This is a genomic window from Sandarakinorhabdus oryzae (assembly GCF_009733735.1).
In the GTDB taxonomy this organism is placed as follows: Bacteria; Pseudomonadota; Alphaproteobacteria; order Sphingomonadales; family Sphingomonadaceae; genus Sandarakinorhabdus; species Sandarakinorhabdus oryzae.
This window is the reverse complement of sequence record NZ_WNJP01000003.1, coordinates 1-53304: the sequence shown is the minus strand read 5'-3', so window position 1 is coordinate 53304 and position 53304 is coordinate 1. Positions and strand designations below refer to the sequence as shown.

The following is a 53304-nucleotide window of genomic DNA, read 5'->3' as shown; positions in this document are numbered from 1 at the left end:
TGGGCGAGCGTGGCGGCGGCGCGCGGATCGACGGTGGCGCGCGCCGGCGCGGCGGCGTTCAATTCCTTGGCCAGTTTGGAGGTGTCGAGCGGCTTCTTGGTCGCCTTGGGCAGCGACTTGTCGATGAGGCTGGCCAGTGACGAGGTGTCGAGCGGGGAGGGCGGCGCCTTGGTCGGCGTCGCGGCCTTGGGCTTTGGTGGCGTGGGCTTTGTGGGTTCGGGCGGCGGCACCGCGTCGGGCCGCACCGGCTCGGGTTCGGGTGCGGCCTCGGCTTCGGGCGCAGCCGCGGCAGCCTCCTGCGGTGCGGCTTCCATCGAGGGTTTGGGCGGCTCGGGCGTGCGCGGCGCGTCTGCGATGTCGACGATTTCCACCGGCACCGCGTCGGTGGGGGCGGCCAGCATCTTCTGGTTGTTCTGCCAGGCAAGGCTGAGCGCGGCCAGCAGCACGATATGCGCGGTGGCAGCGCCGGCAATGCTGAGGCGTTCGGCGCGGGTCATTGGGCCCTGGGCGTTGCCTGGCCATCGGTGACCAGCGCCACCTTCTTGAAGCCAGCGCCGTTCACCTCGCCAACCACCTGCATCACGCGGCCATAATCGAGGCCGCGATCGGCGCGCACATACACACGCGCTTCATCGCTGCGGGCTTCGCGCAGGGCGGCGAGCTTGGCGGGCAGGGCGGCCGGCGCAATGGCCATGCGGTCAACGAACAGCTCGCCGGCGGCGTTGAGGCTGATCTGGATCGGCGCCTGGTCCTGCGGCAGGCTTTTCGCCTTGGCGTCGGGCAGATCGACCGGCACGCCGGCGACGAGCAGCGGCGCGGTGACCATGAAGATGATCAGCAGCACCAGCATCACGTCTACGAGCGGCGTGACGTTGATCTCCGCCATGGGCTGGCGGCCCTTTCCTCTGCGTGGCGCGCCCATGCCCATTACTGGCTGTCCATGCCATCAAGTTGGCGGGAGAGCAGGTTGAGATATTCCTCCGAAAAGGCGTTGAGCCGCGCCTCGAGGCGGTTCACGCGGTGGAGGAGGCGGTTGTAGCCGATGACGGCGGGGATGGCGGCAAACAGCCCGATGGCGGTGGCGAACAGCGCTTCGGCGATGCCCGGCGCAACCACGGCCAGCGTGGTGTTCTGGCTGGCGGCGATGCCGGCAAAGCTGCGCATGATGCCCCACACCGTGCCGAACAGGCCGACGAACGGCGCCACTGAACCGATGGTGGCGAGCGCGTTCAGCCGGTCCGACAATTCATCGATGTCGCGGCCGATGGCGACATTGATGGCGCTGGCCAGGCGCCCACGCAGGCCCTCGCGGTCGATGCTGCGGCCCGGCTTGCCAGCCAGGCTGCGCCGCCATTCGTTCATGCCAGCCAGGAAGGCGCGGGCCGAGGGGTGATCGGCGCGCGACGCAGGTTCGTAAAGGCTGTCGAGGTCCTTGGCCTTCCAGAACCAGTCCTCGAACTTGGCGGCCTCGCCGTTGAGGCGGGAGAGGCGGCGCGAGCGTTCGAGGATGATTGCCCAGCTCCACACGCTGGCCAGCAGCAGGCCGGCCATCACCGCCTTCACGACGATATCGGCCTGCAGGAACAGGGCGAAGGGCGAGAGATCGGCAGCGGCCTTGAGCGCAATGTCGGTCTGCATCATGATTCCTGTGCAAGAAGTACGTGGAAGCGCGCCATCCAGTCGCGCGGTTGCCGGCGCGGGCGGCCGGCGGGATCAAGATAGGCGGCAATCAGCGTGGCCTGCGCCAACGGCTCACCAGCGCGGGTGATGCGCTGTTCGATCTGGCAGGCAGCCGCGCGCACGCTTATCAGCCGCGTCTCGATGGTCAGCACGTCATCCAGCCGGGCCGGGCGCAGCCACTTGATCTGCATTTCCGTCACGGCATAGGCGCCATCACCGGCCTTCACGGCGGCGCCGTGATCGATGCCGGCGACGCGCAGGAACTCGGTGCGGCCGCGTTCCAGGAAATGCAGATATTTGGCGTGATACATGATGCCCGCCGTGTCGGTGTCTTCAAAATAGACACGCGCGGGCAGGCGGTGGATGCCGCCGTCGATCACGCCAGAAGGGGGAAGGGGGGACATGAGGGCCAGATAGGAGGCCAAGGGCTGAACGCGCAATGAAAAAGGGCGCCAGCAGCAGTGCCACTGGCGCCCTTTCGCGAATGTCGATGGGGATTATTCCGTCGGACGCGCGTCGCGCTTTTCGACGATGCGGGCGCTCTTGCCGCTGCGGCCACGCAGATAATAGAGCTTGGCGCGGCGCACGACACCGCGGCGCACCACTTCGATGGCTTCGATCGACGGGCTGTACAGCGGGAACACGCGCTCCACGCCTTCGCCAAAGCTGATCTTGCGCACGGTGAACGACGAGTTGATGCCCCGGTTCGAACGCGCGATGCACACGCCTTCGTAGTTCTGCACGCGGGTGCGCTCGCCTTCAACAACGCGCACGCCAACGCGCAGCGTGTCGCCGGCGCGGAACTGCGGGATGCTGCGCTTTTCGGTGAGCTTGGCAATCTGCTCGGCTTCGATCTGCTGGATGAGATTCATCTCATTCCTCTTTCTTCTGTTGTCGCGCGCCAGAGGGCGGATGGACCCGATCATCCCCATGATGATCCCACAGATCCGGCCGCCGTGACCGTGTGTCCGTTTCGGACCGCGCGCGTCGCCAGGCGGCGATGCGTGCGTGATCCCCCGATCGCAACGCTTCGGGGATCGCCAGGCCTTCCCATTCGGGGGGCCTGGTGTAGTGCGGATGTTCAAGGAGGCCGCTTTCGTGGCTTTCCTCTACTCCGCTGGAAGCGGCGCCCATTACACCGGGCAGCAGCCGCACGCAAGCATCCATCACCACCAGCGCCGCGACCTCGCCGCCGGACAGGACATAATCGCCGATCGACACTTCCTCGATGGCGCGGCGCTGGAAGATGCGCTCGTCAAAGCCCTCGAAACGGCCGCACAGGATAATGGCGCCGGGGCCGGCCGCAAGTTCGCGCACCCGGGCCTGGGTGAGGGGTCGCCCACGCGGCGTCATCGCCAGCACCGGGCGGCCATCCGCCACCGCATCGATGGCGGCGCTCAGCACATCGGCCTTCAGCACCATGCCCGGCCCGCCACCGGCCGGCGTGTCATCAACGGTGCGATGCTTGTCGCTCGCAAAATCGCGGATGTTGACGGCGTTGCAGGCCCAGATGCCATCGGCAAGCGCGCGGCCGGCGATGCTCTGGCCCAAGTGGCCGGGGAACATCTCGGGGTAAAGGGTGAGGATCGTTGCCCGCCAGCTCATTGCAGCCAGGCCCGATCGACAATCAGGCGGTCTGGCTCCTCACGCACCACGTCGGCAATGAAGGGCACCATCACAGTGCCGCCCTTCGCCAGCGCGATATCGAGGATGTCTGACGCGCCGAAATTCTCGATTGCCCTGACTGTGCCAACAGCGACACCGGTCTCGTCCACCACCGTGCGGCCGAGATAATCGGCGACATAATATTCGCCATCGGCCAGCGGCGGCAGCGCGGTGCGGGGCACGGCGAGGGTGAGGCCGCGAAGGGTTTCGGCGACGTTGCGATCGGTCACGCCTTCGAAGCGGGCGATGGCCGTGCCGGGCTTGTCGGGGCGGACGGCCGCCAAGATCAAGGCCCGCCCGCCCGCATCGAAGCGGGCGTGACGGGCCAGGGATTGCGGGTCGTCGGTGAACAGCTTCAGCCGCACCTCGCCCTTGATGCCATGGGCGCCGGCAATCGCGGCCAGCACGATCATGTCGGCCGCCATTGCCCGAGCGCCTTATTCGGCAGTTTCGCCGTCAGCAGCGGCTTCGGCAGCAGGCGCTTCGTCAGCGGCAGCTTCAACGGGCGCTTCAGCAGCAGGGGCTTCCTCGGCCGGGGCTTCTGCAACCGGCGCAGCAGCGGCTTCGGCGGCGGCAGCGGCCGCTTCAGCAGCTTCAGCTTCAGCGGCAGCGGCCGCTTCAGCGGCTTCGGCAGCCTTCTGGGCGGCCATTTCCAGGCGTTCCTTGGCCTTGGCGCCCGGCTCACCCTTGTTCGGGTTGTTCTTGGCAGCGCGGGTGCGCAGGCCAGCGGCATCCAGGAAGCGGGCGACGCGGTCGGTCGGTTGCGCACCCACGCCCAGCCAATAGGCAGCGCGTGTCGTGTCCAGCTTCACGCGCTCGGCCGAATCCTTGGGCAGCAGCGGGTTGTAAGTGCCCAGCTTCTCCAGGAACTTGCCGTCGCGCGGGCTGCGGCTGTCGGAGACGACGATGCGGTAGAACGGACGCTTCTTCATGCCACCACGGGCGAGACGGATCGAAATAGCCATTTGAACTTTCCTTCAGTGATTTTCAGTGATTGTGGTTATTTTCTGCCAAACTTGTTGAAGCCGGGCGGCAGGCTGCCCATGCCGGGGCGACCGAACATGCGGCCCACTGCCCCCAAATCGATGGCGCCGCCGGGGCCTTCTCCGCCCGGTGCGCCGCCTTCCGGCCCGCCGGGCATTCCGCCCATGCCAGCCAGCATCTTCATCATGCCCTTCATGCCGCCCATCTTCTTCAGGCGCTTCATGGCATTGGCCATCTCCTGGTGCATCTTCAGCACCTTGTTGACATCCTGCACGGTGGTGCCGGAGCCGTTGGCAATGCGGATCTTGCGCTTGGCGGTGAGGATTTCCGGCTTGGCGCGCTCCTTCGGCGTCATCGACAGGATGATCGCTTCCATGCGGTCGAGCAGCTTGGGCGCAATTGCGCCGGAATCCATGGCCTTCTTGGCGGCGCCCATGCCCGGCATCATCGCCGCCAGGCCCGACAGCCCGCCCATCTTCTTCATCTGGCCGAGCTGCATGCGCAAATCGTCCATGTCGAACTGGCCCTTGGCCAGCTTCTCCGCCATCTTCTCGGCCTGTTCGGCTTCGAAATTGGCTGCGGCCTTTTCCACCAGGCCAACGATGTCGCCCATGCCGAGGATGCGGCCGGCGACGCGGCGGGCGTCGAACAGTTCAAGCGCATCCAGCTTTTCGCCGGTACCGGCAAAGCGGATCGGCGCGCCTGTGACGCTGCGCATGGAAAGCGCCGCACCGCCGCGGGCATCGCCATCCATCCGCGTCAGGATCACGCCGGTCAGCGCCACGCGTTCCTTGAAGGCGCTGGCAACATTCACCGCGTCCTGGCCGGTCAGGCTGTCCACCACCAGCAGGATTTCATCGGGATTGGTGGCGCTGGCGATGGCGGCCATCTCGGCCATCAGCGCTTCATCCACGCCCAGGCGGCCGGCGGTATCGAGCAGCACCACGTCAAAGCCCTGCAGGCGGGCGGCCTGGCGGGCGCGCTCGGCAATCTGCACCGGCGTCTGGCCGGCGATGATCGGCAGGGTGGCAATCTCGAGCTGCTCGCCCAGCACGCGCAGCTGTTCCTGGGCGGCCGGGCGGGCGACGTCCAGGCTGGCCATCAGCGTCTTCTTGCGCTCACGCGTGGCCAGCCAGCTCGCCAGCTTGGCGGTGCTGGTCGTTTTGCCCGAGCCTTGCAGACCCACCATCATGATGACGGCGGGCGGGGTGACGGCAATCTTCAGCGGCGCCGGCTCGTCATCGCCGCCCAGCAGCTCCACCAGGCAATCATTGACGATCTTGACGACCTGCTGGCCGGGCGTGACCGACTTGATGACCTCGGCACCGATGGCGCGCTGGGTGGCGTTCTCGATGAAATCCTTGACGACGGGCAGGGCGACATCGGCTTCCAGCAGCGCCACGCGCACTTCGCGCATGGCGGCGCGCACGTCGATTTCGGTCAGCGCGCCCCGGCCGCGCAACCGCTCGAATATGCCGCCAAGGCGTTCGGAGAGACTGTCAAACAATGCCCAAAGTGCCTTTTTTCACCTGCGTTTACGGATAAAAAACCCGTTTGCCTCCATATGGCAGCGCGCCGGCGGGCGAAAACTCGCTGGCCGGCGTGCATCCTCGGACGCAAAAGCCTCCTCCCGGAGGCCGGCGGCTTCCATAGGCGCATGCAGCAGGTGGGTCAAGCAGGTCAGAAATTGCCACGCCAGTGTGGCGCTATCCAGTCGAAAGGGGTCGTGATAAGACGACAAGGCAAATGATCGAAGCGCGAAGTCATCCTGCGTCCCCCCGGCGCGGCAACTGGGTCCAGCGGATGACCGTGTTGCTGATCGGCCCGGCCCTGCCGCCCAACCTGCAGGCGGAGCTGACACGCGACCTCGGCAATTATTTCCTCTCCTTCGCGCTCGCCGGCCCGGTCGCGGCGTTCACCTGCATTGCCATCGCCGTTGCCGCCAAGAGCCTGGCGGCCCTGTTCTTCGCCGGCCTGGCGCTGGCCGGCTTCCTGTTCGTCATCTTCGCCTGCCGGGCGGTGCGCGACGGCGCGGATGAGGAGCAGCTCGAGGAACTGGAAGCCCGCTATGTGCTGGGCACCATCATCATCTCGATCGGACTGGGCGGCATTGTCGCCTCCGTGCTGGCCCGCAACGAGCCGTTCCTGGCCGAAGCCGTGCTGGCCATGGTGGCGCTGGCCACGCTGGGTGCTGCCAATGGCACGGGGCCGGGGCGGCCGCTGCTGGCCGTGGTGCAGTTCATCACCATCAGCCTGCCGCTCGGCATCTCGCTGGCGCTGTTCTGGCCGCTGCCCTGGGGCGTTGCGGCGGGTTGCGGCGTGTTCGTTTATGGCACGCTTTGCGTGGCGATGGCGCACCGGGCCTATGCCGCGCGCACCGAATTGCTGGTGACCCGCGAAGCCCAGGGCGCCGAGCGCCGCCGCCTTGACGCCGCCCTGCAGCACCTGGGCCAGGCTGTCGCCATTCTCGACAATGATCTGCGGGTGCTGGTGATCAACGGCACGGCGCTGACGATGCTCGGCGTGGAGCCGATTGACCCGCGCAATCCGCCGGCGTTTTCCGAGTTGCTGGCCAAGGCGCCCAATCTGCAGAAGGCCGCCACCGATCGCGAGGAATTCCTGGGTCATGCCGCCATGCTGGTGGCGGCGCGGCAGCCGTTCAATGCGGTGATGCATCTGAACGACGATCGCATGATCGACATGGAATGCCACCCGATCCCGGGATCAGGCTGGGTCAGCGTCATGCGCGACAGCACCGGCGAGCGCCATGCCATTGCCGAGTTGAACCGCGAGATCCGCCGTTGCCCGATCACCGGCCTGCCCAATCGCCGCGCGTTCGTGGAAGCGCTCGACCAGCGCCTGGCCCGTGGCGATCGCTTCTCGCTGCTGCTGGTCGATCTGGATGGCTTCAAGCAGGTCAATGATCGTCACGGCCATGCCATCGGGGACCGGGTGATCACGCGCATCGGTTTCCGGCTACGCACTGCCGATCAGGGCCTGTTTGCCGCGCGTCTTGGCGGCGATGAATTTGCCGTGCTGGCCGATGGCGACGATGCCGCCGGCGCCCACCGCCTCGCCCGCCGCCTGATCGACACCATTGATCAGCCCGCGTTGTTCGGCGAAGCCGAGGTGCAGGTGGGCGCCGCCATCGGCATCGCGCTGGCACCCGAAGATGGCACCATCGGCGAGGAACTGCTGCGCTCAGCCGATCTGGCCCTGCTGGCAGCCAAGGCGCAGCCGGGCAGCCACATCTGCCTGTTCACCACGGAGTTGAAACAGAAATCGGCGCGCGTTGCGGGGGTTGAGTCGCGTGTGCGCTCGGCCTTGCGGGCCGGCGCCATCGATGTCGCCTATCAGCCGCTGATCGATCTCAACACCGGGCGTGCCATCGCCCTGGAGGCGCTGGCCCGCTGGCGGCCCGACAGCGGGGAAGCCATTTCGCCGGATGAGCTGGTCGCCGTTGCCGAAGCCCGCGGCCTGGTTGGCAAGCTGCGCCGACTCGTGCTGAGCCAGGCGGCGCCGGTGGTGGCGGGCCTCGGCCGGCCGATGAACCTGTGGCTCAATGCCTCCGTGCTCGATCTGCGCCAGCCAGGCCTGGTCGATGAGGTGATGACCGAATTGAACCGCGCCGGTCTGCCGCCGAGCCGCCTGGCGCTGGAAGTCACCGAAACCGCGCTGATGACTGACGAAAGCGCCTGCCTTGCCAATCTGGAGCAGCTGGTGTCGCTGGGCGTCGGCGTGGCCATGGATGATTTCGGTGCGGGCTTCTCCTCGCTGGAGCGGCTGCGGCGCCTGCCGATCAACGCGCTGAAGATCTCCGGTTCTCTGCTGGCCGGCGCGCCCGACCAGCCGGCGGCTGCCGACATCTTCCGCGTGGCAGCCAACCTGGGCCATTCGATGGGGCTGATGCTGGTGGCCGAAGGCGTTGAAAGCCAGGCCGAGCTCGATCTGGCGCGATCGGCCGGCATTCACCGTGTGCAGGGCTTTGCACTGTCTCCACCGGTGGCGGCCGAGCGCATCGCCGATGCCATTGCCTCGGCCGAGGCGGCAGCCCGGGCCGGGCTGCGCTTGCGGGCAGCAAGTTAGGCCGTCAGCCCTCCACGCCAGCCAGCGCACGGGCGAACTCACCCGCATCGAACGGCTGCAGATCGTCCATGCCCTCGCCAACGCCGATGGCGTGGATGGGCAGCCCGAATTTCTCGGCCGCCGCGACCAGCATGCCGCCGCGCGCCGAGCCATCAAGCTTGGTCATCACCAGCCCGGTGACACCGGCGACCTGGCCAAACACCTCGATCTGGCTGAGCGCGTTCTGGCCGGTGGTGGCATCCAGGACCAGCAGCACATCGTGCGGCGCCGACGGATCGAGCTTGCCGATCACCCGCTTCATCTTGGCCAGTTCGTCCATCAGGCCAGCCTTGTTCTGCAGGCGACCGGCGGTGTCGATGATCAACACGTCGATGCCCTCGTCCATGGCGCGCTTGACGGCGTCAAAGGCCAGGCTGGCGGCATCGCCGCCCTGGTCGCCGGCAACGATCGGCACGCCCACCCGCTCGGCCCAGATCTTCAGCTGGGCAATGGCGGCGGCCCGAAACGTGTCGCCAGCAGCCAGCATCACCGATTTGCCGCCGGCTTGCCATTGGCTGGCCAGTTTGGCGATCGTGGTTGTCTTGCCGCTGCCGTTGACACCCACAACCAACACCACATGGGGGCGATGGGTGAGCTCCAGCGGGAGTGCCACCGGCGTCAGCACTTTTTCCACTTCGTCGGCCACCACGGCGCGGATATCGCCATCGTCGGCGTAGCTGGTGAACTTCTGGGTGGCCAGCCGGGCACGAATTCGGCCTGCCACGGCCGGGCCGAGATCGGCCGCGATCAGCGCATCCTCGATCTCATCAAGCCGGGCTTCATCCAGCGGTTGGGTGCCTGTGGCGAGGCCCGTGATGTTATCCGCCAGGCGCTTGGTCGACTTCGCGAGCCCCTGCTTCAGTCGCGCCATCCAGCTCATGCGTAACGCTCCAGATCAACGTCGCCGGTAAAGGCGATGACGGCGGGGCCGGCCAGCAACAGATGACCATCAGTACGGCGGCTGATGACCAGATCACCACCGGGCAGGGACACGCCAACGACATCATCCACCAGCCCGCGCCGCTGCGCCGCCGCCACGGCTGCCACCGCGCCCGTTCCACAGGCCAGGGTCGCACCGGCACCGCGTTCCCACACGCGCAGGATCAGGTGATCGCGCGCTGTGACCTGGGCAATGCCGACATTCACCCGTTCCGGGAAAACCGGGTCGTTCTCGATGGTTGGGCCAATCTGCTCCAGCGCCACGGCAGCCGCATCGGGCACGAAGAACACCGCATGGGGATTGCCGACCGACAGTGCCACGGGATGCTCCAGATCACCCCAGGCCAGCGGGAGCGAGCGCGTGTCCATCGGATAGGCCAGCGGCACCGCATCCCAATCCCAGCGCGGCGCGCCCATGTCCACTTCGGCGCCGCCGGCCTTGGCGACGCTGTCGAGACGGCCGCCGGCGGTTTCGATGCGAAGTTGTCCGCCGAGCAGGGTGGCCGCCGCCCGGCTGCCATTGCCACAGGCGGCCACCTCGCCGCCGTCGCTGTTCCAGAAGCGCAGGCGCACGTCGGCGGAGATGCTCGGCTCAATCAGGATCAGCTGGTCGAACCCTATGCCGGTGTGGCGATTGGCCAGTGCCCGCACCTGGTTCGTCGTCAGCACAATCGGCTGTGTGCGCGCGTCCAGAACCAGGAAATCATTTCCCAGCCCGTGCATCTTGATGAACCGCGTCATGCCCCCGGCGTTAGCCGTTCAAGGCGGCATCCGGCAAGTCATACTCGCCGCGGATAACAGTGCGGGCCTTGCCGGTGAGGATGACGCTGTCGCCTTCGACCCGGCAATCGAGCCGCCCGCCGCGCGCGCTGGCCTGAACCGCTGTGAAATTCGGCCGGCCAAAGCGTGCCGCCCAGAAGGGCGCGATCACCGCATGGGCGCTGCCGGTGACCGGGTCTTCATTGACGCCGCAGGCCGGTACGAACACGCGGGACAGCACGTCAGTCGCCTCACCCGGCGCCGTGGCGATCAGCATCAGGTCGATGCCTGGGGCCAGTCCCAGGATGGCGGCATGATCCGGTTGCAGGCCGCGCACCTCGTCAGGGGAGTCGAACACCGCCACCAGATAATCACGGCTTCGGGCCCACACTTCCACCGGTCGTGCGCCCAGCGCGGCAGCCACCGCGTCTGCTTCCGCCTCCGTTACTGGCCGATCCGCCGGCCAGGCTGGCAACCGCATTGCCAGCCGGTCGCCATCGCGCGCCACGCTCAGCACGCCGGCTTGAGTGGTGAGAAAGCGCACATTGGCCAGATCGGGCAACGCATCCAGCACGACATGGCCGCTGGCCAGCGTGGCGTGACCGCACAGCGCCACTTCCAGCAAGGGCGTGAACCAGCGTAACTGGAAGTCGGCCTCTGGCCCGTCGTGCGGCACCAGGAAGGCGGTTTCGGACAGATTATTGTCCGCCGCGACGCCCTGCAGCACCCTGTCCGGCAACCAGCCGGGCAGGAACATCACCGCCGCTGGATTGCCGGTGAAGGCGCCGTCGGCAAAGGCATCGACCTGTTGGAACGAGAGGCGCATCAGGGCCAAATCCTCAAGGGTAGACCAGCCCGAAGCGCCAGCCATCTGCCTCGCGCCAATAAACCTCGCGTTCATGCCAGCGGCCATCGCGCGCCTGCCAAAACTCGATGCGCTCAGGCACCACTCGCCAGCCGCTCCAGCGCGGCGGGCGCGGCACGACATCCGGAAATTGCGCCGCAAACCCGGCGATGCGGGCGTCGAAGGTGGCGCGATCGGGCAGGGGTTGGCTTTGCAGGCTGGCCCAGGCGCCCAGCTGGCTCTCGCGCGGGCGGGTGGCGAAATAAGCGTCGGCCTCCGCATCACTCACCAGTTCGGCGTGGCCGCCAATGCGGACCTGGCGCTGCAGCGATTTCCAGTGGAAGTTCAGATGCACGCGGGCGTTGGCGGCGATCTCGCGGCCCTTCTGGCTGTCGAGATTGGTGTAGAACACAAAGCCGCGTTCATCCCACGCCTTCAACAACACGACGCGCAAGCTGGGCGCGGCCTCCGGCGTTGCGGTTGCCAGCGCCATCGCATTGGGGTCGTTGGGTTCTGCAGCTTGTGCCGCTGCAAACCAGTCGCCAAAGCGGGTGAATGGGGCAGGGTGGGGCAACAGGCTCATGCCGGGTGGTTAGCCGCCCGGCTGCGCCCTGTCACCCGCCATCATGCCGCGCACTTGATGCAACGGGTGGCGGTGGGCAGGGCGGCCAGACGGGCCGGGGCGATATCGCCGCCGCACACCTCGCACTCGCCATAGTCGCCGGCCTCGATGCGGGCCAGGGCGGCGATGATCTGCTCGGCCTCGTGGATATGCTGTACTTCCAGCCCTTCGTTGGTGGCCAGTTCCTCTAGGTCGCTGGCCTGGTCGGCGAACTTGGCCGACAGCGGCTGCGTGGTGGCCTGTTCCAGGCGCGCGATTTCGGCATGAACTTCGGCCAGACGGGCCTTCAGCATCTCGGCGATCTCGTTGACGTTCATGCCTTTTCCCCTTCCAACAGGGCTGCGATCTGGTCCAACAGGGCCAGCCGTTCCTTCTTCATGGTTTCGGCGAGCATATCATCCATCGCCGGCCCCGTCCCCATTTCGCTGCGACGGATCTCATCGTCCAGCGCGGCATAGCGATCGGCCAGGCTGCGGAAATGCCGGTCAGTTTCCTTCAACAGGCGCAGCCGGTCCGCCGCAGCGGGGAAGATGTCGTGCAGGTCCTGCGGCAGATGGCTCATCACAAAGGCTCCCGATGGGTGTGCTTCCGGCTTCACTGTGAGCCTGAGCGCGGGCACTTCCCATCGTGGCGATTGCGTATCCGCCGCGGACCGCTGACAAAGCAGCGCGTTCGGGAAACATTGCGCTTCTGTAATGTGATCGCTACAGCACCGTGGCCCTGTCCCCCCAACGGAGCCCCACGTGAACCGCTTCATTCTCCTGCTCTTGCTCGCTGCCCCCGCCACTGCCCAAACGGCGCGACCACCGGCGCCCAGGGCCTTCACGCTCGGGATCGGCGTGGCCCCGGTCTATGCCCCGGTCTGGCAGGGCAGCCGTGATCACGGCCTGTCGATCTTCCCGGATCTGCGACTGAACTATCGCGACGATGTCTTCCTCTCCATTCCGGACGGGCTGGGCTGGAACATGGTCAACCAGGATGGCTGGAAGCTGGGCCCATTGGCCAAGATCCGCTTTGGCCGCCGCGAAAACACGGGCGGTTCGCCCTTCCTTGTCACCGGTGGCAGCACGGCGCTGCGCGGCATGGGCAATGTTGGCGTGGCCGGTGAATTCGGCGGCTTTGCCCAGAAAAGCCTGGTGGGCGGCCGGCTGCGGCTGCGCGCCGAACTGCGCCAGGGCACCGGCGGCCACGACGGCCTGATCGCCGACACGATCATTGGCTGGAGCGATCGCAAGAAGGACGCCAGCCTGTTGTGGAACCTCGCCCTGCGCGCCACCTGGGCCGACAGTGATTACAGCAACGTCTATTTCGGTGTGACCACGGCGCAGGCCGCCGCCACCGGATTGCCGGCCTCTCGCACCGGCAGCGGCCTGATGTCGGCCGGGGTTTCGGCCAGCCTCACCAGGCCGCTTGGTCGCTTTGGCCGCAACGGCGCCATCACGCTGTTCACCAGCTATGACCGCCTGGGCGACGTGACGGCGGAGTCGAGCCTGATCCGCCAGCGCGGCCAGCGCGACCAGCTCGCCGTCGGCCTCAGCTACGGGTACCGCTTCAGCTTCAACTGACGCCGTCAGGCCACCCGCGCCATGGTGCCGGCGCCGATGCCGACGCCATCGCCGCTGCCGCGTCCGACGGTCAAGTTGGCCAGCGCCAGCGCCACCAGGTCGGGCGCCAGCGACGGCGGCACGCCGCGGAAACGCGCCGAAGCGACGATCTGCTCCATCAGGAAGCGCGGCTGATAGGCGGCAAGGTCCATGCCCTGGCTCACCAGGTCACGCTCGATGGCGCGGATCTGCATGTCCTCCGCCTCCACACCATGGGTATCGGCGACCGACTTGAAGATGCGGCGCCAGGCCTCGGGCGAGGGCGGGCCGATCTCCAGCTTGTAGGGGATGCGGCGCAGGAAGGCCGGGTCCATCAGGTCCGCCGGCGCCAGGTTGGTGGAGAAGATCACCACCGTCTGGAACGGCACGCGGAAGCTCTTGCCGGTGGCGAGTTTCAGATAATCCACCCGGTTTTCCAGCGGCACGATCCAGCGGTTGAGCAGTGCTGTGGGCGAGACCATCTGGCGGCCGAAATCGTCGATCAGCAGCACGCCGCCCGCCGCCTTCATGTGCAGCGGCGCGGTGTAGAAATTGCCGCCGGCCTCGTGCTTCAGATCGAGCATTTCCAGCGTCAGTTCACCGCCGGTCACGATGAAGGGGCGGCGACACGGCACGAAGCGGGCATCGGCCTCTTCGCGATACAGGCTGGCGACCAGCACCGGCCGCGCCTCGGCCCCGCCGTCCACCGGCACATGCACGTCGGGATCATAGACCGTCATCACCTGGCCTTCGACCAGCACGGCGTGCGGGATGTGGATGATCTGGCGGAACACCCGGTCCAGCCGCTGCGCCACCGAGGTCTTTCCGTTGCCGGGCGGGCCATACATCAACAGCGCCCGGCCCATGGTCACGGCCGGGCCCAGCCGATCGACCAGCGCATCGGCCACTTCCAGGCCATCGAAGGCACGGTGCATGCGCTGCACGTCGATGATCTCGTTGGTGACCTTCTGGCGCTCGATCCAGTGGGCATAGACGTCGAGCGGCACCGGCGCCGGCCCGGTATAGGCCGAACGCGACAACGCCTCGCGCGCCCGCACCTTGCCGCTGTCGGTCAGTTCATAGCGCATGCCCAGCGCACCGCCACTGGTGCCCAGCGCCGCGACCAGCTGGCCACGCACGGCGGCTTCCATCAACTCGGTGACCAGGCCGGGCGACAGCCGCAACGCCTGCGCCAGATCAGAGGCGCTTTCGGCCGGGCCGATGAAGAGGAATTTCAGCACCAGATCGATCAGGAAGGTCTCGGGAATCCCGGTCTCGGCCAGCGTCGCCGGTTCCGGCGGCACCGCATCAACGAACGCCAGCAGTTCGGCCTCGCTGATAGCACCGACGGCCACCAGGTGCGGCCCCAGCCGCCCGCCCTGCTCATACTGCCGATCAACCGCCTTCTGAATGTCCGCCTGGCCGACCAGGCCAGCGGCCACCAACAAATCCCCAATCCGCATGTGCGCCCCCGTAAACAACCGCAATATTGGAACGGCTGCGCACAGATTTTCTGTACAACACCCGTTCCAGCGACCCCAATCGCAAAGGCCTCTTTACGCGGGAAGAGTTTATGATTTGCGAATCATATGGTTGGGGTGGGGAGGAATTGAAAAAAATAAGCGAGAGGAAGAGGTGGGGCCTCCTCCCCATCCACATGATCGGGAGGATCTTGTCGCCCCTCTCAGGTTGCCGGCAGGTCTTTCGCCAGCCGGTCGCGCAGTTCGCGGCGCAGGAATTTGCCGCTCGCGTTGCGGGGCAGGGGATCGGGCATGAACCAGATGTGGCGGGGAATCTTGTAGTTGGCGATGAGGCTGCCAACGAACTGGCGCAGGGTGGTGTCGTCCAGTTGCTCGCCGGGTTTCAGCACGATGGCGACGCCAACCTCTTCGCCCAAGCGCTGATCGGGCACGCCGAACACGCAGCATTCGGCCACGGACGGGTGGCGGTAGATGGCGGCCTCGACTTCGGCGCAATAGACATTCTCGCCGCCGCGCAGGACCATGTCCTTCTTGCGATCGACGATGAAGATGAAGCCATGTTCGTCGATGCGGGCGATGTCGCCGGTGTGCAGCCAGCCATCGGTGATGGCGGCCGCCGTGGCTTCGGGGCGGTTGATATAGCCCTTGATGACGGCGGCACCGCGCACCCAGAGCTCGCCGATTTCGCCGGGCGGCACCGTGTTGCCGGCATCGTCCACGCACTTGGCTTCATAGCTGGGCATGGCGGGGCCGGCGCTGTCGGGCTTGTCCACGAAGAAATCACCGGAGACGGACGTGATGATGCCGCAGGTTTCGGTCATGCCATAACCGGTGCTTGGGCGCGCGCTGGCCACCTTGGATTCGATCTTGAGCACCAGATCGGGCGGCACCTGGGCGCCGCCGCCGGACAAAGCCGTGAGGCTGGAAACGTCGGTGGTGGTAAAATCGGGGTGGTTGATCAGTTCGCGCGCCATCACCGGCACGCCGCCGATGGAGGTGACGCGCTCGCGTTCGATGATCCGCAGCGCGTCGCCGGCGTCCCAGCGGTACATCAGCACGATGGTGCCGCCGGCGGCGGTGGTGAGATAGGCGCCGCAATTGTTGGCGGTGACGTGGAAGAGCGGCGTGGTGAGCAGGGTGACCGGCACCGGCGGCGTGGCAGGCGGCTCGACCCCGGTGGCGCGCTGCACGGCCAGCGCGGTGGAGGCGCCGGCATAGAGCATGTTGAACAGGTTGGTGATGCAGCCGCGATGGGTGAGCTGGGCGCCCTTGGGGAAGCCGGTGGTGCCGGAGGTGTAGAAGATACAGGCATCGGCATCGGGATCGATGGCGACCGTCGGCATGGTACCGCCACTGGCGATCACATCGGAATAAGCAGTGACGCCGGGTTCCGGCGCCGTGAGCCGCACACCGACGAGGGTGATGCCGGCCGGCGGCGTGGCGATGGCCTTGTACCGCTCCAGCCGCTCGGCATCGAGGAACAGCGCCTTGGGCTGGGCATCGCCCAGCGCATAGGCCATTTCCTCCGGCGTCCACCAGGCGTTCATGCCGACAACCGCGATGCCGGTGCTCACGCAGGCCCAATAGATCAGCAGCCATTCGGGATAGTTGCGCATGGCAATCGCCACCCGGTCACCGGGCTGGATGCCCTGCGCCGCCAGCCAGGCCGCGATGGCGTTCACATGGGTGTGGGCCTGGGCATAGGTCAGCCGCTCATCGTCATAGACGAGATAGGTGCGGTCAGCGAACTGCAGGGTGGATTGCCACAGCGCGCGCACGTCGGGCAGGGCGTGGCGAAAGGCGCGCACCGGAATGCCGGCAACCTCGATGGTGGTGATCTCGAACGGCCCGCCGGGCCCGGTCAGCTCTTCGCGCGCTTGCGCCAGTTCCGCGTAATGCATGGCTCTCCCCAACCCTTGCCTTGGCTCAATGGTGATACACGCGCGTCTGCGGCCGCAAAGCTATGCGGACGATCAGGGCCGCAGCGTCAGCTTCTGCAGCCGCCAGTTGAGCAGTTCGGCGACATAGAGGCTGTTTTCCGACGGGCAGGCCATGGCGTGGATCCAGCCGAACTGTTTCAGCTGCTTGCCCGATCCGCCGAGCCAGCCCAGCACCTTGCCATCAAGGCTGAGCTTGTAGATGCGGCCGGGCCAGGCATCGGCGACAAACAGCACCTGCTGGCCGGTGGGCGACGGCGGCGTGATGCACAAGGCCCAGGGCGCGCCGGGCATCATCGATTTGACCGGAGCGGCGTCGGGGCCGGCGGGCGGGACGGTGGGGCGGTTGCCGATGGCAACGGGCGCATCGGCGGGCGAGGGCACGTTGATCTGCATGACGCGCAGCAGATTGCCCTTGGTGTCGAACACCTGGATGCGGCGGTTGCCACGATCGGCGACATAGACCTGATCACGCGCATCGACCTGGATGGAGTGCAGCGTGTTGAACTGGCCCGGCTCGCTGCCGGGGCTGCCCCACGATGCCAGCCAGCGGCCATCAGGGCCAACCTTGGCAACGCGCGAATTGATGTAACCGTCGCTGATATAGGTGTTGCCCTGGCTGTCCCACGCCATGTCGGTGACTTCGCGGAACTGGCCGTCCACCGCCGGCAATGGCGGCTTGGGGTGCTCCAGCGGGCGGGCATTCTCGTCACTGGCTTCGGGCTTGCGGCCGAACACCATGGCGACCCGGCCTTCTGGCGTGAACTTCACCACCATGTTGGAGCCCTTGTCGGCCACCCAGATGTTGCCTTGCGCGTCGACGCGCACGCCGTGGGCATAGGACCAGGCATAGAGATGCTGGCCGATCTCGCGCACGAAACGGCCATTGCTGTCGAATTCGAGCAATTGGGCGGCAGCGGCGCCATAGGCCGGGCCCTGGGTGTTGCCGCGCTGGAAGACATAGATCTGGCCGGCCTTGCCGAGCGCGACGCCGGCGATCTCGCCCAGGTGCATGTCGGCCGGGGGGTGCAGCGCATCGACCGCATCGAAGCGGAGTTCGGGCACATGTTGCGCGGCGACGGGCGTGGCCAGCAGCAGGGCGGCAAGGGCAAGCGTGCGCGTCATGGCGTGTTCCCTGTGGTGGGCTTCGGGCACTGCGAAGCGGATCGCAGATAGGCGATGATGCGCCAGATTTCGGCGTCGGGCAGGGCGCCGCCAAAGGCGACCATGCGGGTGCCGGCCACGCCCGTGGTGATGGTGTGGAAGATGTCGACATCGCTGCCGCCGTGACGCCAGTCGCAATCAAACAGATTGGGCGCGTCGGTGGCGGGGCCGGCGGTGGTGCCGGGCCGATGGCAATAGGCGCCGCACGTGCCGGCAAACAGTGACTTGCCGCGGGCGATATCGGCCGCGGATTGGTAGCTGCTGAGCGGCGAGGCGGGCGCTGGCGGCGCCGGGGCGGCGGCGATGGCCAGCGTGCCAGCGCAGACGGCAAGCGTGAAACGAACGGCGGCCATGGCAATCAATCCAGTTTGAACACGAACAACTGCCCGCCTTCGGGAATGTTGGAGGCGGCGCCGGCGAAACTGTCGATGCCGGTGAAACCGCCCGACGGGATGGCGACATAGGTGGTGCCATCCAGTTGATAGACGATGGGCTGGCCGCGGCCAACGCCACCCATGCGGAACGACCACAATTTGTCGCCGGTGGCCTGGTTGAAGGCAAGTGCTTCGCCCTGCTGGTTGGAGGTGAACAGCACGCCGCCGGCCGTGGTCGCCACGCCGGCCATCATTGGCCGGGCATCGCGATAGCGCCAGGCAATCTTGCCGGTCTTCACGTCCACCGCGGAGAGCAGGCCATAGGATTTGCCTTCGTTGGCATCGGTGGTGTTGGGAAAGCCGCCCATGAACGGGATGCCCGGCACATGCACGGCCACGCCCTTGGCGAACTGCTGGCAGGATTCGATGGACGGCACGAACGCCAGACTGGTCCCTGGATCAAAGGCGGCGGTCCAGGCGCCGTTGATGCCGCCCAGGTTGGATGGGCAGACCCGCGTGGTGGGGTTTTCCTGCGGCATGGCGGCGGGATTGACGATCGGGCGGCCCTTGGCGTCCACGCCCTTGGCCCAGGTCAACTGCTCGACATATTGGCTGGCGCGCAGGAACTTCCCGCTGGTGCGGTCGATCAGATAGAAATAGCCGTTGCGATTGGGCTGGGCGATGGCCTTGACCGGCTTGCCGTTGAACACGGTATCGACCAGGAAGATGTGGGTGTTGCCATCATAATCCCACACGTCGTGCGGGGTGAACTGGAAATGCCATTTCAGCTTGCCGGTGGCCGGATCGAGCGCCAGCAGCGAGTTGGAATAGAGATTGTCGCCGGCACGCGTGTCGCCGTTCCAGTCGGGCGAGGGGTTGCCGACCGTCCAGAACAAGGTGTTGGTTTCGGCATCATAGGCGCCGGTGGTCCAGCTCGGCGAGCCGCCGGATTTCCAGCTGTCGCCAGCCCAGGTCTCCACGCCCGGCTCGCCGGCGCTGGGCACGGTGTTGGTGCGCCACACGCGCTTGCCAGTTTTCATGTCATAGGCATCGATGAAACCACGCGCGCCGAATTCGCCGCCGGCCACACCGGTATAGACGTGATCGCCGACGATCAGCGGCGCCGCCGTGATCGAATAGCCCTGCTTGTAATCGGCGACGACCTCGTTCCAGGCGACCCTGCCGGTGGTGCGGTCAAAGGCGATCAGATGGCCATCAAGCGTGGCCATGAACACCAGATCCCCGCCGATGGCGACACCGCGGTTGGCCGGGCCGCAGCACAGGCGCAGATCGCTCGGCAGCTGCACGTCATAGCGCCACAGGATCACGCCGGTCTTCGCATCCAGCGCCAGCAGCCGGTTGTAGGAGGTGGTGACATACATCACCCCGCCATAGACAACGGGCGAGGCTTCGAACTGGCCGACCGTGCCGGTGGGGGCGGACCAGGCGACGTGGAGATTCTTCACCGTTGCGGGCGTGATGCTGGTGAGCGGGCTGTGACGGAAGTTGCGATAATCGCCGCCGTAGGTGAGCCAGCTGGTGCCGTCGGTGCCCTTGGCCAGTTGAGCAGCGCTGACAGGGCCGGCCGCAGTGCCCACCGGCTTGTCGGCATACCAGGCGGTGGGCGGCGGCGGCAGCGCAACCTCGGCATCGGCGACACCGGGGGGATCATTGGGTGCGGCCATGGATGGCGCGGCCAGCATGGCCATGGCGAGGACCGAGGCGCAGGCCAACGCGGGCCGGTGAAAACGGGTCATGTCATCCTCCCAGATGCCGTTCAGGGCCCCGTTTTCCTTGGCGGAAAATCTGTTGGTCCTGAGGCTGTTCCGGGAGCTTATGGACGTTTCACCGCGCCGGCAAGCTGCCCACTCTGCAAGGGCACGGCCTGGCCTCAGCCCTTGGCGCGGCGCAGCTTGCGGGCCGGCACGGCATCGGCGTGTGGGGCAGACGCCAGCAGCGGGGCGAGATACTTGCCGGTCCAGCTGGCGTCGCAGCCAGCAACGGCTTCCGGTGTGCCGGCAATCACCACCTGGCCGCCCTTGTCGCCGCCGTCGGGGCCGAGATCGATGATCCAGTCCGCTGTCTTGATGACGTCAAGGTTGTGCTCGATGACGACGACGCTGTTGCCCTGTTCAACAAGCGCATGCAGCACCTCCAGCAGCTTGCGCACATCCTCGAAATGCAGGCCGGTGGTCGGCTCATCGAGGATGTAGAGCGTGTTGCCGGTGGCGCGGCGGCTGAGTTCCTTGGCCAATTTTACGCGCTGGGCTTCGCCGCCGGACAATGTGGTGGCCTGCTGGCCGACCTTGACATAGCCGAGGCCGACTTCGGCCAGCATGGCGAGCTTCTCGCGGATCGGCGGCACCGCCTTGAAGAACTCGACGCCGTCCTCGATCGTCATGTCGAGCACGTCGGCGATGCTCTTGCCCTTGAACTTCACCTCCAGCGTCTCGCGGTTGTAGCGCTGGCCGTGGCAGACATCGCAGGTGACATAGACGTCGGGCAGGAAGTGCATCTCGATCTTGATGACGCCGTCACCCTGGCAGGCCTCGCAGCGGCCGCCCTTGACGTTGAAGCTGAAGCGGCCGGGCTTGTAACCGCGGGCGAGGGATTCAGGCAGGCCAGCGAACCAGTCGCGGATGTTGGTGAAGCAGCCGGTATAGGTCGCGGGGTTGGAGCGCGGCGTGCGGCCGATCGGTGACTGATCAATGTCGATCACCTTGTCGAGATGCTGCAGCCCATCAAGCCCATCGTGCGGCGCCGCCAGCACGCGGGCGCCGTTCAGTTCGCGCGCGGCGGCGTTGTAGAGCGTGTCGATGGTGAAGGTGGACTTGCCGCTTCCACTCACACCAGTGATGCAGGTGAAGGTGCCCAGGGGGATGCTGGCCGTCACGCCCTGCAGATTGTTGCCGCGGGCATTCTTCACGGTGAGTTTCTTGCCCGAACCCTTGCGGCGCGTGGCCGGCACCGGGATGGCACGGCGGCCGGAGAGATAATCGCCGGTGACACTGCCTGGCGTGGCAAGGATATCAGCCAGGGTGCCCGCGGCGACGACTTCACCGCCATGCACGCCAGCGCCAGGGCCCATGTCCACGACATAATCGGCGAGGCGGATGGCATCCTCGTCATGCTCGACCACCAGCACGGTGTTGCCGAGGTCGCGCAGCCGTTTCAGCGTCGTGAGCAGGCGATCATTGTCGCGCTGATGGAGCCCGATCGATGGCTCGTCGAGCACATAGAGCACGCCCGACAGGCCGGAACCGATCTGCGAGGCGAGACGGATGCGCTGGGATTCCCCGCCCGACAACGTACCGGACTTGCGATCAAGGTTGAGATAATCGAGGCCGACATTGTCGAGGAAGCCCAGGCGTTCGGTGATCTCCTTGAGTATGCGATCGCCGATGGCGCGCTGTTTCGGCGTCAACTGGTCCGAAAGGCCGCGTGCCCAGCGCAGCGCCTGGCCGACCGGGCGGCGGACTGCGGTGGAGATGGTTTCGCCAGCGATCTTCACGCTCAGTGCCTCGGGCCGCAGGCGATCGCCGTGGCAGACTTCGCAGGGGGAGGGTGACTGGTAGCGCTCCAGCTCCTCGCGCATCCAGGCGCTTTCGGTGTTGAGCCGCTTTTCGAGATTGCGGACCACACCTTCGAAGGTCTTCACCACCTCATAGGCCTTGCGCCCATCTTCGAAGCGCAGCGGGATGGCGCGGCTGCCGGTGCCATGCAGGATGGCATGGCGCTGCTCTTCGGACAGATCGGCCCACTTGCTCTTCAACGTGAAGCCATAGGCGCGGCCAACGCTGGCCAGCACTTGCAGATAATAAGGCGAGGGCGGGTTGGACTTGGCCCAGGGCGCCACCGCGCCCTTTTCCAGCGTCAGCGCGTGGTTGGGCACGATCAGTTCGGGATCGAAATGCTGTTTCTCGCCCAGGCCATCGCAGGCCGGGCAGGCGCCCTGCGGAGCGTTGAAGGAGAACAGCCGCGGCTCGATTTCAGAGATGGTGAAGCCGGAAACCGGGCAGGCGAATTTTTCCGAGAAGAGGATGCGGCGCTCATTCTCCGGTGCGTCGGCCGGCGCATCGGCCAGCTCGACGATGGCGAGCCCTTCGGCCAGCTTGAGCGCGGTTTCGAAACTTTCGGCGAGACGGGATTCAAGTCCCTCCTTCACCGCCAGCCGGTCCACCACCACGTCGATATCGTGCTTGTATTTCTTGTCGAGGGCAGGCGCCTCCTCAATGGCGTAGAACTGCCCGTCGATCTTGACGCGGGTGAAGCCGTCTTTCTGCAGCTGGGCCAGCTCCTTGCGATACTCGCCCTTGCGGCCGCGCACGATCGGGGCGAGCAGGTAGAGGCGGGTGCCTTCTGCCAGCGCCATGACGCGATCGACCATCTGGGAGACTGTCTGTGCCGTGATCGGCAGGCCGGTCGCGGGCGAATAGGGAATGCCGACCCGCGCCCACAGCAGCCGCATATAGTCGTAGATTTCGGTGACGGTGGCGACGGTGGAGCGCGGGTTCTTGCTCGTCGTCTTCTGCTCGATGCTGATCGCCGGCGACAGGCCCTCGATATGGTCCACGTCGGGCTTGGACATCATCTCCAGGAATTGGCGGGCATAGGCCGACAGCGATTCGACGTAGCGACGTTGGCCTTCGGCATAGATGGTATCAAAGGCGAGGGAAGACTTGCCGGAGCCGGACAGGCCGGTGATCACGGTGAGCGCGTTTTTGGGCAGATCGACGTCCACCCCTTTCAGATTGTGCTCCCGCGCGCCGCGCACCTGGATATGGTTCAGCATGAGGCCGTTTGTTCCACATTCGTTCACGCTGCGCAAGCCGCAGCACACCTGGCTGCCGGGTTAGGCCGCGGCGGGCAGGGCGGCAAGCGCGGCCATGCCGCAGGCACAAATCAATTGGCCCCGCCTTGCAGGCGCCGAGTCGCAAACGGCCGGAAACCGGCCCGACATGTGCGCCACATGTCGGGACCGGTCCGGTCAAGGCGTCGCCAAACGCCGGTGGGTCCGCTCTGCCCGATCCTTGCCGCCTTTGCCCGGGGTCATGGGCGCCAGCGGCGGTGCTGCCGCGGCCCGGGGTCGTGGGCCTTGGCAACGTTGCTGCTTCGGCCCGGGGTCGTGGGCGCTGGCAGCAGGGGTCTTGGGGTCAGACCAGGCAGAGTATCCCCAGAGTGAGGCTCCCGATTGGGGTCGAGGAAGCCTCTGTATTCAGACGCTTACAAGCCGAGCAAGCGGCGATTCCGGCCTTCCAGCCAGGTGCCCGCCATCAGCGCTGCCATCACTGCGTAGGACCAGAAGATCAGGCCCACAGCATAGGCCCAGGCAAAATTGCCTGTTTCGACCATGCTGGCGACATGCACGACGGTGCCGACGAACTGGAACGCAGCGGCATACATCGGCCAGAAGCGATCCGATTTTAGGGCCAGCAGGATGAGGCCGAACAGCAGAACGGCATCGACCAGCAGAACGCTGGCTTCCATGTGGGCATAGTTGGTGTTCACCAACCGGCTTGCCAGCGTCGCGCCAATGAAGGCAATCGCCGCCATTTGCTCATCACGTCCGCCGAAACGGAAGGCCAGCACCGAAGCAAGCCCAAGCGTGACCAGACCAAGTATTTCAAAAATCATTGAACTTCTCCCGAACAGGCGATTGGAAGCCCTTGGAACCAATCAACCGTTGGAACAGGAAATCACCTTGAAATGGATCAGGCGGCGATGGTGAGATGGCGGCGCGGCGCCACTTCGTCGTCGAGCGAAGCCTGCTCGGGCGGGCAATTGCCGTTGAAGTTCACGGCACCCAGGCCAATCTTGTTCTGCGCGTCGCGCAGCGAGGCGTGGGTGGCGATGATGCGGGCACGGGCCTGGATCAGCTGCTGGCAGGTTTCCATGGCGCCCATCAGCGCGTCCTGACCGATGCAGGCGGCGAGATTGGCTTCCTGGGCGGCCATCGGCATGACGGCGGTGAGCTGGGCCACGGCCGACACAGCGGCGTTGATGGCGGCTTCGGCTGCGAACAGTTGTTCAGCGACCTTGTTGGCGGCGAGGCGACGTTCTTTCAGCATGGCGCAATCCTTCATTCGTGAATGAGAGAACTGGCATGCAGATAAGCGCAGCCAGTTGGGTCTGACGCCCTTTCGGGCGCCCACGCAACTGGGTACCGAAAGGTGTTAAATCAGCGTCTTGAGCGCCGCGAGTGCGGCCAATATGCCGCCAAAGGTGAGCGCGGACGCGAACGCGATGAACATCATCCAACCGAGACGTTGCCCGATCGTAAGTGTATTGCGTTGCCCATATGGCCGCGAGGTCAGGAGTGGCCGGGCACCAATGCCAGGGTCGGGGGCTGCAATGCCCGGCCAGTCCGTTGCAAGCGTTGCCGCAGAAGCAACTTTGCCTGCCAGTGCATCGGGCTGGGCGAGGGAGCCGCCTGATGGACCAACACCCGGATTGCTCAGGTCCTGGTGCAGCGTCCTTGCGAGGGATCCGTGTTCAAGCTGATTGGGGTCGCTGGAACGAGTGGATGCTGCACCGGGTTCCTGGGAAGCCGGTGAGCCAATCCTCGCCAATTCCGCGTCGTCCGCAATCTCCGAAGCTTGGTATATCAGCCCCTGATAGCCTTCCTTTTCAGCGGCTTCCTTGGTGGCGGGCGAAATACCCTGGGTGATATCCTCCAACAGCAGGGCGCGCGCGGCCTCGACGCGGTTGGTCACCTCAAGCTTCCGTATGGCCTGGCGCAGGCGCATATCAACGGTATGCGGCGACACACCGAGCTGGCGCGCGATGTCCTTGGAAGTCATGTGCTGATAGACGAGCCGCAGGCACTCGCGTTCGCTCTCGGTGAGCAGCGTCACGCGCGGATTGCGCGGGCCATCGGAGGCAAGCCGTGTTGGCATCATACTACACAGTGCAGGGAGCGCGCCAAAGTCAAGCGCTGCGACGCCTGCGCCACCGTTATTTCCGCGAAACGACCCATTCAACATAGCCGCGACCCCATGCGACCCAATTGTCAGCCTGTATCTATCCGCTTTTCCGAACGATGAGACAAGGGTTAACAGCCTGATTCAGGGCGGCGGAATGCCACAACCTTAGTTTCAGCAAGGAATTTGAAACTTTTGGGCAACGTTTGTTGCCGCATTGCATCACCCGTTGCCAGGAATCACCTCCAAAATGGCGGCTTCGCGAATCACCTGGCGCCGAATCCCGGGCACATCCTTGCCTGATTCACAGGCTTTTCGCGGCTATCAGGCCCTGTCACCATGGACTTCACGAAGGTGACATATCAACGATTGAGATGGGGCTGGACGCCGTTATGGGCTGGGAACCGGAGATTGATGAGCTGGGCCGTCGCCGCGACGCGGCGCACCAGATGGGCGGCCCCGACAAGCTGGCCAGGCAGCGCGCACAGGGCAAGCTGAACGTGCGCGAGCGGCTGGCGGCGCTAGTCGATCCGGGTAGCTTCCACGAGGTCGGTGAGCTGGCCGGCTTTGCCCGTTATGACGACCAGGGCGAGATGACCGGGTTCCAGCCGGCCAATTTCCTGTTTGGGCAAGCGACGATCGATGGCCGGCCAGTGGTGGCGACTGCCGATGATTTCACCGTTCGTGGCGGTGCGGCCGATGCCAGCCTGCACCGCAAGCTGATCGCGGCCGAACAGCTGGCCAGCGAATATCGCCTGCCGCTGATCCGCATGATCGAAGGCACCGGCGGTGGCGGCAGCGTGCGCACACTGGAAAGCGCCGGCTACACCTATATCCCAGAGATCCCGGGTTGGGAGCTGATGACGGCCAACCTGTCCAGGGTGCCGGTTGTGGCGCTCGGCCTGGGCCCCGTGGCAGGCCTGGGTGCCGGGCGGATGGTGATGGCGCACTACAGCCTGCTGGTGGATGGTCTCGCCCAGATGTTCGTCGCCGGCCCACCGGTGGTGGCGGCCGCCGGTGAGCAGCGCACCAAGGAGGAACTGGGCGGTGCTGCCATCCACGCTGCCAATGGCGCAGTGGACGACCGGGTGGCCAGCGAGGCGGAGGCGTTCCTGCGCACCCGCTGGTTCCTGTCTTATCTGCCGTCTTCCGTCGAGGAACTGCCGGCCCGCACGACCTGCCATGATCCGGTCAGTCGGGCCGAGGATTGGCTGATCGGTGCCGTGCCGCGCGATCCGCGCCGGCTCTATCCGGTGCGGCCGATCGTGGAGTCGGTGGTTGACAAGGGCAGCTGGTTCGAGATCGGGCGCGAGTGGGGCACCGGCGTGGTGGCCGGCCTTGCCCGGCTCGATGGCTGGCCGGTCGCCATTGTCGCCTCCAACCCGGAAGCGCTGGGCGGGCTGTGGACGGCGGCCACCGCGCGGAAGGTCGAACGCATGGTCGATCTGGCCGACACCTTCCATCTGCCGATCATCCAGCTGGTTGATAATCCTGGCTTCCTGATCGGGCGCAGAGCCGAGGAAGAAGCGACAATCCGTTGGGGTTCCAGGGCGTTAGCCGCCATATATCAATCATCCGTACCCTGGTGTTGCGTTGTCATGCGCAAGGCCTATGGCATGGCCGGCAGCGGCCACGCCCCGGCCGACCGCTTCCGCTGGCGCATGGCCTGGCCGTCTGGCGACTGGGGCTCGCTGCCGATCGCCGGCGGGCTGGAGGCGGCCTATCGCGCCGAGCTGGAGGCATCAGACGACCCGGCCGCCAGGCTGGCCGAGATCAAGGCCCGGCTGGAACAGGTCCGTTCCCCATTCCGCACGGCGGAGAAGTTCGGCGTGGAGGCGATCATCGATCCGCGCCAGACCCGCGCGGAGCTGTGCCGCTTTGCCACCATGGCGCAACGGGGGCTGAAGCCGGGGCCGAAGGGCAGGGGGCTGCGGCCCTGAACCGGGCATTGCGCGGTCGACAACTGTATTATACAAACACACCACTTGGCGCGCCGGGCTGAGGGCTGGTGATGGCGCGGACAATCGGGGAGGCCGATGATGGCGGCAACATGGGCAGTGCGCCTGGCAATGATCATGGCGCTGGCAGTCCTGCCGGCCGCCGCGCAGGAAACGCCACCGCCAACGCTCGATCAACTGCTGACGACGGCGGCGACCGGCCAGCGCAGCGTGATGACCCTGACCAACGGCTGCTTTTCGGGGCCAGCCTATGATCGGCTGATCGCGGAAGGCCAGACGGCGCAGTTTTTCCTGCTGGGGGAGGAGCACGGCATCGCAGAGGGGCCAAAACTCGCCGCCAGCCTGTTCCGCGCCCTTAAGCCGGCGGGATACCAGCATCTGGTGATCGAGATTTCGCCGACCATGGCGACCTTGCTCGATGCGCGCCTGCACCAGGGTGGTCTCGCCGGGCTTTCGGCGCTTTATGCCGAGCCGGGCGGGGAGCCGGCCTTCTTCGGCATGCGCGAGGAGGCCGAGATGCTGGCCGCCGTGCGCAGCGCCGTGCCTGGCGCCAAGCCGGTCCTGTGGGGCGTCGATTATGAGGTGCTGGGCGATCGGCAGTTGATCAAGGCCCTGGCCGCAATGCCCAAGCCGGAGCCGGCCCGCATTGCGCTGTCCACGCTGGCGGCGGCGTCGGACGCGGCATGGGCCCGGCACAAGCGCACGGGCGAGATCAGCGGCATCTTCAGCTTTGGCGGTGATCCGCAGCTGGTGCGCGCGGTGCGTGACGCCTGGCCGGGCCGTAGCGCGCAGGCCAGCGCCATCCTGAAGACGCTGGAAGAAACGCTGGAGATCAACGCGCTGTTCCTGGCCCGGCAGGGCTGGCTCTCAAACGCGCGCCGGGCCGATCTGATCCGCAGCAACTTCATCCAGCACTGGCAAGCCGCAACCGGGAAAGGGCCGGCGCCCAGGGTGATGGCCAAGATGGGTGCCTCGCACCTGCTGCGCGGGCGCAGCACCACCGAAGTGTTCGATCTGGGCGCGCTGCTGCCAGAGGTGGCGGCGCTGAACGGCGGCCACAGTTTCAGCTTGCTGGTGGTGCCGGGCGAAGGCGCGCTGACCGCGGTCAATGATCCGACGACGCTCACCTACAAGCCGGCGCTGGCCAAGGATGGCTATGCCAAGGATTTGGGGCCCTTGATGGCGGCGGCGGCCGGCAGCGGTTTTACCCTCATCGATCTGCGGCCGCTGCGCGCGACCCGCGGCCTGGGCCGGCCGACCACCAACGCCAGCCTGCTGCGCACCATCATGGGCTATGACATGCTGCTGATCATGACCGGGTCAACGCCGTCGGGGCAATTCAGCGCCACGACGCAAACACCGCCGGCACCGGCCTGCCCGCGCTGAGCGGGCCTTACTGCGGCGGCGGGCTCATCCCCATCGCGCGCATGCGCTTCATGCCTTCCATCAACTCGGGCTGGGTGACAAAGCCATCCTTGTCGGCATCGAGCAGGTTGAAGCCCATCTCGCGGCGGCCGGCGGCGAGCCATTCCTCCTTGCTCCACTTGCCGTCCTTGTTGGCGTCGGCGGCGATCAGCCGTTCGCGCATGCCGCCGGCGGGTGGCGGCGGCGGGGCGTCCTGCGCGAAGGCGGGCGCGGCAGACAGCAGGGTGAGGGCAAGCAGAAGGCGCATCAGATCATTCTCCGGTCGAGAGCGGACACCCTATCAACGTCTGGCAGGGCAGCAATCCCCCGCTATTCGCGGCGCAGATTGTTCACCCGGTCGCGGGTGACGGGATAATCAATGCCCTCGGGGATGGTGAGCCAGGCCTCGCCTTCGACCATCTCGAACGCCGGCTGCACATAGGGCGCGGGCAGGGCGCTGACCCGCTCGAACAGGCTTGCCAATGTTTGATATTGCGCCAGCCGGTGCATGTTGCACCAGGTCGGGAACACCATGGCGGCCTGGCCGGCATCATAATCGGCCAGCGCCTGGGCGGCGGTGGTCCAGCGCAGGGCCTGGGCCTCGAACCCGTCGGGCGTGATGGCGGCGCTGGCCGAGCGGCCGGCATCGGCCAGATAGAAGCGGGTATCAAAGCGCCGGGCGATGGCAGCGGCGGCCGGCGGCTCCCAGCGGGCGAAGGGGATGAAGCGCGCCGCCTCCACCCGGTGCCCCATGGCGCCGAGCAGGCCGGCAAAGCCGACGGATTCGGCCTCATCCGGCCCGCTGGCCATCACGGCGCGCGCCTTGGCCAGCGCTGCTTCATCGGGATGCGGCCCGTCGGTCAGCAGCACGCCGGTTTCCTCAAGCGCCTCGCGGGCACAGGTGATGCGCGCGGCGGCGTCGATATCGTCGAGGCCCTCGAAGCCGAAGGCCAGAAGCTCGTTTCGGGCGATGTGAATGTCGGCCGCATCGACCCGGCCACCGGGGAAGACCAACGCGCCGCCGGCAAAGGCCAGATTCTCGCCGCGCTGCACCAGCAGAAATTCCGGCACGCCGCCAGGCCCTTCGCGGGCGAGGATGACGGTGGCAGCGGGAATGGCGACAGGTTTGGCGGTTTCGGTCATGCGGCGATGATAAGCCGCGTCTTGCATGGCTGCCTTCCTGTGCTATCGGGCAGGGCGATCGCGCGCCGAAACGCGCGTCTTCACTATCGGGCGCCGGGCAGGGCGATTGAACGAAGGAGCCGATTGGCATGAGCGTGCGTCCCTGGCGCGACATCACCCGGCGCAAGAGCCGGCAGATCATGGTGGGCAAGGTGCCGGTGGGCGGCGATGCCCCCATCGCCGTGCAGACCATGACCAATACCCCCACCGAAGACGCCGGCGCGACGATCGACCAGATCCGCGCCTGCGAGGATGTGGGCGCTGACATCATCCGGGTGAGCTGCCCCACGAAAGAGGCCACCGCGGCCTTTCGCCAGATCACCCGCGCCGCCAAGGTGCCGATCGTGGCGGACATCCATTTCCACTACAAGCGCGCGCTGGAAGCCGCTGATGCCGGCGCCGCCTGCCTGCGCATCAACCCCGGCAACATCGGCAGCCGCGAACGCATCCGCGAGGTGGTGAACGCGGCCAAGGCCAACGGCTGTGCCATCCGCATCGGCGTCAATGCCGGCTCCCTCGAAAAACATCTGCTCGAAAAATATGGCGAGCCCTGCCCGGAAGCGCTGGTGGAAAGCGCGCTCGAGCACATGAAATATCTGCAGGACGAGGATTTCCACGAGTTCAAGATCAGCGTGAAGGCCAGCGATGTGTTCCTGGCGGTCGCGGCCTACAACGGCCTGGCCGAAGTCTGCGATTATCCGCTGCACCTTGGCATCACCGAAGCCGGCGGCCTGATCGGCGGCACGGTCAAATCCTCGATCGGTCTGGGCATGCTGCTGTGGGCAGGGGTGGGTGACACCATCCGCGTCTCGCTCTCCGCTGATCCAGTGGAGGAAGTGAAGGTTGGCTATCATATCCTGAAATCGCTCGGCATCCGCGCCCGCGGCGTGCGCATCGTGTCGTGCCCGTCGTGTGCCCGCCAGGGTTTCGATGTGGTGCGCACGGTGGAGGCGCTGGAAACGCGGCTGGCGCACATCACCACGCCGCTGTCGCTTTCGGTGCTTGGCTGCGTCGTCAACGGCCCCGGCGAAGCGCGCGAAACTGATATCGGCCTGACCGGTGGCGGCAACGGCCGCCACGCCGTGTTCCTGTCGGGCATCAGCGATCATGTGATCGAGAGCGAGCAGATGCTGGAGCATATCGTCAAGCTGGTCGAAGCCAAGGCGGCCGAAATCGATGCCGCCAACGCCGCGGCCGCGGCTGCCGTCGCCGCCGAATAAGTCATGCACGGTGGACCACCACGGCCGCGCCGGGTCGAAGAGCCGGTGCGCCAACAGGCGGTGGCCTATGGCTATACAGTGGCGCTGTGGTGCTTCGGGCTGGGCGCCCTCGTCGTGTTGCTGGAAGCGCTCGGCTTGGGCTTTGACCGGGATCGCATCACCTGGATCGCCGGCCTCACTGGCCCGGCGACGCTGGCCTGGCTGTTGCGGCGATTGTGGATGCTCGACCGGGTTGACCGGGGCGCGCGCTACTGGGTTTTCGCCGTGCCGTCGGTCAGCCTCGCTTTCTTCAGCGTGATGTGGATGTTCCGCGCCATGGGGCGCATGCTCTAGGACGTTCTTGCAGCCAGCTTCATATTTCGTTAACCTCTGCCATCGACCGGGGGGTATGTGAAATGAAGTTGCGTGCATTTGCGGCTGCGGCCGCCCTTTCGTTGGCAATGGCCACGGCGGCTCAGGCCGCGTCCACCACCTATCGCTTGATGCTGCAGTCGCGCACCGACACGGCGGCGCCCAATGAGGTGTATGTCGCCTCCTATGCCGACTATGCCAGCCTGCAGGCCGGCACGCTTGGGGCGGGCAGTGGCTACACCCAGATCGGCATCTCGTCTGCATTTCAGATCGCCGGGCTCACCCATGATGGCAGCGCCTATCGGATGATGCTGCAATCGCGCACCGACACGGCGGCGCCCAATGAGGTTTATATCGCCTCCTATGCCAACTTTGCCGATCTGCAGGCCGGCAATCTGGGCGCTGGCTCTGGCTACACCCAGATCGGCATCTCATCCGCTTTCCGCATTGCCGGTCTCGCCTATGATGGCAGCGCCTATCGCATGATGCTGCAGTCTCGGGCTGACACAGCCGCGCCAAACGAGATCTACATCGCCTCCTATTCCAGCTTTGCCGACCTGCAGAACGCCACGCTGGGCGCTGGCTCCGGCTACACCCAGATCGGCATCTCGTCGGCCTTCAACGTGCGGGGCTTCACCTGGGATGGCAGCGCCTATCGCGTTATGCTGCAATCGCTGGCCGACACGGCGGCACCCAACGAGGTGTATATCGCGTCCTATTCCAGCTTTGCCGATCTGCAGAACGCCACGCTGGGCGCCGGCTCCGGCTACACCCAGATCGGCATCTCGTCAGCCTTCATCATCGCTGGCCTCGCCACCGAGATCATCCTTGATCCGCCGCCGCCACCACCGCCGCCAGGCGTTCCGGAACCGCAGAGCTGGGCACTGCTGATCCTGGGCTTTGGCGCCGTGGGGACCCGTCTGCGCCGCCGTCGGTTGCAGGCCGCCTAATTGCAGAACTGACAGCGCGCCGCATGCTGTACCGGGCGCTCACTGCTGTGATGTGGCTTGGCGTTGGCCTTGCCAAGGTGGCGGCGCTGGTCTGGCTGATTGAACAGCATTGGCAACCGGCCGTCCTGGCCTTGCTGACCGCGTGGAGCCTGGCCGGGCTGGCGCTGTGGCTGCGGGCCTTGCGCCAGGCCTGATCTGTTGCCATGGCGGCGGCATGATCCGCGCTGCCACCCCTGCCGACATTCCCGCCATCCATCGGCTGATCGTCGAACTGGCGATCTATGAAAAAGAGCCGGACGCGGTGAAGGCCACGCATGACGATCTGGCGCGCGCGCTGTTCGGTGAGCGCCCGGTGGCGGAATGCGTGCTGGCCGAGTTGGACGGCGAGCCGGTGGGCCTGGCGCTGTTCTTCACCAATTTCTCGACCTGGACCGGCAAGCCCGGCCTCTATCTCGAAGACCTGTTCGTGATGCCGTCGGCACGCGGCGCCGGGCTGGGCAAAGCGCTGCTGGTGCACCTGGCCGGCATCGCCGTGGCCCGCGGCTATGGACGCTTCGAGTGGAGTGTGCTCGACTGGAACACACCGGCCATCGGTTTCTACAAGGCGCTTGGCGCCCGGCCGATGGACGAGTGGACGGTGATGCGGGTGGATGGGGCCGCCCTGCAAGCACTGGCGGGGGACGAAAAATGGGGGACTTCACCACCGACTATCTGATCGTCGGCGCCGGCGCGATGGGGTTGGCCTTTGCCGATACCCTGCTTGCCGAATTGCCGGACGTGTCCATCACCATCGTCGATCGCCACGCCAAGCCGGGCGGGCACTGGAACGATGCCTATCCGTTCGTGACGCTGCACCAGCCGTCGGCCTATTATGGTGTCGCCTCGCTGCCGCTGGGTTCGGGGCAGATCGACAGCCATGGCCTCAACGCTGGCCTGTACGAGTTGGCCTCGGGGCCGGAAGTGAGCGCCTATTACGAGCATGTGATGAACCGCGTGCTGCTGCCTTCGGGCCGCGTGCGCTATCTCCCGATGAGTGACTACAAGGGCGACGGCCGGATCGTCAGCCTGATATCGGGCGCGGAAACGCGGGTGGAGATTGCCCGCAAGACGGTCGACTCCACCTATCTCGGCACCAGCGTTCCCTCCACCCACACGCGCAAGTTCACCGTCGCCGATGGCGTGCGCATCATGCCGCCAAATGATCTGCCGCACCTGTGGCGCGCGCCCGATGCCATGCCCCGACATTTCACCGTGCTGGGCGCAGGCAAGACCGGGATGGACACGATCATATTCCTGCTCAACGCCGGCGCCACGCCCGACATGATCAGCTGGGTGGCCCCGCGCGCCTCGTGGTTCTACAACCGCAAGAGCATTCAGCCCGGCGCGGTCTTCTTTGAACGCACGCTGGGCGCCGCTCTGAAGATGCGCCAGGCCATCGGCGAGGCAAGCGACGCCAGTGACATGTTCCTGCGCATGGAAGCCTGTGGCTGGATGCACCGCATTTCCCGCGATGTGCTGCCCACGATGTTCCACTATGCCGTATCGTCGGAAGCGGAAATCGCGCTGTTACGGCGCGTCACCGATGTCATCCGGCAGGGCCGCGTGCTGGCGCTGGAGCCGGAGTGGATGGTGATGGAGCATGGCACACGCGCCACCGCGCCGGGCACCTTGTTCATTGATTGCACGGCAACCGCCGTGGAGCGCCGGCCCCCGGTGCCGGTGTTTCAGCCTGGGCTGATCGTGCCGCAGATGGTCCGCATGCCGCAGCCGGCGTTCAGCGCCGCGCTGATCGCCTGGGTGGAGGCCCATGTGGACGGGGAGGCGGCCCAAAATGCGCTGACGCGCGCCGTGCCGCTGCCCGACACCATTCAGGAATTTGCCCGGGCCGAGCTGGTGAACATCGGCAACGAGGGCAAATGGTCAGCCAACCCGGCGATGCGGGCCTGGATCGACAATTGCCGGCTGGACAGCATGGGCAAGGAAATCCGACGGGTAACGCCGGCGGACACGGACAAGATGGCGATCCTGATGCAGATGATGCCGGCCACGATGGCCGCCGCCGCCAACCTGCAGCGCCTGACCGCATAGCTGCCCCGGCCCCCGCGGTGCCGGCCGAGGCCTTGCCCGCCCCGATCAGCCGCGCGGCGCGCCCGGGTGCAGCTTGTGCTCCACTGCCAGCGTTCCGGCCTTTTCGGCCTCATAGCGCGCGATCGATTCCAGGATCATCTGCTCTGCCACGGCCTTGCCGGCAAAGCCCTGGCACTTCACCCATTTGCCGGGTTCCAGATCCTTGTAGTGGGTGAAGAAATGTTCGATCTGATCGAGCACGATCTTGGGCAGATCGGTATATTCCTCGACGTCGGAATAATAAGGATAGACCTTGTTGACGCTGACGCAGATCAGCTTCGCATCGCCGCCGGCATCATCTTCCATCAACAGCACGCCCACTGGCCGCACACGAGCAATGGAGCCCGGCATGAAGGGCGAGCGCGCAACGATCAGCGCATCGATCGGGTCGCCATCTTCGGCCAACGTGTGCGGCACAAAGCCATAGTTGCACGGATAACGCATCGGCGTGTGCAGGATGCGATCGACGAACAGCGCGCCCGAAGCCTTGTCGAGCTCATACTTCACCGGCTCGCCACCCAGCGGGCATTCGATGACGACATTGACATCATGGGGCGGGGCAACGCCGATCGGGATCGCGTCGATGCGCATGAGGCAGGTGACTCCTGTGAAACGATGTGGGCGCCGGTTACGGGGCTGCGGCAATCTTGTCCATGGCGTTATTGCCGCGCCCCCGGCCGCGCCGCATGTTCGGCCAGCCAGGCCCTGGTGGCCGGCATGGGCTGATCGGCGCGGCTTTCCAGCAGGGATTTGCCTTCGCGATCCCGGGCCAACGGATCGGCACCTGCGCGCAGCAGCATGACCGCCGAGCGATCATCCTGCATGTAGAGGATTGCTGGCAGGCCATCTTTGCTGCGCGCCCGGGGATTGGCGCCGGCCGCCAGCAGCAGGGCCGTGGTTTGCGGATCCTGGCTGAGCATCAGCGGGGTCCGGCCTTCGCCATCGCGCACATCTGCCGCAATGCCACTGGCCAGCAGGCGGCGCAGCATCTGGAGGCGCGCCTTGTCGGCGATCGGCCCGGGCGGGCCGCAGGCCGGATTTCGCCCGGCCAGCGCGTGCAGGGCCGTGGTTTCCTTCCCGACCAGTCTTGCGCCCGCCGCTTCCAAAGCAGCCATCGTTGCCGGTTGGCAGCCAAACCCGTTCTGGAGCAACGCATCACGCTCGTCCACCGGAAGTCGCCGCAGCCATTCCGGGCCAATGGCGGCAAGCAGGGCCTCGTCGCCGGTGACAACAGCATATTCTGCCAGTACCGCCCCCAGCGGCAACAGCGGCTGAACCTCAACCTTGGCGTCGACCTCCCTTGGCGGACGGACGGTTTGGCGTACCAGTGCGCGCCGATCCAGCCCCTGCTGGAGCAGCGTGGTGAACAGGCCGGAGCGCTTTAGGGTGAGGCCTTTGTCATACTGATCCATCTCGGCCTTTGCCAAAACCGTCATGGCAAGTTGAACCGGCCAGTCGGACGGCAGGCGTGCGCCTTCGGCGCGCAGCAGCGCCGGCGTGCCGGCAGTGCCTTCGATCCAGCGATCCGTGTCCGCCAGCGCGTCCACCGCGTCTTCCAGTTCCGTGACAACCGTCGGCATGCCGACCATCTCGCCGCCATAATCATACACGGTCCGATATTTGCCGCCGGTGCGCAGCGTGAGCGCATAAGTCGGCAAGTCCGTGACCGGTGCCCGATAGGATGGCGTGAGGCCGAAGAAGCGGGCCGCGCGGAACCGTTCATACAGTTGGGCCACCGCTGCCGGATCGACCCGGGTGACATGCCGGCCAGGCCACAGGACGTCATAGCCCTCGTAATGCCGAAACAGGGGGTTGGCAGCGCCAATTACTGGCCCGTCCGATTCAAAGATCACCCGGCCATCGCCATGGATGGTCACGCTGTAATCCGGGCAACTGCCATGGCAGGCGCTGCGCTGCAGCTGGATTTCAACGTCCTTGGAAAAGACCGGCAGCGATGGTGCGCTGGCGGGCGGCGGCGCGGCTGGCGGATAATAGTCGATCTTGATCGTGCCGACGGCCGACACGGGATGATTATCAAACATGAACGGCGCGAACTGCCATTGCCGAGCCGCGGCCAGGGCCGGTGCCACATCGCTGTTGCCGAACGGCTGCGCCTTGGCATCACGCACCCGGCCATCCGGTCCGACCAGCACGCTGACCTGGATGCTGGCGCTGGGCGGCCAACCGGTAACGGCAACCTCGGTTGGTCCCGACAGGCGGTAGCTTGCCAGGTCGGCCACGCCCACCTGCGTCACCGCCGGTTGCGGTCGGTCGCACCCGACCAGCAACAGGCCCAGCGCGAGGCCGACGGGGCGGATGCCGTTCATCTGGGTGCCAGCAGGCGTTCCAGTGGGGTCGGCTTGACCGTGCCGATGCGCTCCAGTCGCGGGAAGCGCAGGCCGCCGGTCCAGGTCCAATCGACGTTGCGCACCCGGTCCTCCGTCTTGACGATGAGGCGGATCGGCGCGGTGCCGCCTTTTGCGGCGGCCACCGCCGCCTTCAGGGCGTCATCACTGAACGGCAGGTCATTCACCGCCAACAACACGTCACCCACCACCAGCCCGGCGTCATAGGCGGCACTGTTCCACAGCACCTGTTCCACCTTGCCGCCGCTGCCCAGCAGCAACCCGCCGGAGAACAAGAGGTTCAACTGGCGGCGGTTGGCATCGGTGAAGGCAGCAGTCGGCTTGTCAGTATACACGAGTTTCCAGCCGGCCAGTTCCAGGCCCTTGAGCGGCGCGCCGCCGGCCTTTTCAGTGAGGCGGCGCTGCAGATGGCCGGCCCAGTCATAGGGCTGCACGGCATTCAGTTCGGCCACCAGGCTGGCGAAGTCATAGGGTTTCTCGCCCCAATCGCCTTCGCCAGTGCCGAAGAAGCGACGCGCGAAATCGTCGAGGCCGCGGGCGCCGCCGCTCATTTGGCGGATCATCGCGTCGGCCTCCAGCCAGATCAGCAGGCCCTCATTGTAATAATCCTCGCTGCGCTGGAAGCTGAGCCAGCCCTTGGGCGCGCGCGGTGTGATGATCGGATCGTTGGTGGTGTCGTCCAGGCTGCGCCAGCTGCGCGCCGGGCGGTTGTCGAGCGTGGCGGCGATGTTGGCGAGTTGGTCCAGCGTGTCGGGCACGCTCACCAGCCCCGATCGCGCCTGCAGCACATAGCCCCAGAATTGCGTCTGGCCTTCATACACCCACAGCATCGAATTGCGCATCGGGGTGCGGAAATCCGGGGTGATCAGATCGGCGCCGCGGCGGTGCTTGCCGTTCCAGCTGTGGGTGAATTCGTGCGGCAGCAGGTTGCGCCGGCCGGGGCCCTTTTCCCAATCGGTGAAATAGCCCGTGTCCACCCCGTTCTCGGAACTGCGATGATGCTCCAGCCCGATGCCGCCCAGCTTGTCCGACAGCGACAGCAGCAGATCATAATGATCGAACTGGCGGGTGCCGAACAGCTTAACCGCCTGGGTGACCAGATCGCGATGCCGGTCGATCTGCTCCGCGCTGGCTTTCAGGAAGCGCCCATCGTCGGCGACGACATTCAGGGTGACGCCCTTGCCCAGATCCCATTTGGCGAAATTGCGCCCGGCAAAGAAGGGGCTGTCCACCAAGGTCTCGTAATCCACCGTCTGGTAGGAGACGCGGCTGCCATCGCGGCTGGCCTCGCGCATGGCGCTGCCGGCCTGCCAGCCCTGCGGCCAGGTGACGGACAGCGAGACCGGGATCTGGCGGGTGAACCAGCCCGCCGGATAGAGCGAGACGCTGTTCGGCTGCAGGTTGATGATGTCGCTGGTGACAACAATGCGGCCTTGCGGCCCATCAGTGGCCGACAGGAACTGAAAGCGCACATCCAGCGCGGTCGCGCCGGTCGGCACCTCCACCCAGAAGGCAAACACATCGAGCGGGTCGCGCTTCCAGGTCAGCACCTGGCCATTGCTGCGAATTTCGAGCCCCGCCAGCTTCTCGATCTCGCCGCGCGGCGCGTGCTTGCCGGGCAGCCATTTCGGAAACAGCAGCGCCATCCTCTTGCCGGCGAATTCCGGCGGCACCGGGATGGTCTCCTCCACCTTGAAGACGCCGTGCAGCGTATCGCTGGTATCGACATGCAGGCGCAGCGTGCCGGGGAAGGGCACATCGCGGGCGGCCGGGATCGCGTCGACGATCGGCAGCGGTTGCGGCAGCGAACGCTGCGCCAGCGAGGGGGCGGCGATCAGGGCGGAAGCAAGGAGAAGCAAGATGCGCATGACGGTTGGTTAGCGAAGCCAGCGGCGGTGGGGAAGGGGGCGCACCGTTGCGCCGCACCGCGCTCTCGCCTATGCCGCCGCCCATGAGCAAAGCCCCACAAAAGCCGCGCGGCACGCAGGACATGATCGGCGAGGCCGCAGCCCGCTTCGATCATGTCATCGAAACCTTCAACCGCGTCCGCAAGCTCCATGGCTTTGGCCGGGTGGAGGTGCCGGTGTTCGAAGCGACGGCCGTGTTCGCGCGCAGCCTGGGCGAGACGACCGATGTCGTCTCCAAGGAAATGTATGAATTCACCGATCGAGGCGGCGATGCCATGTGCCTGCGGCCGGAATTCACTGCCGGCATTGCGCGGGCCTATATCGAAAATGGCTGGCAGCAACTGGCACCGCTGAAGCTGGCCGCCTGGGGGCCGCTGTTCCGCTATGAACGGCCGCAGAAGGGCCGGTTCCGCCAGTTTCACCAGCTCGACGCCGAAATCCTGGGCGCCGGTGAGCCGGCGGCGGACGTCGAGGTGATCGCGCTCGGTCAGCATCTGCTGGAGGAACTGGGCGTTGCCGATGACGTGGTGGTGACGCTGAACTCAATGGGCGATCCCGACACGCGCGCGGCGTGGAGCGCCGCCGTGGCGGCGTATTTCGCGGCGCATCGTGGTGACTTGAGCGAAGATAGCCAGCGCCGGCTCGACAGCAACCCGCTGCGCATCCTCGACAGCAAGGACGCGCGCGACCAGGCGCTGGTGGCCGATGCACCGCAGATCGACGCCTTTTTCACCGTGGAGGCCGGCCAGTTCTTCGAGAAACTGCAGGCCGGCTTGGCTGCCAGCGGCATCGCCTGGACGCGCAACGCAAGGCTGGTGCGCGGGCTCGACTATTATCGCCACAGCGTGTTCGAGTTCGTGACGCAAAGCCTGGGCGCGCAGGGCACAGTGCTGGGCGGCGGGCGCTATGATGGCCTGATCGGCCACATGGGCGGGCCGGAAACGCCGGCCGTGGGCTGGGCGGCGGGGATCGAGCGGCTGGCGATGTTGGTGGCGGAACCGGAGCAGCCAAAGGTTCAAGTGGCCGTGGTCGCCGTTGGCCCTGAGGCGGAAAGCGCCGCGCTCAGCCTGCTGGCGGGGTTGCGCCGCTCCGGTATTGCCGCCGAGCAGGGCTGGCGCGGCAATCTCAAGAAGAAGATGGAGCGCGCCGGCAAGTCGGGCGCGCGGATTGCCGTGCTGATCGGCGCGGACGAAGTGGCAGCCGGTACCGTCACCCTGCGCGACCTTGGTAGCGGTGAACAGGCCGCAGTGGCCAGTGCAGACGCGGTTGCCGCCATCAGGGCACGCCTGGCCTGATGAGCCTGCCGCTCGAGCGCATCGCACAGATCGAGCGCCGCCATGCCCAGTTGGCGCACGACATGGGCAATCCGGCGCTGCCGCCGGAGCAATTCGTGGCGCTGTCAAAGGATTATGCCGAGCTGACGCCGCTGGTGGAGGCGGCGCAGGCGTGGCGGGCGCTGATCGCGACGCGTGACGAACTGCAGGCGATCCCGGCCGGGGACGAGATGCACGGCCTCGCGCAGGAGGAGCTGGCCAGCATCGCCGCACAGCTGCCGGCGGCCGAGCGCGCGCTGGCGCTGAAGCTGCTGCCGCGTGATGCTGCCGATGATCGCTCCGCCGTGCTGGAAATCCGCGCCGGCACCGGTGGGGACGAGGCGGCGCTGTTTGCGGCCGATCTTGCCCGCATGTATGAACGCTATGCCGCAAGCCACGGATGGCGCTGGGAAATATTGTCCGCCAACCCGTCTGACCTGGGCGGCTTCAAGGAAGTCATTGCCAGCGTCTCGGGCGCCGGCGTCTTTGCCCGGCTGAAGTTCGAAAGCGGCGTGCACCGGGTGCAGCGCGTGCCGGCCACGGAAGCCGGCGGGCGTATCCACACCAGCGCTGCCACCGTGGCCGTGCTGCCCGAAGCCGAGGATGTCGATATCGCCATTGACGAGAAGGACTTGCGCATCGACGTGTTCCGCGCCTCGGGTGCCGGCGGCCAGCATGTCAACGTGACCGACAGCGCTGTGCGCATCACCCATATCCCGACCGGCGTCGTGGTAGCGGTGCAGGATGAGCGCAGCCAGCACAAGAACCGGTCAAAGGCGATGAAATTGCTGCGCACCCGGCTGTTTGATGCCGAGCGCGAGCGCCTCGCCAGCAGCCGCAGCGCCGATCGCAAGGCCATGGTCGGCTCCGGTGACCGTTCCGAACGCATCCGCACCTACAATTTCCCTCAGGGGCGCGTGACGGACCATCGCATCAACCTCACCCTGCACCGCCTGCCCGAAATCCTCGATGGCAGCGGCCTTGATGAATTGGTCACCGCGCTGATCGCCGAGGATGAAGCGGCGCGCCTGGCGAGCCTGGGGTGATCCGCATCGCCGATGCCCTCGCCACCGCCGCCAGGCGCATTGGCGGCGAAACACCGCGGCTGGATGCCGAAGTGTTGCTGGCGCACCAACTGGGCTGTTCGCGGGGCGAACTGTTGCTCAATCCGGATCGCATGATTGACGCACAAGTATTTGAAAGACTGATCGAACGCCGCGCCGCTGGCGAGCCGGTCGCGCATATCACTGGCCACCGCGAGTTCTGGTCGCTCGATCTGCTGGTCACGCCCGACGTGCTGATCCCGCGACCGGACACGGAAACGCTGGTTGAGGTTGCGCTCAAGCTTTGCCCGCGGCCACCGGCACGCATCCTCGATCTCGGCACCGGTTCGGGCGCGCTGCTGCTGGCTGCTTTGAGTGAATGGCCAACTGCGGCCGGTCTTGGCATCGATGCCAGTGCGGCGGCTCTGGCGGTTGCCAAACTGAACGCAAAGCGCACTGGTCTTGCCACCCGCGCCGAATTTCGCTTCGGCAACTGGGGCGAAGATTTGGATGAACGCTTCGATCTCATTCTCAGCAATCCGCCCTATATTGCTGAAACAGAAACGCTCTCTGTCGAAGTGCGTGCTCATGAGCCCGCCACCGCCCTGTTTGCTGGCGCCGATGGCCTGGATGATTACCGCCGCATCCTGCCGCAGCTTTCAGGTTTGCTAAACCCGGACGGACTGGCCGTACTCGAAATCGGCCACCGGCAGGGCGCGGCGGTGCTGGCAATGGCCGCAGGGCAGGGGCTGGTCGCCAGCCTGCACCAGGATCTCGCCGGGCGGGATCGCTGTGTTGCGTTACAGGTCGCGCCGCTCCAGGCGCCGGCCTGACCAATCGATCAGATAGGGCACGCCGTTCACGAAGCCATCGAAGCGCAGCCGCTCAGGGCTGTTCGGCTCGTCCGGTGCCCATTCATCCTTGCCGATGCGGCGCAGCGGCAGCACCCCGCGCATGAACAGCCCGTCGCCGCGCGCGACAAGGTTGATGTCGCCGATCCATGGATCATCGCTCTGATAATGACCCGCCAGCGCGGCCAGGTCGGGCGGCGTGGCGGGCAGCGCGGCCCTGGCGCCGGAGCGCAGGAAGCGCCGACTGCCATGATCGAGCGCCACCACCACATTGCCATCGCGCACCGCCAGCAGCGGCCATTCCACCAGCCCCGGATGCGCCGTGACGAACAGGCCGGGCGCCACTGACTGCAGCGGCACCCGCTGGCCGTCCAGCGCCGCCACCAGGCCAGGCAGGATGTCGAGCTGGCGCTCCCCATCCTTGTAGCTGCCGACATAATCGCCCGCATCGGCGGGCAGGGCGCCCAGTTCCGGCGGCGCCGGGATGGCTGCCCCGGCTGCCGCTGCCCGCAGCGCCCGCAGCGCATAGAGGGTGATCAGCCGCGGCCGATAATTCAGCCCGCCCACCGCACAACTGGCAAAGGCACCCAATCCAGCGGCCGCATCGACATGGAAGGACGAGGAGAAGCACACCATGCCGCCGGTGTGGTGGAGCAGCGCGCGGCCTTCATCCTGCCGGTGCATCAGGCCAAGGCCATAGGTTTCGGCCGGCTTGGCCGGATCCTCCACCACCGGGTTTGCCAGCCACAATTTCGCCTGGGCATCGGTGAGGATCGGGCCACCGCGTCCCTGACCCACGGCAATCAGGAAACTCAGGTACTTCGCCATGTCGGGCAGGGTTGAGGCGACCGATCCCGCCCCCAGATCGACATCCACCCACGGCGCCGGCGCCAGCGCCATCCCGAGCAGCACCGGGCGATCAGGCCGCATTGGGTTGTAACTGGCAGGGTAGCGCGCCCGGTCCCGCCACTGGATGGCGCCGCGCGTCGCGCCCATGCCCAGCGGCTTGCACACGCGCTCCTCGATGATCTGCTTGAGCGGCTTGCCCTCGATACGCGAGAGCGCCTTGCCGACCAGATCATAGCCGGTGTTGCTATAACTCCAGCCCTTGCCGGCCGCGAACCCCCGCCACAATTTCAGGCCCAGCGCCGGGGCGAAATCCGGCAGGCCGGTGGTGTGATCGAGCAGGCCGCGCAGGCTGAACGGCCCGCCTGACGAGACGCCAGGCAGCCGTGCCTCGGGCAGGTGCTGGCGCAGTTCATCATCCAGGGTCAACTTGCCCTCGGCCTGCAATGAGAGGACAGCCAACGCCACGAAACTCTTGGAAATGCTGCCGATCTGCCAAAGCTCGTCACCGGCCAGTGGCAGGGTCTCGCGATAGTCGCGGGTGCCCGACAGGATGGTGAAGGGCCGCCCGCCGGCCACCACCACCATGCCCATCGCCGGCAGGCCATAATGACGGCGGTGCGCCTCCAGATAGGCGGCAATGGCGTCGAGCGCACGGGCCTCGGCTGCGCTGGCCCCCGGCGCGATCAGCGTGGCGCTGGCCGCCCCCGCCATGGACACGCCGGCTGCACCGGCCAGAAACAGGCGACGATCAATCGGCATGACAGGCCTCCCTTTGGCGCCACTCTGCCGCTGGCTGTGGCGCGGAGCAAGCCGCCCCGTTCAGCCAATCTGGCCAAGAAAGCCGGTGAGTTCAGCCAGCACCGCCTCAGGCCGTTCCTGCTGCACCCAGTGGCCGGCGCCATCGATCAGGCGCACGCCTGCGAAACTGCGGCACAGCCGGGCCATCGCCTCCAGCCCGCCGGGCGCCTGGTGGATGCCCCAATCGCGCGCGCCGGCAATGAAAACGGCCGGCACCTCGATCCGCCGCCCGGCAAACAGGCGTTCGCCGTGCACCTGGGCTTCGTGACGGGCGCGATACCAGTTGAGGCCACCCTGAAAGCCGGTGCGGCCGAATTCCTCAGTATAGACAGCGAGTTCTTGTGCCGTCAGCCAGTCGGGCAGTTGTTCCGGCATGAACGGCGCCACGGTTTCGGCCATGCCCTGGGCCAGGTCCATGATGTAATAGGTCGGCATTTCGGCCAGCGCCTCGGCGGTCCAGCCGGCCAGCGGATGGGGCGCGTTGCCTGGCCAGTCGCCGCTCTTCACATGACAATAGGCGGCGAGAAAGGCGCCGAGGCCCTGGGGACACGCCATCATCTCGGCATTGGCGCCGCGGGTGGAATAATGCGCGGCATAATGCTTGCGCGGCCGGGGGAGGGCGGCGAGGGCGGCGTGGATATCGGGCGCCGGCGGGCCAGAACCACGCATTGTGCGGGGCAGGGGCGCCGGGCCGGTGAAGGGTGCGCTCATCATGGCGACAGCGCCGAACAGATCGGGCCGCGCCAGCGCGCACCAGCCCGCCACCAGCGAGCCAAAATCATGGCCAATCACGGCAGCCGCGCGGGCATGGCCCAGGGCATGAAGCAGGGCCACCATGTCGGTGGCGAGCCCGGTCATGCGGAAGGGAGCGAGGTCCACATCATAACCGCAGTCTTGACCCGTGGTCTGGCCAAAGCCGCGCTGATCGGGTGCCACGACATGATAGCCCAGCGCCGCCAGCGGGACCATCAGTTTGCGCCAACTGAACGCCAGTTCGGGAAAGCCGTGCAGCAACATCAGCACCGGTGCCCTCGGGTCGCCGGCCTCCAGGACATGCATGGAGAGGCCATTAACGCCGGCGACCTGCCGGGAGCGGATGCCGGACGGCAGCCTCACCGGCCGCGCTCCGCCGCCTTGACCTTCTGCCAGTATGCCTCCTGCTGATCGAGCGTCAGCTGCGGGAAGCCTGGCCCGGCCAGTGCCTCCATCGCCTTGAACCGGCGTTCGAACTTGGCGTTGCCAGCGCGCAGTGCGGCCTCCGGATCGATGCCGTGGCGGCGGGCGAGGTTGGCGAGCACGAACAGCACGTCGCCCATCTCCTCGGCACGGTGGGCCTCGTCGGTGGCGGCATCGAACTCGGCCAGTTCCTCGTTCAGCTTGGCGCGCACGCCCGCGACATCGGGCCATTCAAAGCCCACCCGCGCCGCCCGGGCCTGCAGCTTTTCGGCGCGCATCAGGGCGGGCAGGGCAGTCGCCACACCATCAAGGGCAGAGACAGGCTGTTCCGGCGCGCCGGCGGCTGCGCGTTCGGCGGCCTTGATGCGTTCCCATTCGTCCTTCTGGGCCAAGGCGTCCGCGGCGCGGGTGCCGTCGCTGAAGATGTGCGGATGACGGCGCTCCATCTTCTCGCACAGGGCCGTCACCACGTCGGCCAGGGCGAAATGGCCGGCTTCCTCGGCCATGCGGCTGTGAAAGACGACCTGGAACAGCAGATCGCCGAGCTCCTTCTTCAGCTCCGCCATGTCCCTGAGCGAAATGGCCTCGGCCACTTCATAGGCTTCCTCGATCGTGTAGGGCGCGATCGTGTCGAAATCCTGCGCCAGATCCCAGGGGCAGCCGCGTTCCGGGTGGCGCAGGGCGGCCATGATGTGGGCCAGGCGATCGAGGGAAAGGGTCGTGGTCATGACTTATCCCTGCCGCAGCCAGCGGCGGCTTTCAATCGCGCTGCGCCATGGCTATGCGAGCGGGCGAAGGAGACTCGGGCGATGTTCACCCTCTACGGCGACAAGGTGTCTGGCAATTGCCTGAAGGTGAAGTGGGTCGCCGATCACTTGGGCCTGCCATACCGCTGGGTTGATATCGACGTGGTGAAGGGTGAAGCCAAGGCGCCGGAGTTCGTGGCGAAGTTCCCGATGGGGCAGGTGCCGGCGGTGGAATTCGCCGATGGCCGCCGGTTGGCCCAGTCAAATGCGCTGATGCTGTATCTGGCGGAAGGCAGCGCGCTGGTGCCGGCCGACGGCTTTGCGCGCGCCGAGATGCTACAATGGCTGTTCTGGGAACAATATAGCCACGAACCGGCGATCGCGGTGCGGCGTTTTCAGAAATATTATCTCGGCAAGCCTGAAAGCGAGATTGATCCGGCGCTTGAGCGAAAGGGTCGTGCCGCGCTCGATCAGATGCAGCGTCACCTGGCGGTGCATAACTGGTTCGTGGGCGATGGGCTGAGCTGTGCCGACATCGGCCTGGTCGCCTACACGCGCGTTGCGCACGAGGGCGGCTTTGATCTGGCTTTATGGCCGGCGGTGCAATCATGGGTGCAGCGCGTTGAGCGGACACTTGGGTTGAACGGTTGATTGTTCACCTGGTGGAACGGGCGGGGAGTGGCGGCGCTCAGCCCCTTCTGCTTCATGCTATGAGCCTGATAATATATATTATGTTTAATCTCCACAGCGTCACAAAAGCCCCCCTTGGCGAAATCACCCTGAAAGCCTAACCCGTTCCCATGGATGTCAGCCAATATCCACCGCAGGCCGCCGATCTTTATGGCGATATCGAACGCACGCCGTCCACGCGCTGGCGCGATTATCTGCCGGGCCTTGCCGTCGCGGTGTTGGCCACCCTCGCGGCTGCTTCGTTGGCCGATCGCTATCACGCCCCGCTGACATTGCTGGCGCTGCTGATCGGCCTTGCCATGAATTTCCTGTCGGCGGACCGCCGGCTCACGCCCGGCCTCACGCTGGCCAGTCGCGAGCTGCTGCGCTGGGCCATCGTGCTGGTGGGCGCCCGGATCACGCTGGAGCAGATCATCGCGCTCGGTCCGCAATCGCTGCTGGCCGTGGTCGCCATCGTGGCAATCACAATCGGCGCCGCAGTGCTTGCGGCACGTGGGCTCGGTTTTTCGTCGGGGTTTGGCACTTTGGCCGGCGGCGCTGTGGCCATCTGCGGGGCTTCGGCGGCGATGGCGCTCTCGGCCACGCTTGGCGAGCGCCGGGTGCGCCAGGCCGAATTGACCCTGGTGCTGGTCGGCACCTCGGCAATGAGCAGCGCCGCCCTGGTGCTTTACCCAGCCATCTGTGAATTGTTCAAATTGAATGACTTACAGGCCGGCTTTGTGCTTGGCGCCTCGATCCACGATGTCGCGCAGACGCTGGGCGCCGGCTATGCCTTCTCGCAGCATGCTGGTGAGACGGCCACCATCGTCAAGCTCGCCCGGGTCGCGCTGCTGGCACCCGTGCTGGCGCTGGTGGCACTGGCCTTTCCGCAGCCCCTGAAGATCAGCGGCGGCAAGCGCGCGGCGCCGTTGCTGCCCTGGTTCGTGGTGGGCTTCTTCGTGGTCGCCGGCATCAATTCAACTGGCATGATCCCTGCGCAAGTCTCTGGCGCCGCTGCCAATGTGTCGAGCGGCATGCTCGCCGTATCGGTGGCAGCCACTGCCATTCGTTCGCCGCTGGGCGAGATCTTGAAGACCGGGCCCAAGCCGCTGCTGGTCGGCATCATCGCCAGCCTTACCAGCCTGTCAGCGGCGCTGGCCTTTGCGATCTTCGCGCTATAGCGCGATCACCTGGCCGTCGAAGCCTGGTTCCACGCCGGACGGCAGTTCGGTAAACAGGGTGGCATAGTCCATGGACTGGTCCATGTGAGTGAGCACGGCCCTGCCCGGCCGGCGCTTGCGGATCCAGGCCAGCGTGTTCTCCAGATGGCTGTGCGTCGGGTGCGGTTCCCGGCGCAGCGCGTCCACCACCCACAAGTCAAGGCCCATCAGCGCAGCATCGGCGCGACTGTCAAAGTCTTTGACATCAGTGGAATAGGCAAAGCTCTTGCCATCATGATCAAAGCGCACGCCGGTCGATTCGATGTCGCCGTGCAGCTGCGGGAACGGCGTAATGCGCAAGTCGCCCAGCATCACCGGCCCAGTCAGATCATGCGCCGTGCAGGTCGCCGGATAGCCCGCAGCGCCCTTGAACACATAATCAAAGCGGGACGTGAGAACCGCGAATGTCGCCGGGCTGGCCCACACGTCCACCGGCCGACGCATGGCATGAAAGACCTGGCGCAGGTCATCAATACCATGGGCGTGATCGGCATGATCATGGGTGATGATCACCGCATCCAGATGCGCGACCCGTGCCGACAGCAATTGTTCCCGGCAATCTGGGCCGCAATCGATCAACACCGTCTTGCCAGCTGCCTCCACCAGCACGGAGACACGGCGGCGCCGGTTCTTGGGGTTATCAGGGTCGCACAGGCCCCAATTTCCAGCCCCATCCGGCCCGCCGATACGTGGCACGCCGCTGGAGGTGCCGCAGCCCAGGATGGTGATCTTCACGCGGCCTTCGTGAACAAGGCGCGGAAATTGGCGGTGGTGGTGGCGGCCAGTTCCGCCTCGCTCACGCCGCGCAGATGGGCCAGGAACCGCGCCGTGTGCGCGACAAAGGCCGGCTCGCAGGTTTTGCCGCGCATCGGCACGGGTGCAAGATAGGGCGCATCGGTCTCGACCAGCAGGCGGTCGGCAGGGATCGTCTTCGCGGTTTCCTGGAGGTCGCGGGCGTTCTTGAAGGTGACGATGCCTGACAGCGAGATGTAGAAACCCAGCGCAAGTGCCTCTTCTGCAAAGGCCTGGCTGGCAGTGAAGCAGTGGATGACGCCGGTCAGGCGCCCTTCCCCCGGTTCCTTCAGCAGCGCCAGCGTGTCGGCCTCCGCATCGCGGGTGTGGACGATCAAGGGCAAGCCGGTGGCCCGCGCCGCCTGGATGTGGCTGCGGAAACTGGTCTGCTGCCGGCCACGGTCCGACTTGTCGTAGTAATAATCGAGCCCGGTCTCACCGATGGCAATCACCCTGGGGTGAGCGGTGGCCGCGATCAGCGTGGCGGCATCGGTATCGGGATGCTCATCGGCTTCGTGCGGGTGGATGCCGACACTAGCCCACACGCCGTCGTGCGCCTCGGCGATGCCGATCACGCCGTCCCACTCGCTTTCCCGGCAGGAAATGGCGAGAAAGCCCCCCACGCCGACCGCGCGGGCGCGGGACAGCACGCCGGGCACATCCTCGCCCAGGCTGGCGTAGTTGAGGTGGCAATGGCTGTCGATCAGCATGTCAACTGTCCAGCGTGATGCGCGGGAACACGCCGGCCGGCGCCGGAAGTTGCGCGCCCGCTGCAACCGGCGTGTTCAAGCCGCTGAAATCACGTAACTCCGCGCTCACGCCGAGCTGATCAAGCAACTGCGCCGTGCTGCTCGGCATGAAGGGCTGGGTCAGGATGACGATGCGGCGCGTGGCATCGAGCGTGGCAGCCAGCACTTCGGCCATTCGCGTCACGTCGGTCTTGGCCAGTGCCCAGGGCGCATTTTCAGCAAAATAGCCGTTGGCGGCCGTCACCATGGACATCAGCGCATCCAGCGCCTTGTGCAGCGCCAGCGCGTTCATGGCGGCGAAATAGGCCTCGCTGCCGGCCATGAAGGCCTCTTTCAGGCGCACTTCGCTCTCGCCGGCCTCGCCCCGCACCGGCATCACGCCGCCAAGGTTCTTCGCCACCATCGAGAGGCTGCGCTGCGCCAGATTGCCGATGCCGTTGGCAAGATCGGCGTTGGTGCGCTCCACGATGGCGTCGTCGCTGTAGCTGCCGTCCTCACCGAAGGCGACTTCGCGGCACAGGAACCAGCGCAGGCGATCAACGCCAAAGCGTTCCACCATCGCCGCCGGATCGACGACATTGCCGAGCGACTTGGACATCTTCTCGCCGCGGTTGAGCACATGGCCGTGGCCGAACACGGTCTTGGGCAACGGCAGGCCCGCTGACATCAGGAAGGCCGGCCAATAGACGGTGTGGAAACGCACCACGTCCTTGCCCACCACGTGCAGATCCGCCGGCCACCATTCGCCGTCCAGCCCGCCGGCACCAGTGAGATAATTGGCCAGCGCGTCAAGCCAGACATACATGACATGGCGCTCGTCGCCCGGCACCGGGATGCCCCAGGTGAAGCTGGTGCGGCTGACCGACAGATCCGAAAGTCCGCCGGCAACAAAGGCGCGCATCTCGTTGAAACGGCTGAGAGGCTGGATATACTCCGGATGGGCTTCGTAAAGCGCCAGCAGCCTGTCCTGATAGGCAGACAGTTTGAAGAACCAGCTTTCCTCGACAGTCCATTCCACTGGCGTGCCCTGCGGCGACAGCTTGGTGCCGTCATCGCCGGCGACCAGTTCGCCTTCGTCGTAATAGGCCTCGTCGCGGACGGAGTACCAGCCTTCGTAGCGGCCCAGATAAAGATCACCATTGGCCGCCATGCGCTGCCACAGCGCCTGCACCAGTGCCTTGTGGTCGGTATCGGTGGTGCGGATGAAGCGATCGAAACTGATGCCGAGCGCCGCATCAAGGGCCTGGAACGGGGCGACCATCTCATCGACATAGGCCTTGGGTGGCTTGCCGGCGGCGCGCGCGGCCTGGTCGATCTTCAGGCCATGCTCGTCGGTGCCGGTCAGGAAACGCACGTCAAAGCCATCGAGCCGCTTGAAGCGGGCGACGACATCGGTGGTCACCACCTCATAGGCATGGCCCATGTGCGGCCGGCCGTTGGGATAGGCGATGGCAGTGGTGACGTAGAAGCGCGGCTTGCTCATGGCCACGGCCAATGCGGCAAAGTGCGTGGCGATTCAAGCCGGGACGGCGGCGAGGTGCAGGGCGAGGCGATGTGCCACCTGCCCGGGTTCCAACTGCAGCGGCACGGCTTCGCGGGCGAGGCGGCTGGCGGCTTCCCATTCGGCGATGGCCGCCCCCCGCGCTGGGCCGTTCAGGCGCTGGGCGCGGGTCGCAATCAGGGCCGGCACCCGATCAAGCAGCGCGGCATAGCGCCCTTCCCGGCCCTTGGCGCCGATGCCGCGCGCCAGCATCAAAGCCGCCGGATTGGCGATTTCGGGCGGCAGACCGGCCAGTGCGGCGAGATCCTTTTCCAGCGCGGTGATGCCGGCCCCCGCCAGCGCCAGCGCGCGGCCAGGACAGCCTTCGGCGAGGCGGACAAGCAGTGCTTCGTCCTCGCCGTCGAGATCGGCGCCGGCCAGCACGCGGGAGACTTCGGCATCCGCCAGGCGGGAGAAGCGCAGCGTGCGGCAGCGCGAACGGATGGTGGGCAGCAGCCGGCCGGGCGAATGGCTGACGAGCAGGAACACCGTGTCTTCCGACGGCTCCTCAAGGCTTTTCAGCAAGGCATTGGCTGTGTTGCGGTTCATGTCATCAGCCGCGTCGATGATCACCACCCGGCGCGGCCCCAGCATCGGCGTCCCGGAGAGGAATTCGCGCAAGGGTTGCCCTTCGCTGTCGGGCCGGCGCACGATCTGGCCGATAACGATCTCGCTGCGCAGCTTGCCGGTCTTCGCCGGCGTGCGTTCGATCAGGCGGAAATCCAGGTGCGATCCGGCGGCCATCAGGCGGGCGGCTTCACTGTCGGGTGGCACTTGGAAGCCACCACCGGCCGGCGCCCCGGCCAGCAGCCATGTCGCGGCCTCGCGGGCAAACAGCGCCTTGCCGAGCCCCTGCTGGCCGACCAGCAGCCAGGCATGATGCGGCCGTCCGCCGGTAAAGGCCGACGTGAAGGCCTCGACCTGGCTTGAATGGCCAATCAGCACAGCGCCGCCCGGATGCGTGCCGCCACGTCGTCGATGCTGCCGCCGGCGTTGATGGCCCTGCATCGGTCGGGCTCCGCGGCGGGCAATTGTGCGAAAAATTGCTGCACGCGGGCATGGAAGCCACCGCCAATGGCTTCGAAGCGCGCTTCGGCACCGCCGCGCGCGGCGGCCCGGGCCAGTCCTTCGGCCTCATCCAGCAGCAGCACCAGCGTCACGTCCGGCCACAGCCCAACGGCCTCATTGTGCAAATCAATCAGCGCCGCATCTTCCAACCCGCGCCCGGCCCCCTGATAGGCCCGGGTGGAATCGATGAAGCGGTCGCAGATCACTGTCGCGCCGCGGTCCATCGCCGGGCGGATGACGCGTTCCACATGGTCCACCCGCGCCGCCGTCATCAACAGCGCGTCGCTCCACGGCGTCCAGCGATCGGGGTCGCCGGTCACCAGCAGGCTACGGATGGCCTCGGCGCCCGGCGTGCCGCCCGGCTCACGGGTCAGCACCACTTCGTGACCGTCAGCGCGCAAGGCTTCGGCCAGCAGGCGCCCTTGCGTGGACTTGCCGCTCCCCTCCCCGCCTTCCAGCGTGATGAACCGGCCCTTCTTCATCAGCTGAAGAAGCTCATCACCCAGTTCCAGGCGCGGCGGAACATGCCGGCTTCCTCGATGGCGACCGGGGTGACCAGCGGCGCCTTGGCCGGCGCTTGCCCGGGCATGGTGACGGTGAGCCAGCCCACCTGTTGGCCCGCCTTCAGCGGCGCCTTCAGGCCGGGCAGACCTTCAACGGCCGTCTTGCGCTCCATGCCAAAGCCGCGCGGCAGGGTGACAAACAGGTCCTTCCCGGCGACCGCATCGATCTGCGGGTCGGCCGCGCCGTCGATGGCGACCTTGCCCATCACCTGGCCCTTCTTGCCCAGAGGCAGATTCTGCCAGGCGGCAAAGCCCCAGTTCATGAAATCGACGCTGGCCGAAACGCGCTCGCCAAAGCTCTTCAGGCCGGCGACGACCATGACAATGCGGCGGCCGTTCTGCACGGCGGAGCCGGTGAAGCCATAGCCGGCTTCCTCGGTGTGGCCAGTCTTCAGGCCATCGGCGCCGGGCACCTTGCCCAGGATCGGGTTGCGGTTGCCCTGGGTGATGGCATCGCCGCTGCCCAGCTGTTTGCCCCAGGTGAAACCTTCCTTCTGGTAGAAACGCGCGTACAGGTCCGGGAAGTCGCGGATCGTGGCTTCGGCAATCATGGCGAGATCGCGCGCGGTCACATATTCGTTGGGATCAGGCCAGCCATTGGTGTTGGTGAAATGGCTGCCCTTCAGCCCCAGGCGCGCGGCTTCGCGGTTCATCAGGGCGACGTAATTGGCCTCGGTGCCGCCCAGGCCTTCGGCCAGCACCACGCAGGCATCATTGCCCGACAGGGTGACGATACCGTGCAGCAGATTCTCGACGCTCACCTGGCTGTTCACTTCCAGGAACATGGTGCTGCCCTGGTTGTTCCACTTCTTCCAGGTCTCCTCGCGCACCAGGATTGGCTGCTCGAGATTGGCTTCGCCCGACTTGATCAGCTTGAAGGCGACATAGACGCTCATCATCTTGGCCATGGAGGCCGGCGGCATGCGCTTGTCGGCTTCCTTGGCGAACAGGATGCGGCCGGTCTGCAGATCCTTCATGAAGGCGATCGGGGCCGCCGTGTCATAGGCCGGCGCCTGGGCCAGCGCCGGCGCGGCAGCGGCAAGAGCAATGACGGCAACGGGGGCAAACAGGCGCATGGCTTCGGTGGTCCTCAGGTCAATCAGCGGGCGGTGGTGGTGGGGGGAATCAGTCTGGCATCGGCATAGCCGGCAGCGCGCACCTGCGCCAGCGCCGCGCTGGCCGTCGCTTCATTGCCATAGGGGCCAAGCCGCACGCGGGTGAGGCCGCCGGGCAGGGCTTCGGTGAGCACCGGGCCGAAACTGGCCAGATAGCCCTTGAGCCAGGCGACGCGGCCACCATCGCCGAGCGCGGCGACCTGCACCAGCCAGTTGGCACCCGCCGGCGCACTGGCGCGCGGGCCAGGCGGCAGCGCGACCGTGGCCACC

52 protein-coding genes and 1 pseudogene are annotated in these 53304 nt (G+C 66.4%); 14 read left to right on the top strand and 39 right to left on the bottom strand.

The features are described from left to right. The 9 genes and pseudogenes from GJ693_RS00990 to ffh form a co-directional block, all read right to left on the bottom strand. Positions 1-497: pseudogene (locus tag GJ693_RS00990) on the bottom strand (hypothetical protein); the annotation flags it as partial. Further along, positions 494-928 (bottom strand): protein TolR, encoded by a 435-nt coding sequence (gene tolR / locus GJ693_RS00985; protein ID WP_197041857.1) that lies wholly within the window; start codon positions 926-928, stop codon positions 494-496. The gene tolR and the pseudogene GJ693_RS00990, both read right to left, overlap by 4 nt. Beyond that, a complete protein-coding gene (tolQ, locus tag GJ693_RS00980; RefSeq protein ID WP_197041856.1) occupies positions 928-1641 on the bottom strand; it encodes a protein TolQ in 714 nt (237 codons plus the stop codon). Before tolQ ends, tolR begins: the two co-directional genes overlap by 1 nt. Further along, positions 1638-2084: a YbgC/FadM family acyl-CoA thioesterase gene (locus GJ693_RS00975; RefSeq protein ID WP_156254465.1), complete on the bottom strand. Its 447-nt coding sequence runs from the start codon at positions 2082-2084 to the stop codon at positions 1638-1640. The genes tolQ and GJ693_RS00975 overlap by 4 nt, the downstream gene beginning before the upstream one ends. 93 nt (positions 2085-2177) lie before the next feature. Beyond that, positions 2178-2552 (bottom strand): 50S ribosomal protein L19, encoded by a 375-nt coding sequence (gene rplS, locus GJ693_RS00970; protein WP_156254464.1) that lies wholly within the window; start codon positions 2550-2552, stop codon positions 2178-2180. A gap of 1 nt (position 2553) precedes the next feature. Then, positions 2554-3285, bottom strand: a complete 732-nt coding sequence (gene trmD, locus GJ693_RS00965) for a tRNA (guanosine(37)-N1)-methyltransferase TrmD (RefSeq protein ID WP_156254463.1) — start codon at positions 3283-3285, stop codon at positions 2554-2556. Further along, on the bottom strand, positions 3282-3770 hold the full coding sequence (gene rimM, locus GJ693_RS00960) for a ribosome maturation factor RimM (protein WP_156254462.1): 489 nt from the start codon (positions 3768-3770) through the stop codon (positions 3282-3284). Before rimM ends, trmD begins: the two co-directional genes overlap by 4 nt. 12 nt (positions 3771-3782) lie before the next feature. Next, positions 3783-4310, bottom strand: coding sequence for a 30S ribosomal protein S16 (gene rpsP, locus GJ693_RS00955; RefSeq protein WP_156254461.1), 528 nt, complete (start codon positions 4308-4310; stop codon positions 3783-3785). Positions 4311-4345: 35 nt separating this feature from the next. Continuing rightward, positions 4346-5836, bottom strand: coding sequence for a signal recognition particle protein (gene ffh / locus GJ693_RS00950; protein WP_156254460.1), 1491 nt, complete (start codon positions 5834-5836; stop codon positions 4346-4348). A gap of 296 nt (positions 5837-6132) precedes the next feature. Here ffh and GJ693_RS00945 point away from each other — a divergent pair, with 296 nt between their 5' ends. Beyond that, entirely contained in the window at positions 6133-8415 is a 2283-nt protein-coding gene (locus GJ693_RS00945; RefSeq protein WP_197041855.1) for a putative bifunctional diguanylate cyclase/phosphodiesterase, read from the top strand. 4 nt (positions 8416-8419) lie between these two features. On the opposite strand, the gene ftsY is transcribed toward GJ693_RS00945, so the two are convergent. The 6 genes from ftsY to GJ693_RS00915 are packed head-to-tail and all read right to left on the bottom strand — an operon-like array spanning position 8420 to position 12180. Beyond that, positions 8420-9334 carry a signal recognition particle-docking protein FtsY gene (ftsY, locus tag GJ693_RS00940; protein WP_156254458.1) on the bottom strand — a complete coding sequence of 305 codons (915 nt, stop codon included), beginning with the start codon at positions 9332-9334 and terminating at the stop codon, positions 8420-8422. After that, positions 9331-10134 (bottom strand): diaminopimelate epimerase, encoded by an 804-nt coding sequence (dapF, locus tag GJ693_RS00935; protein ID WP_156254457.1) that lies wholly within the window; start codon positions 10132-10134, stop codon positions 9331-9333. Before dapF ends, ftsY begins: the two co-directional genes overlap by 4 nt. A gap of 10 nt (positions 10135-10144) precedes the next feature. Continuing rightward, positions 10145-10978 carry a PhzF family phenazine biosynthesis protein gene (locus GJ693_RS00930; RefSeq protein ID WP_156254456.1) on the bottom strand — a complete coding sequence of 278 codons (834 nt, stop codon included), beginning with the start codon at positions 10976-10978 and terminating at the stop codon, positions 10145-10147. 13 nt (positions 10979-10991) lie between these two features. Next, on the bottom strand, positions 10992-11579 hold the full coding sequence (gene pdxH, locus GJ693_RS00925) for a pyridoxamine 5'-phosphate oxidase (protein WP_156254455.1): 588 nt from the start codon (positions 11577-11579) through the stop codon (positions 10992-10994). Between the two features lie 41 nt (positions 11580-11620). Beyond that, positions 11621-11935: a TraR/DksA family transcriptional regulator gene (locus GJ693_RS00920; RefSeq protein WP_156254454.1), complete on the bottom strand. Its 315-nt coding sequence runs from the start codon at positions 11933-11935 to the stop codon at positions 11621-11623. Further along, positions 11932-12180: a YdcH family protein gene (locus tag GJ693_RS00915; RefSeq protein WP_156254453.1), complete on the bottom strand. Its 249-nt coding sequence runs from the start codon at positions 12178-12180 to the stop codon at positions 11932-11934. Before GJ693_RS00915 ends, GJ693_RS00920 begins: the two co-directional genes overlap by 4 nt. A 181-nt stretch (positions 12181-12361) precedes the next feature. Here GJ693_RS00915 and GJ693_RS00910 point away from each other — a divergent pair, with 181 nt between their 5' ends. Continuing rightward, positions 12362-13183 (top strand): MipA/OmpV family protein, encoded by an 822-nt coding sequence (locus tag GJ693_RS00910; protein ID WP_156254452.1) that lies wholly within the window; start codon positions 12362-12364, stop codon positions 13181-13183. A gap of 5 nt (positions 13184-13188) precedes the next feature. Here GJ693_RS00910 and GJ693_RS00905 read toward each other — a convergent pair whose 3' ends face one another. The 9 genes from GJ693_RS00905 to GJ693_RS00865 all read right to left on the bottom strand — a co-directional run bounded on the left by GJ693_RS00905 (position 13189) and on the right by GJ693_RS00865 (position 25011). Next, positions 13189-14643, bottom strand: a complete 1455-nt coding sequence (locus GJ693_RS00905) for an ATP-binding protein (RefSeq protein ID WP_156254451.1) — start codon at positions 14641-14643, stop codon at positions 13189-13191. 242 nt (positions 14644-14885) lie between these two features. Continuing rightward, positions 14886-16583, bottom strand: coding sequence for a class I adenylate-forming enzyme family protein (locus tag GJ693_RS00900; protein WP_156254450.1), 1698 nt, complete (start codon positions 16581-16583; stop codon positions 14886-14888). 72 nt (positions 16584-16655) lie between these two features. Beyond that, positions 16656-17744 carry a peptidyl-alpha-hydroxyglycine alpha-amidating lyase family protein gene (locus GJ693_RS00895; RefSeq protein WP_156254449.1) on the bottom strand — a complete coding sequence of 363 codons (1089 nt, stop codon included), beginning with the start codon at positions 17742-17744 and terminating at the stop codon, positions 16656-16658. Then, complete coding sequence (locus tag GJ693_RS00890; protein ID WP_156254448.1) at positions 17741-18136, bottom strand: c-type cytochrome; 396 nt, start codon at positions 18134-18136, stop codon at positions 17741-17743. The genes GJ693_RS00895 and GJ693_RS00890 overlap by 4 nt, the downstream gene beginning before the upstream one ends. Positions 18137-18141: 5 nt before the next feature. Further along, positions 18142-19914 (bottom strand): pyrroloquinoline quinone-dependent dehydrogenase, encoded by a 1773-nt coding sequence (locus GJ693_RS00885; protein ID WP_156254447.1) that lies wholly within the window; start codon positions 19912-19914, stop codon positions 18142-18144. Between the two features lie 134 nt (positions 19915-20048). Then, positions 20049-22949: an excinuclease ABC subunit UvrA gene (uvrA, locus tag GJ693_RS00880; RefSeq protein WP_156254446.1), complete on the bottom strand. Its 2901-nt coding sequence runs from the start codon at positions 22947-22949 to the stop codon at positions 20049-20051. Between the two features lie 431 nt (positions 22950-23380). Further along, positions 23381-23791 (bottom strand): hypothetical protein, encoded by a 411-nt coding sequence (locus GJ693_RS00875; RefSeq protein WP_156254445.1) that lies wholly within the window; start codon positions 23789-23791, stop codon positions 23381-23383. A 77-nt stretch (positions 23792-23868) separates the two neighbouring features. Then, positions 23869-24225 (bottom strand): hypothetical protein, encoded by a 357-nt coding sequence (locus GJ693_RS00870; protein WP_156254444.1) that lies wholly within the window; start codon positions 24223-24225, stop codon positions 23869-23871. 105 nt (positions 24226-24330) lie between these two features. After that, complete coding sequence (locus tag GJ693_RS00865; protein WP_235902524.1) at positions 24331-25011, bottom strand: response regulator transcription factor; 681 nt, start codon at positions 25009-25011, stop codon at positions 24331-24333. A 458-nt stretch (positions 25012-25469) separates the two neighbouring features. Between GJ693_RS00865 and GJ693_RS00860 the strand changes: the two genes are divergently transcribed. Both GJ693_RS00860 and GJ693_RS00855 read left to right on the top strand, forming a co-directional pair. Further along, positions 25470-27017, top strand: coding sequence for an acyl-CoA carboxylase subunit beta (locus GJ693_RS00860; protein ID WP_156254442.1), 1548 nt, complete (start codon positions 25470-25472; stop codon positions 27015-27017). Between the two features lie 135 nt (positions 27018-27152). Further along, a complete protein-coding gene (locus GJ693_RS00855; RefSeq protein WP_156254441.1) occupies positions 27153-28421 on the top strand; it encodes a hypothetical protein in 1269 nt (422 codons plus the stop codon). Positions 28422-28428: 7 nt separating this feature from the next. On the opposite strand, the gene GJ693_RS00850 is transcribed toward GJ693_RS00855, so the two are convergent. Then, positions 28429-28707, bottom strand: coding sequence for an EF-hand domain-containing protein (locus tag GJ693_RS00850; RefSeq protein WP_156254440.1), 279 nt, complete (start codon positions 28705-28707; stop codon positions 28429-28431). Between the two features lie 62 nt (positions 28708-28769). Beyond that, positions 28770-29582, bottom strand: a complete 813-nt coding sequence (locus GJ693_RS00845; RefSeq protein WP_197041854.1) for an NUDIX hydrolase — start codon at positions 29580-29582, stop codon at positions 28770-28772. A 128-nt stretch (positions 29583-29710) separates the two neighbouring features. On the opposite strand from GJ693_RS00845, the gene ispG reads away from it, so the two are divergent. The 5 genes from ispG to GJ693_RS00820 all read left to right on the top strand — a co-directional run bounded on the left by ispG (position 29711) and on the right by GJ693_RS00820 (position 34230). Next, on the top strand, positions 29711-30841 hold the full coding sequence (ispG, locus tag GJ693_RS00840; RefSeq protein ID WP_156254438.1) for a flavodoxin-dependent (E)-4-hydroxy-3-methylbut-2-enyl-diphosphate synthase: 1131 nt from the start codon (positions 29711-29713) through the stop codon (positions 30839-30841). Between the two features lie 3 nt (positions 30842-30844). Then, positions 30845-31174 (top strand): hypothetical protein, encoded by a 330-nt coding sequence (locus GJ693_RS00835; protein WP_156254437.1) that lies wholly within the window; start codon positions 30845-30847, stop codon positions 31172-31174. 107 nt (positions 31175-31281) lie between these two features. Then, a complete protein-coding gene (locus tag GJ693_RS17430) occupies positions 31282-32142 on the top strand; it encodes a PEPxxWA-CTERM sorting domain-containing protein (RefSeq protein ID WP_235902523.1) in 861 nt (286 codons plus the stop codon). Between the two features lie 214 nt (positions 32143-32356). After that, positions 32357-32857, top strand: a complete 501-nt coding sequence (locus GJ693_RS00825; protein ID WP_156254436.1) for a GNAT family N-acetyltransferase — start codon at positions 32357-32359, stop codon at positions 32855-32857. Further along, positions 32830-34230 (top strand): NAD(P)-binding protein, encoded by a 1401-nt coding sequence (locus tag GJ693_RS00820; protein WP_156254435.1) that lies wholly within the window; start codon positions 32830-32832, stop codon positions 34228-34230. The genes GJ693_RS00825 and GJ693_RS00820 overlap by 28 nt, the downstream gene beginning before the upstream one ends. 45 nt (positions 34231-34275) lie before the next feature. Here the strand turns inward: GJ693_RS00820 and ppa are convergent, their stop codons facing one another. From ppa to GJ693_RS00805, 3 genes are all read right to left on the bottom strand, one after another. Further along, the gene (gene ppa, locus GJ693_RS00815) at positions 34276-34860 is read right to left on the bottom strand and encodes an inorganic diphosphatase (RefSeq protein WP_156254434.1); all 585 of its coding nucleotides are present in this window, start codon (positions 34858-34860) and stop codon (positions 34276-34278) included. A gap of 68 nt (positions 34861-34928) precedes the next feature. Beyond that, entirely contained in the window at positions 34929-36596 is a 1668-nt protein-coding gene (locus GJ693_RS00810; RefSeq protein WP_156254433.1) for a DUF6438 domain-containing protein, read from the bottom strand. After that, complete coding sequence (locus tag GJ693_RS00805; protein WP_156254432.1) at positions 36593-38503, bottom strand: M61 family metallopeptidase; 1911 nt, start codon at positions 38501-38503, stop codon at positions 36593-36595. Before GJ693_RS00805 ends, GJ693_RS00810 begins: the two co-directional genes overlap by 4 nt. 83 nt (positions 38504-38586) lie before the next feature. Between GJ693_RS00805 and hisS the strand changes: the two genes are divergently transcribed. From hisS to prmC, 3 genes are read left to right on the top strand one after another with little or no spacing between them, the layout of a single operon-like run. Then, a complete protein-coding gene (gene hisS / locus GJ693_RS00800; protein WP_156254431.1) occupies positions 38587-39837 on the top strand; it encodes a histidine--tRNA ligase in 1251 nt (416 codons plus the stop codon). Then, positions 39834-40901 (top strand): peptide chain release factor 1, encoded by a 1068-nt coding sequence (gene prfA / locus GJ693_RS00795; RefSeq protein ID WP_156254430.1) that lies wholly within the window; start codon positions 39834-39836, stop codon positions 40899-40901. Before hisS ends, prfA begins: the two co-directional genes overlap by 4 nt. Then, positions 40901-41731: a peptide chain release factor N(5)-glutamine methyltransferase gene (gene prmC, locus GJ693_RS00790; RefSeq protein ID WP_197041858.1), complete on the top strand. Its 831-nt coding sequence runs from the start codon at positions 40901-40903 to the stop codon at positions 41729-41731. The genes prfA and prmC overlap by 1 nt, the downstream gene beginning before the upstream one ends. On the opposite strand, the gene GJ693_RS00785 is transcribed toward prmC, so the two are convergent. The 3 genes from GJ693_RS00785 to mazG are packed head-to-tail and all read right to left on the bottom strand — an operon-like array spanning position 41699 to position 45300. Beyond that, on the bottom strand, positions 41699-43357 hold the full coding sequence (locus tag GJ693_RS00785; RefSeq protein ID WP_156254429.1) for a serine hydrolase domain-containing protein: 1659 nt from the start codon (positions 43355-43357) through the stop codon (positions 41699-41701). The two genes, prmC and GJ693_RS00785, sit on opposite strands and share 33 nt — an antisense overlap. A gap of 60 nt (positions 43358-43417) precedes the next feature. Then, positions 43418-44512: an alpha/beta hydrolase gene (locus tag GJ693_RS00780; protein ID WP_197041851.1), complete on the bottom strand. Its 1095-nt coding sequence runs from the start codon at positions 44510-44512 to the stop codon at positions 43418-43420. Further along, complete coding sequence (gene mazG, locus GJ693_RS00775; protein WP_156254428.1) at positions 44509-45300, bottom strand: nucleoside triphosphate pyrophosphohydrolase; 792 nt, start codon at positions 45298-45300, stop codon at positions 44509-44511. The genes GJ693_RS00780 and mazG overlap by 4 nt, the downstream gene beginning before the upstream one ends. An 81-nt stretch (positions 45301-45381) precedes the next feature. On the opposite strand from mazG, the gene GJ693_RS00770 reads away from it, so the two are divergent. After that, a complete protein-coding gene (locus tag GJ693_RS00770; RefSeq protein ID WP_156254427.1) occupies positions 45382-45969 on the top strand; it encodes a glutathione S-transferase family protein in 588 nt (195 codons plus the stop codon). 149 nt (positions 45970-46118) lie between these two features. Next, positions 46119-47168, top strand: coding sequence for a YeiH family protein (locus tag GJ693_RS00765; protein ID WP_156254426.1), 1050 nt, complete (start codon positions 46119-46121; stop codon positions 47166-47168). On the opposite strand, the gene GJ693_RS00760 is transcribed toward GJ693_RS00765, so the two are convergent. From GJ693_RS00760 to GJ693_RS00730, 7 genes are all read right to left on the bottom strand, one after another. After that, the gene (locus tag GJ693_RS00760) at positions 47163-47942 is read right to left on the bottom strand and encodes an MBL fold metallo-hydrolase (protein WP_156254425.1); all 780 of its coding nucleotides are present in this window, start codon (positions 47940-47942) and stop codon (positions 47163-47165) included. The genes GJ693_RS00765 and GJ693_RS00760 overlap by 6 nt on opposite strands. Beyond that, entirely contained in the window at positions 47939-48709 is a 771-nt protein-coding gene (locus tag GJ693_RS00755) for a TatD family hydrolase (RefSeq protein ID WP_156254424.1), read from the bottom strand. The genes GJ693_RS00760 and GJ693_RS00755 overlap by 4 nt, the downstream gene beginning before the upstream one ends. Before the next feature lies 1 nt (position 48710). After that, positions 48711-50231: a methionine--tRNA ligase gene (metG, locus tag GJ693_RS00750; RefSeq protein ID WP_156254423.1), complete on the bottom strand. Its 1521-nt coding sequence runs from the start codon at positions 50229-50231 to the stop codon at positions 48711-48713. Positions 50232-50264: 33 nt separating this feature from the next. Next, positions 50265-51233: an AAA family ATPase gene (locus GJ693_RS00745; protein ID WP_197041850.1), complete on the bottom strand. Its 969-nt coding sequence runs from the start codon at positions 51231-51233 to the stop codon at positions 50265-50267. Next, positions 51227-51838, bottom strand: coding sequence for a dTMP kinase (gene tmk, locus GJ693_RS00740; protein ID WP_156254421.1), 612 nt, complete (start codon positions 51836-51838; stop codon positions 51227-51229). Before tmk ends, GJ693_RS00745 begins: the two co-directional genes overlap by 7 nt. Next, a complete protein-coding gene (locus GJ693_RS00735; RefSeq protein ID WP_156254420.1) occupies positions 51838-52995 on the bottom strand; it encodes a D-alanyl-D-alanine carboxypeptidase family protein in 1158 nt (385 codons plus the stop codon). Before GJ693_RS00735 ends, tmk begins: the two co-directional genes overlap by 1 nt. A gap of 23 nt (positions 52996-53018) precedes the next feature. Beyond that, positions 53019-53304: SPOR domain-containing protein (locus GJ693_RS00730; protein ID WP_197041849.1), on the bottom strand; the 286-nt coding region annotated here is incomplete at its 5' end.

What these genes read in the sequence shown, in the direction of transcription:
- tolR (WP_197041857.1), bottom strand. Translation starts at nt 928, where the DNA reads ATGGGCATGGGCGCGCCACGCAGAGGAAAGGGCCGCCAGCCCATGGCG.
- tolQ (WP_197041856.1), bottom strand. Translation starts at nt 1,641, where the DNA reads ATGATGCAGACCGACATTGCGCTCAAGGCCGCTGCCGATCTCTCGCCC.
- GJ693_RS00975 (WP_156254465.1), bottom strand. Translation starts at nt 2,084, where the DNA reads ATGTCCCCCCTTCCCCCTTCTGGCGTGATCGACGGCGGCATCCACCGC.
- rplS (WP_156254464.1), bottom strand. Translation starts at nt 2,552, where the DNA reads ATGAATCTCATCCAGCAGATCGAAGCCGAGCAGATTGCCAAGCTCACC.
- trmD (WP_156254463.1), bottom strand. Translation starts at nt 3,285, where the DNA reads ATGAGCTGGCGGGCAACGATCCTCACCCTTTACCCCGAGATGTTCCCC.
- rimM (WP_156254462.1), bottom strand. Translation starts at nt 3,770, where the DNA reads ATGGCGGCCGACATGATCGTGCTGGCCGCGATTGCCGGCGCCCATGGC.
- rpsP (WP_156254461.1), bottom strand. Translation starts at nt 4,310, where the DNA reads ATGGCTATTTCGATCCGTCTCGCCCGTGGTGGCATGAAGAAGCGTCCG.
- GJ693_RS00945 (WP_197041855.1), top strand. Translation starts at nt 6,133, where the DNA reads ATGACCGTGTTGCTGATCGGCCCGGCCCTGCCGCCCAACCTGCAGGCG.
- ftsY (WP_156254458.1), bottom strand. Translation starts at nt 9,334, where the DNA reads ATGAGCTGGATGGCGCGACTGAAGCAGGGGCTCGCGAAGTCGACCAAG.
- dapF (WP_156254457.1), bottom strand. Translation starts at nt 10,134, where the DNA reads ATGACGCGGTTCATCAAGATGCACGGGCTGGGAAATGATTTCCTGGTT.
- GJ693_RS00930 (WP_156254456.1), bottom strand. Translation starts at nt 10,978, where the DNA reads ATGCGCCTCTCGTTCCAACAGGTCGATGCCTTTGCCGACGGCGCCTTC.
- pdxH (WP_156254455.1), bottom strand. Translation starts at nt 11,579, where the DNA reads ATGAGCCTGTTGCCCCACCCTGCCCCATTCACCCGCTTTGGCGACTGG.
- GJ693_RS00920 (WP_156254454.1), bottom strand. Translation starts at nt 11,935, where the DNA reads ATGAACGTCAACGAGATCGCCGAGATGCTGAAGGCCCGTCTGGCCGAA.
- GJ693_RS00915 (WP_156254453.1), bottom strand. Translation starts at nt 12,180, where the DNA reads ATGAGCCATCTGCCGCAGGACCTGCACGACATCTTCCCCGCTGCGGCG.
- GJ693_RS00900 (WP_156254450.1), bottom strand. Translation starts at nt 16,583, where the DNA reads ATGCATTACGCGGAACTGGCGCAAGCGCGCGAAGAGCTGACCGGGCCC.
- GJ693_RS00895 (WP_156254449.1), bottom strand. Translation starts at nt 17,744, where the DNA reads ATGACGCGCACGCTTGCCCTTGCCGCCCTGCTGCTGGCCACGCCCGTC.
- GJ693_RS00890 (WP_156254448.1), bottom strand. Translation starts at nt 18,136, where the DNA reads ATGGCCGCCGTTCGTTTCACGCTTGCCGTCTGCGCTGGCACGCTGGCC.
- GJ693_RS00885 (WP_156254447.1), bottom strand. Translation starts at nt 19,914, where the DNA reads ATGACCCGTTTTCACCGGCCCGCGTTGGCCTGCGCCTCGGTCCTCGCC.
- uvrA (WP_156254446.1), bottom strand. Translation starts at nt 22,949, where the DNA reads ATGCTGAACCATATCCAGGTGCGCGGCGCGCGGGAGCACAATCTGAAA.
- GJ693_RS00875 (WP_156254445.1), bottom strand. Translation starts at nt 23,791, where the DNA reads ATGATTTTTGAAATACTTGGTCTGGTCACGCTTGGGCTTGCTTCGGTG.
- GJ693_RS00870 (WP_156254444.1), bottom strand. Translation starts at nt 24,225, where the DNA reads ATGCTGAAAGAACGTCGCCTCGCCGCCAACAAGGTCGCTGAACAACTG.
- GJ693_RS00860 (WP_156254442.1), top strand. Translation starts at nt 25,470, where the DNA reads ATGGGCTGGGAACCGGAGATTGATGAGCTGGGCCGTCGCCGCGACGCG.
- GJ693_RS00855 (WP_156254441.1), top strand. Translation starts at nt 27,153, where the DNA reads ATGGCGCTGGCAGTCCTGCCGGCCGCCGCGCAGGAAACGCCACCGCCA.
- GJ693_RS00850 (WP_156254440.1), bottom strand. Translation starts at nt 28,707, where the DNA reads ATGCGCCTTCTGCTTGCCCTCACCCTGCTGTCTGCCGCGCCCGCCTTC.
- GJ693_RS00845 (WP_197041854.1), bottom strand. Translation starts at nt 29,582, where the DNA reads ATGACCGAAACCGCCAAACCTGTCGCCATTCCCGCTGCCACCGTCATC.
- ispG (WP_156254438.1), top strand. Translation starts at nt 29,711, where the DNA reads ATGAGCGTGCGTCCCTGGCGCGACATCACCCGGCGCAAGAGCCGGCAG.
- GJ693_RS00835 (WP_156254437.1), top strand. Translation starts at nt 30,845, where the DNA reads ATGCACGGTGGACCACCACGGCCGCGCCGGGTCGAAGAGCCGGTGCGC.
- GJ693_RS17430 (WP_235902523.1), top strand. Translation starts at nt 31,282, where the DNA reads ATGGCCACGGCGGCTCAGGCCGCGTCCACCACCTATCGCTTGATGCTG.
- GJ693_RS00825 (WP_156254436.1), top strand. Translation starts at nt 32,357, where the DNA reads ATGATCCGCGCTGCCACCCCTGCCGACATTCCCGCCATCCATCGGCTG.
- GJ693_RS00820 (WP_156254435.1), top strand. Translation starts at nt 32,830, where the DNA reads ATGGGGGACTTCACCACCGACTATCTGATCGTCGGCGCCGGCGCGATG.
- ppa (WP_156254434.1), bottom strand. Translation starts at nt 34,860, where the DNA reads ATGCGCATCGACGCGATCCCGATCGGCGTTGCCCCGCCCCATGATGTC.
- GJ693_RS00810 (WP_156254433.1), bottom strand. Translation starts at nt 36,596, where the DNA reads ATGAACGGCATCCGCCCCGTCGGCCTCGCGCTGGGCCTGTTGCTGGTC.
- GJ693_RS00805 (WP_156254432.1), bottom strand. Translation starts at nt 38,503, where the DNA reads ATGCGCATCTTGCTTCTCCTTGCTTCCGCCCTGATCGCCGCCCCCTCG.
- hisS (WP_156254431.1), top strand. Translation starts at nt 38,587, where the DNA reads ATGAGCAAAGCCCCACAAAAGCCGCGCGGCACGCAGGACATGATCGGC.
- GJ693_RS00785 (WP_156254429.1), bottom strand. Translation starts at nt 43,357, where the DNA reads ATGCCGATTGATCGTCGCCTGTTTCTGGCCGGTGCAGCCGGCGTGTCC.
- mazG (WP_156254428.1), bottom strand. Translation starts at nt 45,300, where the DNA reads ATGACCACGACCCTTTCCCTCGATCGCCTGGCCCACATCATGGCCGCC.
- GJ693_RS00770 (WP_156254427.1), top strand. Translation starts at nt 45,382, where the DNA reads ATGTTCACCCTCTACGGCGACAAGGTGTCTGGCAATTGCCTGAAGGTG.
- GJ693_RS00765 (WP_156254426.1), top strand. Translation starts at nt 46,119, where the DNA reads ATGGATGTCAGCCAATATCCACCGCAGGCCGCCGATCTTTATGGCGAT.
- GJ693_RS00755 (WP_156254424.1), bottom strand. Translation starts at nt 48,709, where the DNA reads ATGCTGATCGACAGCCATTGCCACCTCAACTACGCCAGCCTGGGCGAG.
- metG (WP_156254423.1), bottom strand. Translation starts at nt 50,231, where the DNA reads ATGAGCAAGCCGCGCTTCTACGTCACCACTGCCATCGCCTATCCCAAC.
- tmk (WP_156254421.1), bottom strand. Translation starts at nt 51,838, where the DNA reads ATGAAGAAGGGCCGGTTCATCACGCTGGAAGGCGGGGAGGGGAGCGGC.
- GJ693_RS00735 (WP_156254420.1), bottom strand. Translation starts at nt 52,995, where the DNA reads ATGCGCCTGTTTGCCCCCGTTGCCGTCATTGCTCTTGCCGCTGCCGCG.